The organism is Fibrobacterota bacterium (assembly GCA_019509785.1).
Lineage (GTDB): Bacteria > Fibrobacterota > Fibrobacteria > UBA11236 > UBA11236 > Chersky-265.
In genome coordinates this window covers 1-57,671 of sequence record JAEKLQ010000022.1, presented here as the reverse complement: position 1 = coordinate 57,671, position 57,671 = coordinate 1, and the positions used below count along the sequence as shown (strand labels likewise).

Genomic DNA, 57,671 nt, shown 5'->3' with positions numbered 1-57,671 from the left:
GCGTTCAGCATGCCGGCCGTGGCCCGTCGCATTTGCTCCAAGCCGATGCTGTCGGTGCGGAGCGAGGTCAGCTCCGTTTGCGCCTTGAGGATGTCGGCCTGCCTCCCCATGCCCACCTCGTATTGTCGGCGCGCGATCTCGATGAGGCGCCGCATCAGGGCCTGGCTTTCGCTATTGATCTCCATGCGGCGATCGAGGAGGTATAGCTCGTAATAATCGGTTTTCACGTCGCGGGCCACCTGATGCTTCAAGGCCTCCAGCTCGGCGGAACCCATGTCCACGCGCCGATCCTCGGCCCTGATGCGCGTGGCGATCTTCCCCGGGAAGGGGAACGCCTGCTGTACGGAGTAGTCGATTTCCTGCTGGTTCTTGATCGGGTTCGGGAAAGACTTCACCGGCGTCTGGAAGAACTCCACCCCGACTTGCGGCGCCTCCCAGGACCAGGCATGATCGGGCGCGGACCGGAGCGCCTTGACCTGGTACTCCGCGGCCTGGATGGAGGGATTGTTTCGCATCGCCTCGGACACCAGGGCCGGCAAGGGATCGTCGGCGGGGCCGGCGGCCATCGGGATGGCGGCCGCCGGGATGGGCGTTTCGGGCTCCGACGCGCCGGCGCAGATCGCGGCCAGGGCGCAAGCGGAAAGGCTCAGGGACGGAAAGCGTAGCATCGCTTCTCCTCTCAGGTTCGGTGATCGGGAATAACGAAGGGACCCGTGGCGTCCACGGAGCAGGGTAGCGGACCCGTTACGGTCGGCGGACCCTTACGGTACCGACGGGGATCTCAGACGAGGAGGCGGAGGGTGCGGAGGTAGATCGGCGGCCCGGAATCGATCACCGTCGGGGGCCATTCGCCCAGGGCGACGGGAGGTTCGATGAAGGCCGGCAAGAGCACCAGGGACACGGAGAATACCGGTGCTTCGCTGGGCGCGGAGGCCAACTGGGGCGCATTCTGGGCCGCTTGATGGAGGCAACATTGGCCGGCGGCGCAACCGGAATGCGCCGGAGGCGCGAGGGGCTCGCGAGCCGCGGCCCTGGCGCAACAGGCATGGGCCGGTTGGGAGGTCCGCGCGAACATGGAAAGCAGGGAGCGGCCGAGGCGCGCGTTCGCTTGGCAGCAGGCGAAAACCTGGGCCACGAAGAAGACCGCGGCCAGCAGCAAGGCGGCTGGCCCCAGGATTCCATGTCGACGCAAGTTCCGCATACCCCAAATATACCACAGGCCCGGGTTAGGACCTAGCTTTCTGCCGTCTTGGCAGGTTTTCGGGTGGATCTCCGTTGTTCCGGCTTATTCCACCAGGCCCGGTGGCGCAAAACGCCCGGCCGCATCCAGGCAGCACACGCCTTGCGGAGTTCCGTAGACCGGAGTCGCCATCGCCCTTCCCGAAAGGAATCGCCGCTCTGATCCGACCACGGCGCGAGGCCTGGGCAGGACGGCCACCGTGACCCCGTCCAATACCAAGGTCGTGACGGAACGCGCGGGCATTTGGGCGGACAAGGTGCTCCCGGCCAGCGCGACGGCGCCGAGGGATTTCATGTCCTCGGTGGACGAGGTCCGGTAGGCGCGCGCCGACGCGGGCCGGCCGGGGAAGCGCGAGAGGTCGAAAGTATATTCGGCCGCGGCATCGCCCGCATTGACCACCACCAGGATCAATGCTCCCGTGGCGGGGTGATAGGCGGCCACCGTATTGGAATCCCCGCCTCCCAGGATAATCGCCCCGGGGCGGATGAAGCGGGAGAACTGGGCGTAAGCGAATCCCTTCTTGTTGATTTGGCTGGTCTGGGCCGAGGCATTGTAATCGATCACGCCCCAGATGCCGCCGCCCGCCACTTGCCAATCCACCCACGCCTCCGCTCCCATGTCGCGCAGATCCTTCACGATGAGCGATGCCGACCAGATGGCGACATCGAACAGGGGCTTCCCGGACATGGCCGAAGGCCCCGTTTCCGATTGCCAGAGCCGCTTACCTGCCTTGGTCGCCAAGGTCCGCAAGGTCTTCCGATCCGAAACGGAACCGTTATAGGAATGCGTGTTGATCTGGGCGAGCGATGCCATTGAGGCCGAATCGTAGCTTTGCACGTTGCCGACCATTTCCGCGATGGAATTGGCGTCCGCCGCGACCAGGCGCGTCGCCAGGCTTTTTGCCTTCAAGCTTTTGGCCACCTCCGTGATCAGCTTCGGTTGCGTGGCGCGCGAGAACATGCAGCCTTCCTGCTTGCCCAGCGCCGTCCACCAATTGGAGTTGGGCTCGTTGAACGGCTCCAGGGTCCGGAACGACAGCCCTAAGGAATCCTGCAAGTGCTTGACCACCGAGGTCAGGTAGTCGGCGAAGTCGTCGTAATAATCATCCTTCAGGTTATTCGAACCATCGGTGTTCCCCGATGCGCAGCCGCTCTTAGTCATCCACCAGGGCGGCGAGTTGGAAAAGGCTTCCAGGATGGGGTTCTTCACGCGCGCCAGCAGCGCCTTCATGGTCCTGATTTGCAGGGAGTCCGCCCGCCATGCGTAAGGTCCCGCCTCGGTGGGCTTGTAGCCCGGTATAACCGCATCCACGCGCATATGCGTATGCCCGGGCTGCTCGCCGCCCCCGATGTTATACCTGAAAATGGTCATCCCCAGGCCGGTATTGCTGTCGGCCACTTGATCCACCAGGGTTCCCAGGTTGGCTTCCTTCCAGCCTCCCAGGGAAAAGGCCCACCAGGCCAGGCTGGTCCCCCATCCCTCGAAGGTTTGCCGGGTATCCGCGGGATCGATGCGGATCGGGGTCTGGGCCCGCGCGGCGGCCAGGGCGAGCCCGGCCGCTATCAAGAAGGATTTCGAACCGATACCCACTCGCGATTCCCCGGCCTTTCTGCGAAGTCCGCGGTTAATGTAATGCCGGGGGCTTTCGGGAATGCCCGGGAAATATGGCCCGAATCGGGAACCGAAATCAGATTCCGGGACGGAACCCCTTCAATCGCAAGCTGTTCAAGAGGACGAACAGGCTCGACAGCCCCATGGCCGCGCCGGCCAGGACCGGGCTCAGCTCCCAGCCCCTGGAGTGTAAGGCCCCGGCCGCCACGGGGATCAGCAGGGCATTGTATCCGAAGGCCCAGAGCAGATTGAGTTTGATGGTGCGCATCACCGCGCGGGCCAATGCCACCATGCGAGGAACGCTGCGCAAATCCGGCGATAACAGCAATATGTCCCCGCTGGCGATGGCCAGATCCGATCCGCCCGCCAAAGCCAGGCCCGTATCCGCCGCGGCCAAAGCCGGGGCGTCGTTGAGCCCGTCGCCTACGAAGGCGGTCTTTCCCCCGCCGAAGGCCCGCAACGCCTCGGCCTTACCCGCCGGCAAAAGCCCGGCCTGCACCGCTGAGATGCCTACGGCCTCGCCCACGGCCCGGGCGGGAGCGTCCTGATCGCCGGTGAGGATCGACAGTTCCAATCCCATTTTCCGCAAGGCGGCCACCGCCTCCTTCGCTTCCGGCCTGAGCGGATCGGCGATCACCGCCAGGGCCATGCAAGCCCCGTCCACCGCCAGCCAGGCCAGGCCGGCCCCTCGCCCGGAGGCGACCTCCGCCGCCTCGCGGAATGCCGACCGGTCCGCGCCTAACGCGTCCATCAGCCGCGCGGAACCGACCGCCACGCGCCGGCCCGCGATCTCCCCTTCCACCCCCATGCCCTCCAGGGCGCGGAAAGCGGACGGGACCGACGGGGCCACATCGCGGGAACCCGCATAAGCGACGAAGGCCTTGGCCAAGGGATGGGCGCTGCGGATCTCGAGCCCGGCGGCCAGGGCCAGGGCCTCGCCATCCTTCCAGGTAGGTAACACGTGGAATTCCGTCACTTGCGGGTTACCCAGGGTGAGGGTTCCGGTCTTATCGAGGGCCATGCGGCGGGCTTCGGCCAGGGATTGGAAAGCGGCGCCATCGCGGATCACCGCGCCTAATTCGGCGGCGCGGCCGGTGCCGGCCAGCAGGGCTGCCGGGGTGGCCAGGCCCATGGCGCACGGGCAAGCGATCACGAGCACGGCGACCGCATGCGAAAGGGCGGCCGGGAACGCGGGCGCGGCGGCCAGGATCATCCAGGCGGCGAAGGTAAGGGCGGCTACCAGAAGCACCAAGGGAGTGAAGACCACCACCACCTTATCGGCCAAGTCCTGTATGGGCGGGCGCGTGGCCTGGGCTTCTTCCACCAGTTGGATGATGCGCGCCAAGGCGGTGTCGGCGCCTACGGCCTCGGCCCGCAGGGTGAAGTGGCCGTCCCCGTTCGCGGTCCCGCCCGTCACGCGATCCCCGATCCGTTTGGCCTTCGGCATCGGTTCGCCGGTCAGCATGCTTTCGTCCACGCGGCTCTCGCCGCCGATCACCACGCCGTCCACGGGCACGCGATCGCCGGGCCGCACGGAAATCTCGTCCCCGGGAATCAGGGCGGCCACTTCCACCTCGACTTCCTTGCCGCGCCGCAATAGGCGCGCGGTGGCGGGCCTCAGCTCGAGCAAGCGCCCGATGGCCTGCGCGCCGCGGCCCTTGGCCCGGGCCTCCAACCAACGCCCGAGCAGCACCAGGGCGATGACCACGGCCGCGGCCTCGAAGTAGGCATGCCGGGCGGCGGGCGGGAACAGGGTCGGGGCCAGGGTGACCGCCGCGCTCGACAGGTAAGCCGACCAGGTTCCCAACGCGACCAAGGTATTCATGTCGGGACTGCGATCGCGGAGGGAGGCCCAGCCGCGGCGCAGGAAGCGCCGGCCCGGCCCGAACAAGACCGGCGTGGCCAGCCCCATCTGGATCAGGTTCCAGAATCCTTCGGAAGGATTGGCGCGCATCAGGAAATGATGCAAGGGCGGAAAGGCCATGGGGGCCATGGACAGAAGCAGGAGAGGTATGCCGAAGATGAGGGACAAGACGAGGTCGCGGACGGTCTCCTCGCCCCCGGTCGGGACTCCGCCTTGCTTCCAGGGCACGGGCCCGTACCCGGCTTCGCGCACCCCGGCGAATAGCTTCTCTTCGTCCATCAAGGCCGGATCGAAGCGCACGTCGGCCCGCGAGGTGGCCAGATTCACGTGGGCCTCGGCCACCCCCGGCAATTTCGCGAGGGCGCGTTCCACCCGCCCCACGCAGCTCGCGCAACTCATGCCTTCCACCCCGAAAGCCGTTTTGGCCATTGCCGCCATTTTCCCGGGAGCGGTCGTTTTCGTCTGGGAAGCCATAAGGCTAAACTATCCGCCCGGCGAAGTCCGGTCAATGCCGCGGGGCGATTATTAGCTTTATCGCCATGTTCGATCGGATCATGGAAAACTCCATGGCCCTCTGGCTGTTGGTCTCGGCGGCCTATCCCGTTTTCATTTTGGCCATGCTCATCAAGGCCTTCCGGCACTTCCGCCGCGCGCGCGCGCCGACCGGTTATGCGCCTTACCCGGCCGAAATCGTTACTTCAATTCGACGGGACGATTGGACTCCGGCACGGTAACATTCAGGTAACCTCTCCGCTTGCGCGCCGCGAAGGCGTCGCGCCCCAGCACCCACAGCCAACTGGCCGTGATCGCTCCCAAGACCACGGCGTCACCCTGCCAGGTCTTTTGCAACGGGCGCCTTCCGTTGCCCGCTTCCACGAAGATGGCCAGGATCGCGAGGTGCAGGATGTATACGTCCAGGCTGCGGCGGCCCATGGCCAGGAAGAATCTTTGCCCGCGTTCCAGCACGGGCCGGATCAGGGAGAAGACGGTATAAATGAGCACGGTCATGGACGCGATCATGGGAACCAGGATGGGCCGCAGGTTGTAGTACGGGATCTCCTTGCGCTGCATGCGCCCGTGATCCATCCATTCCAGGACGCGCGCGGTTTCGTAGCGGCCCAGGGGAGTGGAGAAAATCGCGGCGAAACCGTTATGCGCCACCAACCCCGCGACGATTGCCGCGGCCGCGACCGCGACGCCGACCCGCGCCGGCCGGCCGGCTTCCAAGACCAGAACCCCCAAGGCTCCCATGCAGGCCAACGGGAAAAGCGGCAGCAAAGGGCTATTGCCGGCATTGAGGCCGAATATCCTGAGCCCCGTCTTATCGAACCAGAGGTGCGCCCCCATGCAGAGGGCGGCGGCGATGGACAGCGCGAGGGCGGGGCGCGGCGAAGCCACCAGTACCATCCCCAACAAAGAGACGTAGGCGATGGTGGCGAGGATGCCGCTCATGGTCGCCACGTCCGGCCAGCGGACGCCTTCCTCGAGCGCGTAAAACAAGAAGGAGATGGCCCACAATCCCGATGCGCGCAAGGCTTGCTTACGGAACCAGGCCGCGCGCCCGCCCGCCCGGCCCGCCCGGCCCGCCTGGGCCGCCTGGGCCGCCCGCCACGACAGCACCAGGGAAGCGCCCACCAGGATCAAGAATAAGGAGGCGGTAAAGGGTTCGATGAGCAAGGAGAACCAGCTCCAAGCGCGCCGTTCGTCCCAGGCTATCAGGCGCGTGGTATGCGAGGCGATCATCAGCAACACCGCGAGCAGACGCAAGGCGTCCAGCGCCACGTCGCGGCGGCGGCTGGTCACGGCTCGGGCTTCCCTGTGGCCAGATAGCGTGCCACGCCTTGCAGGTATTCCCGCGAATTCCCGTAGCGCGTGAAGCCCCACTTGCGGATGCCCGTCTCGATCACGGGCACGTTCAGGGTGTCGCCCGGATGCAGCTCGGCGAGGGACTTGCCGGGATTATGCTTTTGCAGCAGCCAGAACGGGATCTCCTGGTCCTGCGCCCAGCCCCAAAGGTTTTGCCCTTGGGTCACGGCCAGCGGTTCCGTTCCGGATACGTAGTAGCTGCTGTAGAAATCCTCCTCTATGGCCCGGTAGTTCTCTTCGCGGCGTTTCATGAACTCCTTCGCCTTATCTTCGCCGAGCGGGATCTTGATGCGGCGGCCCAGGCGGATATCCATCTTCCCGCGCATGCCGTTCGCCTTCCGCAAGGCCGTTTCCGAAATCCCGGCCCAATCGGAGTAATGCGATAACGTCTCTTCGGTGCCTGCCAGAAAGCTCAGGATGCCGTTCTCGTACTTGTATTCCAAGGGATACGCTGAGGGATTAAAGCGGTCCATGGGATGGGCCAGCTTATCCAGATCCGAAGCCTGCAAAGCCAAGGAGGAATCGATGAGGCGTTCGGGCGCCGCCGGCGCGGGCGGGAGCGCGGGCTTGGGGGCCGCGGCGGCCACGGGCAATGCCGCCGATTGCGGAGGCGCGGCCGAAGGCAGTACGGGCGGCAGCGGGATCGGGGGCTTGGCGGATTTCGCCGTGGCGACGGCCGGTGGGGTCGCCCGCGGGGACGGCGCCGGCTCGGCTTTCGGTCCGGGCGGAGGTTCGGCGGTCAACACGGCCTGCGGCTTCGGGACGTTCTCGCCTCGCTTCTCCGCGAGACGCGCCTGCATGCGCTCGCGCAATTTAGGCTTAGCCTTCGGACGCGGCTCCAGGGGATTGGCGTCCGAAGCCAGGTTATCCGATTTGTCCGGATCGGCTTCGGCTTCCACCGGGGGCGGGGATGACGTGTCGGTTACCGCCGAAGGGACCACTCCAGGATGGGACGAACCTGCGTAAGCGGGGGCGGATGCGGCAGCGACTACGGTTGGGGATGCGGGCGCCGGGGCCGCCGGCAAGGGGGCGGCGTGCGTGGCCGGTGCAGCGCCGGCTATGGCCGCGGCGGGGGACGGAGACGACGCAGTCGCCGCGACAACGACGGATGGAGCGGTCCCGCCGGCAGGGACGGCCGCGGCAGGCGAGGCGGCGACAGGCACAGCGGCGATGGGCGCGGAAGCGGCGGCCAGGCGTTGTCCCGGCGGTTCGACGGCGCCCAGGCGCAGGGCGATGGCCCCCAGATCCAGGGCGGCGGGAAGACGCAGGGCGAAGCTCTTCGGCAATTGCCCGTTCCCCCGGAAGGCGGTGGGGCGCAGGGCGAGGTTGTATTCCTCCAGCTCCTCGGGCGATAGCCCCGTCACGCCGCAGACGAACTTGGTTCCCACCGATTTCTGCAGAACCACGTGGCGGTAACGCAACGGCTCCAGCTTACGTAGATCCGGGAAAAGCGAATCCGCCTTCAGGGCGATGCTGGAGGCGGCCAGGAATTCGGCGTAGAAATTCTTGGATGCGAAACCGAAGGTATTGGAGTAATAGCTCTTGATGATGGTGGATAGCTCGCGCGTGCCCGTGGTGCGCGCGGCGTTGGCCAGCCCCCCGGGCCCGTGGTTATAAGCGACGATGGCCAGCGGCCAGCTTTGCAGTAGTTGCCGGTTATAGGCCAGCATGCGGGCCGCTGCCACGGTCGAGGCCAACGGATCGCGGCGTTCGTCGATCTGGTAGCCCACCTTCATGCGGAAGCGCTTGGCCGACGACTTCATGAACTGCCACATGCCGGCCGCGCCCACCTTGGAATAGGCGAACGGGTAGAACGACGATTCCACGTGCGGCAGGAACTTGAGGCGCGCGGGCACCCCTTCGGCGGCGAATACGGAATCGATGAGCGGCAGGTACCGGTAGGAGCGCTCCAGGCCCGCGCGATACTTGCCCTTCAGGCCGCGTTGGAATCGGATCCGATCGCAAGAAAGACGGATGGCGGTGGTGTCCCAATAGAGCGGGAAGCGCGCGCGCAAGGCCCGGTCCTCCGGCGTCCAAGCCGAAGTATCCTTGGCGATCATCGATCGGATTTCGGCCTGCAGGGATTTTACCTGGACCTCGGCCAGCTTGGATCCCGCCCGGCCTTGGCCCGGGGCCTTCGCCTTCCGGAACACCAGCTCGGGATAGAAGGGATCGTGTAGCAATCCTTCATCGTCGCCCACGTCGATGTAGATGGCGTACCAGAAGCGCGCCTGATCGAGGATATAGTCGTCGGCGGGAAAGGTTTCGTCGGTGATGATGGGATAGTGGCGATCGTCGAAATAGCCGGCGCGGGCGGGTAGGCTCGCCGCGGCGAGGGCCAATGCGGCGCAAGCGGCCAAGGAACGGGGGTGGAAGAAAGACATGGTCCCCATTATATCATTCGCGGTCAAACGACGGAGCGCTCCCGGCAGGGGCCCGCCCCGGCGCGGGGTCTTCAATCGATTTCGGGCACTGGGCCTTTGGGAGGCTCTACTTCCCCGTCCTCGTCCTCTTCGGCGCCTTCGGCCGCGGGCTCGCCGTCTTTCTTCATCAGGGAAGGATGGAAATCGATTTTCCGCGCTTCCTTGGTCTCGCCCAGGTGCAGGATCTCGGCGCAGTCATCGCAGTAGCCGAGTTCCTTGTCGATGGTAAAGCGCTCGGAAACCTGGTTGATGCCGCACTTGGTGCACAATTGGGGCCGCAACATGTTCCTCTTGAAGATGTGCTGGTTCTCCAGTTCCCGTTCGATGCGCTCGACGAGTTCCTCGGGGCTTTCTTCGCCGCCTCCGCCGCGACGGCGGTTCTGGATGTCCGCGGGAATGGGCGTAGCCGTGGTCTTGTCCCCGCGCTTGATGATGCGTTCCGCCCCGGGCTGGACTTCGTGGAAGAAGATCTTCGAGGATTTTTTCGGGGCCGGGACCTTGGCCTCGATCGAGGTAATGGTCGAAACCTTGTTGAGCGCCTTGGCTTGGGCTTCCTTGACGGCAGCCAACGCCTTGCTGGGCGGGACCTTGTCCTTGGCGGCCGCGCGGGCGGCCGTGGCGGCCAGGCTCCGTTGCGCCTTCTCCATCGGGCCCAAAACCACGGGGGCCTTCTTCGGTTTCTTGACCGCGGGCGGCTTCGGGACGGCAGGAGGCTTCACCGCAGCAGGAGGCTTCACGGGCGCGGCGGGCTTGAGACCCTTGGCAGCCGGAATCGCGGCCTTTGCCGGAGCCGTGCCGGCCGCTTTCGCAGGCGCGGCCTTCGCCGCGACCGGGGCGGCGGCCTTTTCTTCTTTCTTGCCTTTGGCCGCGGGAGGCGAAGGCTTCTTCGCCGCTTCGGGGCTCTTCTTCGCGGCAGGCGCAGCCTTCGCGGCGACGGCTTTGCCGACCGCTACGGGCTTGGCCGGAGCAGCTTTGGCAGCCGGTTTCTTGGCGGCAGGCGCGGCTTTGGACGCAGGCACCGCCTTGGCCGGAGCAACGGCTTTAGCCGGGGCGGCCTTCGCGGCAGGAGCGGCCTTGACCGCTTTCTTGGCGGGGGCGGCGGGCTTCTTGGCCGGAGCCGGCTTGGCAGCGACCTTGGTCGCCGGTTTCTTGGGGTTTGGCTTAGAGGATCCCACGCTGGCTTTATTTCACCTCTATGATTTTAACGTCCAGCATCGGATCGCCGCGCTCGAGGCGGGTCAACACGTCGAACCCGGATACGAGCTTGCCGAAAACGGTATGCCGTCCGTTCAGATGCGGCTGGGGCATATGGCAAATGAAGAACTGCGATCCGGCGGTGCCCGGTCCGGCATTGGCCATGGAAAGAGATCCCGCCTCGTGGGTCAGCTTGTTCGGCTCATCGTCGATCTTCCAATTCGGACCGCCGGTGCCGTCGCCATTGGGGTCCCCGCCTTGGGCCATGAAACCTTCGATGATGCGATGGAAGGTGAGGCCCTTATAGAAACCGGAATCGGCCAAGTGGATGAAGTTGGCCACGGTGTTGGGGGCTTCCTTGAAATAGAGCTCCAATTTCATGGGGCCTTCATGGGTGGTGATTTCAACGAAAATCTGCTTCACTCCCGTATAATCGCGATTATAGAGCCTGCCCCCTTGAGCTGCGCTCTGGGAGACCGCGCCCAGGGTAATCAGGATGAGAAAAGCCGAAACCCGGAGCATCTGGGTGCGCATGGAAATATTGGAAGCCGCCATAACCGTCCTACCGCCTACTAAGGTGCCGTTATGAAAGGGTTTATGGAGCCTCGTACATCGAAGCTCCCAAAGACCAGGGCATGAATTTAGTAAATTCCGCCGGAAAAAAGTACCTTTAGCCCCTCTTCCCACGGATACCCATGCGTCCAGACCCGTCCCGAATCCGCAATTTCTGCATCATTGCCCACATCGATCATGGGAAATCGACCCTGGCCGACCGCATGCTCGAGTTGACCAAAACCATTACTAAGCAAGATATGCAGGCCCAGGTATTGGACGACATGGATCTGGAGCGGGAGCGGGGCATTACCATCAAGAGCCACGCCATCCGCATGCGGTATACCTACCAGGGGGAAACCTACTTTCTGAACTTGATCGATACCCCCGGGCATGTGGATTTCACTTATGAGGTCTCCCGTTCCCTGGCGGCCTGCGAGGGCGCCATCCTGGTGGTGGATGCGACCCAGGGCATCGAAGCCCAGACCTTATCCAACCTCTATCTCGCCATGGATGCCAACCTGACCTTGGTTCCCATCCTGAACAAAATCGATTTGCCTTCGGCGCATCCGGACGATATCGCCGAATCGGTGGGAGAATTGCTGGGCTATGAACCGGATCGCATCTTGCGCGTCTCGGCTAAGGAAGGCATCGGCATCAGGGAATTGCTCGACCGGGTCATCGAAGAGATCCCCCCTCCCAAGGCCGATCGTACCTTGCCCGCGCGCGCCTTGATTTTCGATTCCAAGTACGATCCCTACCGCGGCGCCGTCGCCTTCGTGCGCGTCTTCGACGGAGTGCTTGAGCAGAAGGCCCCCATCCACCTCATGTTCACGGACAAGGATTTCGAAATCAACGAGATCGGCACCCTGACCATGACGCGCGAGCCCGCCGAATCCCTGGCTGCCGGCGAGGTGGGCTATGTCGTGGCCAATATCAAGAACGTCAAGGACACCAAGATCGGCGACACCATCATCGATCGCCGCAATCCCGCGGCCGAGCCGCTGAAGGGCTACAGGGACATCGTACCCATGGTGTTCGCGGGCATCTATCCGGTGGACAGCGACGACTTCGAGGATTTGCGCGAGGCCCTGGAAAAACTGGCCCTGAATGATTCCGCCTTGTCCTGGCAACCCGAAACCTCGCTGGCCTTGGGCTTCGGATACCGTGTGGGCTTCCTGGGGCTCTTGCACATGGAAGTGGTCCGCGAGCGCCTGGACCGCGAATTCAACATGAGCGTCATCTCCACCGTTCCCAACGTGGAATACCACGTGATATTGAACGACGGGACGCAATTCACGGTGGAAAACCCGAGCAAGCTGCCGGACGCGGGCAAGTACGAAGCCATCCACGAGCCCTACGTGAAATCGCAAATCATCCTGCCCAAGGAATACGTGGGCGGGGTGATGAAGCTGGCCGAGGAGAAGCGCGGCATCTACCAGACCATGGAATACCTCACGCCCGACAAGGTGGATCTCAAGTACGAGTTCCCCATGGGCGAGATCATGTTCGACTTCTTCGATAAGCTGAAGTCGGTCTCCAAGGGCTACGCCTCCTTCGATTACGAGTTGATCGGTTACCGCGAGGGCGACCTGGTCAAGCTGGATATCCTCTTGAACGGCGATCCGGTGGACGCCTTCTCCGTCATCATCCACAAGAACAAGGCCTATAACTGGGGCAACGCCCTGTGCAACAAGCTGAAGGAATTGATTCCCCAGCAAATGTTCGAAGTAGTGATCCAAGCCGCCATCGGCAGCCGGGTGATTTCCCGCTCGACCGTGAAGGCGCTGCGCAAGAACGTTACGGCCAAATGCTACGGCGGCGATATCTCGCGTAAGCGCAAGCTGCTGGAGAAGCAGAAGGAAGGCAAGAAGCGCATGAAGGCCGTGGGCAACGTGGAGATCCCGCAGGAGGCCTTCCTGGCGGTGTTGTCGATGGATAAGGAATAGACGTGTCCCGTCGCTCAGGACGGCTTCGCGTCCTAATGGCGGGGATTTTCGCTTGGCTGGGTTGCGCGCCGGCCCCCGCGCAGAAACAAGAAGTGAAATTCACGGGAACCCTGGAAGCGGTGAACGTCGGCTGCTGGGCCGACGGCATCTGCTCCATGCGGATTTCCGGGAAAGAAATCGTTTTCGGGAAGGGCTGGAGCGCGGAGACCTATGGGGACCTGTTGGGCTTCGACTCTTCCAAGCTGGACGGAAGAGAATACATCGGCCGTGAGGTAGAGGTATTCGGTTGGAAATCCGGGGAAAGCATCCTGATAACCGGGGACAAGAAATATTACATAAAGCTTTTGGACGTCCCTATCCCCTGACTCATCCGATTTTGCCTGGTTTCCGGCGTACGCCTGGCATTGAAATATTCCGCTCCGGTCCCTTTCGACGGAAAACATGCCGTGGCGGGATTCGATTGCGGCAAAGCCCCGCTCAATGAATGGTTGGTCCGGCATGCCTTACAGGCTCAAGCAGCCGGATTGGCCAAGACCTTCGTTTCCGCACAAGCAACCGGGGTAGCGGGCTATTTCAACCTGACCGTCGGCCAAATCGATTTCCTGGAAGCGCCCGACCGGGTGCGGCAAGGTATGGGCCGGTATCCCAATCCCGTGGTCGTTCTCGCCAGGCTGGCCGTTGACCTATCCGATCAAGGTAAGGGCATCGGCCGCGGATTGCTCCAGGACGCGGTCCGCCGCACCTTACTGGTCGCCGAACAAGCCGGAATCCGGGCCTTGCTGACACACCCTATCGACGCGGAGGCGGCGCGATTCTATTCGGCGTTCGGATTCGTCGCGTCCCCTATTCGAGAGGGGCAATTGATCCTCTTATTGAAGGACGCGCGGAAAAGCCTGGTCTGATTGGGCAAATCGTCCAACCGCCTGTCGGACATTAAGCGGGGCGTTACGGGGGCGCCGCCCCCGTAGAAGGGGGTGGCCGATGCCGCGCCCGCGCGGCTGAGGCCAGGGGGAAGGCTTTCCCCCATAAATGAAAAAGCGGCCCCGCTCGGAGCCGCTTTCATGACTTGAAAGAACCGGCCGAAGCGCCATCGCCCCGGCCAGGCGGGTTTCTAGGCGCGCTTGGTACGCGACTTGGCGAAGCCGGCCAAGGCGACGAGCCCGAGGCCCATCAGGCCCAGGGAGGTCGGCTCGGGAACGGCGGGAGTGTTGACGGCGACATTGTCCAAAAGCATGCCGAGGCCGTCGCTGGGGCCTTGCGCGATGAAGGAGATGACGTCGGCGCCGGTGCTGGTGAAGGTGAGGCTTCCGTTCAACCAATTAAGGGGTTGGCCGACGTTGCTGGCGGTGGTGTTGAAGGTGGTGGTCACGCCGTTCACGCTGACGAGCATGGCGTCATCGTAGATGGGGGCGTCGGGACGGCCGGCATAGGCGAAGGACAGGGTATAGGACTGTCCGGCTGCGGCGCCGAAGCCCTGGGAGATGGAGTAGGAGGAATAGCTATCCAGCTCCAGCCAGTTCGAGCCATCGGCTGCGACGGTGGCCGCGCCGAAAAGGCCGTTATTCTGGATTTCGACGTAGCCGGTGTTGCTCCATCCGGAGATGGAGTTGTAGGTCTGCCAGGAACCGTTGTTCGCGTACATGTTCGAGCCATTGTCCTCGAAGCTGCCGTTGACGAGCAGGTTCGCATGGGCGGAAAGGGCTCCGGCGGCCAGAATTGCTAGGGCGATCTTTTTCAAGCGGGGGTTCTCCTATTGAGTTGACGGGCCCCTGCAATGCAAAGGCCATGCCTGAGGATGTTAGCGAAGAAAGTCAAAATCCCTTCCTACCCCTTTAAAACCGTAAAATATTCCGACAAATCATGTGAATCTTTGCACCGGAGGCGAGGATGGCGCGGAATCTTGGATGATGATAGGCTGCGCCAGCAGCGCGGCTTTGAGCGCTTCGGGATCCTCGCAGCGATACGTTATCTTGGATCGAATGCGGAAAAGCCCAACCAAGTCCGGCGCGAAACGAAGGCCAGCGGCCGACGGACGGACCGCGAAGACGCGCGCGCCCCTGACTGAACGCATAGTGGCCGTCATCAAGGCCATCCCCAAAGGAACGGTGGCCAGCTACGGGCAGGTCGCGGCCCTGGCGGGAAGCCCCCGCGGGGCGCGCCAGGTCGCGCGCGTGCTGCATAGCTTGTCCGGCAAGGAAAAACTCCCCTGGCACAGGGTGATCGGGGCCGCGGGGAGCATCTCCTTGCCGGCGGAGGGCGGAGCGGAACAGGCGCGGAGGCTGCGGCGGGAAGGGGTGCCGGTGGATGCGCGCGGAAGGCTGGATCTGGCGCGGTTCCTGTGGAAGCCCGCCTAGGTAACCCTTCGGTTACGGGTTCCCCGGTAATCTCAGCCGGCGGACGGCAGAATATCGAACTTGAACTTTGCGGCCGTTTGACGCATACGCTGATTCAGGGTCACCAGCTTGAATCCTTCGCCGGCCCGTTCCCGCATATACAAGGCCGTGGCCAGATGCAAGGCATCCAAGGTCCGGCAATCGGCCAGTCCGGTCTCCCGATCCAGAACCGTTAGCACCGATGCATCGATATCCTTGAGATGGATTTCAGCAAGGCTTTGATCCAGGAAACCGGAACGTTCCCGCATCCAATTCCCCGAGGCGGCTTTGGGAAGCCGCGCCGCATGCTTGCGGAGATTGATAAGGCACTCCGCTTTGAGCAAAATGGACGAGCAGCGCGAATCGTTTCCGGCCCAGAGCTCTAGCGTTTCGGCCCCTTCCGCCTGCCCGAGGATGAAGCTACCAAAGTCAAGACGCTTGAATATCCCATTTGAAATGCCCCCTTGACCCTCACGCGGCGTCAGGGCGTATCTTGCTTTACATGGAAGGCCACACCGTTCGCCAACTCGCGCGGCTCGCCGGCGTCAGCGTGCGCGCATTGCACCATTACGACGCCATCGGGCTTTTGAAGCCGGGACGCCGTAGCGCGTCCGGGTATCGTTTGTATGGACAAGCGAATCTGTTGCGCTTGCAGCAGATCCTGTTCTACCGCGAGCTGGACCTTCCCTTGGCCGAGATCGGGCGGATCCTGGACGATCCGGAGTTCGATCCCGCCGAAAGCCTGCGCGGGCACAGGAAAGCGCTGGAGGCCCGGTTGGGCCGGCTCCATCGCTTGCTCCGCACCTTGGACGAAACCCTGGCCCATTACGAAGGAGGACCTATGTTGACCGATTCCGAATTGTACCAAGGCTTCCCGCCGGAGAAGGTCGCCGCCATCCGCAAAGAGGCGCGCGAACTTTACGGCGAGGAACGCGTTGCGGAGAGCGAGAGAAAAGCGAAGTCGATGGGGAAAGCGCGTTGGGCGGAGACGAACCGCGAGGCGGAAGCCATCAGCCGCGATTTGGCCGCGCTGATGGAGTCCGGAAGCGATCCGGGCTCGAGGGAAGCGCGCGCGGTGGTAGCCCGGCACCTCGCATGGGTCCGGAATTTCTGGAGCCCGGATGCGGAATCCTATCGTGGGTTGGGACGGCTTTACGTCGAGCATCCGGAGTTCCGCGCGTATTACGACAAAACGGCGCCGGGGCTGGCGGAATTTCTATGCCGGGCGATCGATCGGTTTTGCGAGGATTTTCCGAAACAGGCGCCTCGCTAGGAAGTCGCCGCGCGCTCCACGCTTCGTCGCAAGCGGAAATCAGCCTTCAGTGGATCTTGAGAACGATGCGCCGGTTCTTGGCCTGGTTGGCGGGGATGGGCTTCCCTTCGGCATCCACGTTGGGCGTCTTGGGCTTGGTATCGGCGTAGCCCGCGGCCTTCAGGCGCTCCGAGGGGATCCCTTTTCCGATCAGGTACTTCACGATATTGGTCGCGCGCATGACCGAGAGTTCCCAGTTGGACGGGAACTGGAGGGTCTTGATGGGGATGTTGTCGGTATGGCCTTCGATGTCCACGGCGAACTTGTAGTACTCGATGTTCTTGATGGCGTCGGCCACCTTGTCCATGTTCGCGCGCGCCGCCGGGCCGACGTCCGCCTTGCCCGGATCGAACACCGCCGAGCTCGAGAATTCCAGGATGATGCCTTCGCGGCCCAAATCGATGTTCACGTCGCCGCGGGCCCGCTCGCTCGCCAGCAGCGAATCGAGGTCGTGCTTGATCTCGCCCAGGGGCGTCTTCACGTCCTTGTCCTTGCCGATGTCGCTGCGCAGGCCCTTCTTCATCTGCTCGAAGAGGACTGGATCGACGTGGGAGACCGAAAGCATCGCGAGGAAGAACGCCATCAGCAAGGTCACCATGTCGGCGTAGCTCATGAGCCAATCTTCTTCGATGTGCTCCGGCTCGTGGACGCGGTGGCGGTTGGGATGCTTGGCGATGGCCATGGCGTAACCTTAAGGCCTCTTGGCCGGCGCCGATCCGCCTTTGTTCGCGAACATGGAATATTGGTCCTTGCGGCTCAGGTACGAGTTCAGCTTGTCCTGGATGTACATGGCCGGCTTCTTCTCCAGGATCAGGACCAGGGCCTCGAGCAGGAGGTAATGCCGGAAGCGGTCGATGCTCAAGGTCTGCTTGACCTTGGTGGAACTGGGCATGAAGACGAAGCGCGCGAAAAGCAAACCGTAGAGCGTGGAGGTCAAGGCCAGCGAAAGTCCCGGGCCCAGCTTGGAGGGATCCTCGAGGCGGCCCAACATGACGATTAGCCCCATCAAGGTGCCCACCAGGCCGAAAGCGGGGGTCATGGAAGCCATGGTGTTGAGGATGCTCGCCTCTTGCAGGTGGCGGAAATAATGTTCCTCGATGTTGGTGGTGCCGAACTCGCGGATGTCCTCCGCCTTATACCCGGTGCTGGCCAGCCCGAAGATATACCGTACGAACTCGTCCTTGCTGGCCTTGGAGATGGCCTCATATCCGGCGGGCCCTTCGGCCTGCACTTTCTTCTGCCACTCGATGGCGGTCTTCACGTCCAGCATCAGGGTCTTGGACGAGATGGATTGCTTGAGGAAAATCCTCAAGGTGGCCTTGAAAGCATTCCAGATATACTGGAACCGGAAACCGATGAAGGTAACCGTGACGGTACCCCCGAAGACGATGGCGAGCGAAGACGTGCTGAGGAAGACGTGCCAGTCCTTGGTTTCGTGCAGGATTCCGGCGGCGATGACGATGAAGCCGAAGATGACCCCGAGTACGGTGGAAAGGGAGATCATTATCGGGTCCCTTCCTGAGCCGGTTTCGCGGCTGCGGGCGCGGCCTTGGTGGCGGCCTTCGGCGTACCTTTAGGCGCGGCGGCCGTTCCTTTCGCGGCCGCTTTGGCGGGCGCGGATGGCGCGGGAGCGGGCTTTGCAGCGGGTGCAGGCGCTGCGGCGGGTGCAGTCGTGGCGGGAACGGTGGCGTCCTCGTCGCCGTCCTCTTCGGGCTGGGGCGCGGAGGCGGGCGGAGCGGATTCGACCGCGGCGGGATCGGCGGGTGCGGCCGAAGGCGTGGCTGCCGGGGCCGGAGCCGAAGCGGACGGGCGGGCGGCGGCTGAAGAGGCGGGACGGGCGGGAGCCGCAGGGACGGAGGAGGATGGCGCGGCTTCGGCGCCCGGCGAGGAATATTCCTCCGGATAGGGGGCATCGGGATCGGCGGCACGCGCGGGAGGATGGTAGACCGGGCGGGGCGCGGGAGAACCGCGGCCGCCGGGCGTACGGGTTTTATCCAGCATGTTGACCACGGCCGGCATGTCGGGATTTAGGCGCAGGGCCTCCATCCATTGGCGGCGCGCCATGCCGGTGTTGCCTTGCATGAAATAGATGCTGCCCAGCAGGCCATAGCCTTCGGCGGTCGGGCGCGCATCCAGCGAAGAGCGCGCGGCCTGCAGCGCCTCGGGATAACGCTTCTGGTAGAACAGCTCCTGGGCGCGGCGGATGCCGGCCAGTACCTTGGTGGTTACGTCCTCGTAGTCTCCCGGATCTTCCTCGGGCGGAGGCTCGGGCTTCTTGGGAGGTCCCTTGTGCAAGCCTTTCGCGGACTGAGCCCCCGTGGGAGCCTGGTTTTTCTCCCCCTTGGCATCTCCCGCATCATCGTTCTCTTCATCGCCCTTTGGCTCGGAAGCCTTCGCGTCCTCCCCGGACGTGGTGGGCTTATGGCCCGAAGGCGCGACCTTGCGGGGATCCGGCTTGGCTTCCGCGCGCAACTGATCCGCCTGCTCCTGCGCCGACTTCCCCGTCATTTCCAGATATACGTCCGTGGAACTGAGGTCGATGGCCAGGTTGGCGTCCGTGCTCTTGTTGGAGTAATGGAAACTCAGATTGCCTTGGCCCTTATCGGGCTCGACGCCCGCCTGGGCGGTGGGCAGGGCGGGATCGATCGGCCGCGCCGGATCGGGCTTGTCCCCCGCGCAGGCGGCCAGCAGGAGCGCGGCCAGGGCCGGCCCGGCAAAGGCCCGGAAATGCCTAGAAGGTGTAGTGCAAATAGGTGAGGTCATATGCCACCGGCTCTAAGGTCAGAAAGCGATCCGAATTTTCGCCCAATCCCCGCAGCTTGTCGTTGAGGAAAAGGAAGTTGATGCCGCCTCCCAAGGTGAAGTGCCGGCTTACGCGAGACTTGTAGCCGACGCTTATCGTGCTCAAATGGCCCTTGTTGGCGAAGGGGATGAATTCCTCGTACCCCACATAGGTGCCCAGCCAATAGCCGAGATCGGGATTGGATTTGCGGAAAAAGATCCCCAGCATCTCGATCCCGAATTTCACCATCTGGATGTTGAAATCGACGCCCAGGCTGTCTGGTCCGCCCACGCCGCTGGCGTAACCGTATCCCAGCGAAACGGAGAAGAGCAAGGATTTATCGGAGGTCACCGCTTCACTCACGGAGCCCTCGATGCCGTACATGGTGAGGGCCAGCGAGCCGAGGGTATCGAGCACCCGCCTGCCGGTCTTGGGATCGAGGGTATCGGGCCGCGGGACAATGCCTTGCTTGATAGGGAAGCGCCGCAGGTTCGCCGAAACGCTGTAGTCCAGGTTCAGGATGTCCGGCTTCTTCTCGTTGGGGCCCGCCACGAAGCTGTTCGACCATACGATTTCCCCGGTGCGATGCCGGAACACCTTGAGGTTCATGATGACGTCGCCGTCGGCGCTCTTGGAACAGGAGCCTTCGATGTATCCGTCCACCCGCAGCTTATCGCCCAGGCGCCAGAGATCTTCCATGGAAGGCAAGGTGTTGGAGAACTTGAAAGTAGAGTCCGTCGCCACCACGCGGAAGGTGCGCAGTTCGGGCGAGGTCACGATGGTACGGCGGCCTTCCTTGCGGAACACGTCTTCGACCTGGGCCTGTATGTAGCGGGCCATGCCCGGATCGAATTGGCGCGGATCGACCTTGATCTGCGAGAGCGCCATGCGGTCGACGTTGGGCGGGATGTCCCCCATGGATTTGGCCAGGCGCGACATGATCTCCGCGATCTGGCGGAGGCCGGTGGAACTGGGCGCGAACGGGTCGGAAGGCGGTTTATCGACCGCGGCGGCGGCGAAGGTGACGAGCAATGCGATGGCGAGGGCCGCCTTGCGGCCCGACTTCCTGACGGCTTGGAGGATCATACCGGTCTCCCCGAATGCCGGATCTCCTCGCGGATCTTCCGCAAGAGGCGTCGCTGGGCGACTTCGGAGTCCTTGGGGGCACGGTCCATGGCCCCATCCAGGCCGCTAGCGACCAGCATTTGCATGCGCTCGGGCAGCAGGGACAGGATTTTCCCCTTCACGGCATCGTCCACGTGGGCGAGGGCCAGGATGAGCGTTTCCTGATCGAGGCCTTGCAGCACGTTGGACAGGAACTTGTCGGGAAGGCCGACCAGTTCCGGCAGGGTAACGTACCGGTTACGGAGCTTCTCCCCCAAGCCCAGATCCATTTCCGAGATGGAATGGATGTACTGGAATTGCATGCTTAAGGGGAGGCTGTCGATCAATTCCAGGATGCTGTCGACGCCGTCGGCGGCCACGTAGCGCATGTTGCCCACCGCCAGGGCCTTCAGGGAAAGGCGGTCGGCGATTTCCTTGTAGACGTTGAGCGGGATATGATCGATGTTGCCCATGGCGATGAGGAGCTTGCCCCGGTTATCGGGATCGGTCTTCTGCAGGATGCCGCTGGCCATCTCACCCGGTAATTGCGCTAGCACCAGCCCGGCTATGCCAAGGGATTCGTCGCGCAGGACGTGCATGATCTGCTGCTCGTTCATCTGCTTCAGGAAGCCGAACATGTCCTTGTACTGATCCCCCTGGGTATCCGCGCCGGCCAGGTTCCCGTACTCGCGCTTGAATTCCTTGTACACGTTCAGCAAATCGTCCGGGGACGGAGGTTCGCCCGCGGCCAGGTGGACCTCGAGCTTGGAAAGCGAATCCTTGCCGATTTCCGGGCCCAACACGCCCATCAGGCGGTCGTCCAGGCTGGCGACCAGGGCGGCCGCGTCGCGCATGCCGCGATCGGGATCGCGCTGGATCCAACTCTTGATGATCTGGGCGCAGTGTTTGGGGTTGCCGACGAAGCAATTCAGGAGGAAAGGGCGGAAGGCCGCGAGCTCGGGGGGTTGGCCTTTGCCTTCGGGGGCCTTGGGGGCGGGGGCCGGAGCAATCGGCGCGGCGGGAAGGACGGGAGGCGCATCGGCGGGTTTGCGCTCGGCGCGGGCCGCGCCCACGATGGCGCGCGAGACCATCCACACGCAAGCCAGGATCAGGAGGCAGATGAGCAGCAGGGGGATCAGCGAAGGCAGATGATCCATGTATTGGGCGAAAGGATTGGCCGCGGCCTTTTCGCGCGCGTCCTGCTTGCGGGCATCGCCCGTGTCCGCCTTGGACTTGGGCTGCGGCGCATTCGATGCCGCGGGCGGTGGTTCGGGCGGCTTACGATAACTGGTGAGCGCGTGGTTGTCGCGCGGGAACACGCCTTCGTGCACGCTGACGCGGTCGCCGCGCGCATCGTCGAGGCGGGCGGTCATCGCCAGCAGGTTGCGGATGAATTCCGCGTCCTTTTCGGAATAGCCGGTATCCACCAGCACGTCATAGGTAACCGCCTGGATACCCCCGCCCTTCGGGGCCTCCTTGGCGGGAGCGGGCTTTTCCGGTTGCGCGTTGTCGGGCAGGAAAGGCAGGCCGGGGAGTTGTTGGGGCGGTTCCGCCGGCGTCCCGTCGTCCGTGCTCCCGAGCTCGATCTCCGGGGGCGGCTCCATCTCCACCTTGGCCTTGACGAGGAAGGTTTCCTCCTCGTAATAGCGCGCCAGGGTCCGCGTCGCGAGGTTCTCGTAGTACTGGGTCAGCTTGGCGGCCTGATCCTGCGCCGGCCGCATCGCCGGGGCAGAAGGCTGCGCCGCTGCCAGGGCCCAGCCGAGAAGCGCGGCCAGGCTTGTGGTTTTTAGGGTTATAGGCATGGCAATTCCGATTATACGGGACGGCATTTGCGATGCCTAGGTTTTTCCCGGTCCGGACGATTAACGCCAAAGCTTGAAGAAATCCTAATCCTACGCGCAAGATATTCCGATAACTCCGGGATGAAGTCGGGCATGCGGATTCTCTCTGCGATCATCGTAGCGTTATGCTTCTGGGCCTGCGGCCATGGCGTCGTCCACGAATCGCGCTATCCGGACGGCCGCATCCGCGAGCGCTGGACCGAAAAAGGCCAGGCAGGTAAACCCGGCGTCCGCGAAGGCGATTACCAATCCTTTTATCCCGATGGGAGCCGTGAGATGACGGTACCCTACCTCGGCGGCAAGCGCGATGGGCGGGCCCGCGCCTGGGATGCGCGCGGGCGCCTGAGCGCAGAGCGCGAATGGTCGCGCGGCTTCCTCGTGCGGGAGCTTCGTTACGATTCGCTCGGGCATGCGGCCTACGATCGCCGCTTCGAGGTCCGCTCCGCGCGCGTGGATGCGGTGGGTCCGGCGGGCGATTCCCTGACAGTTATGGAAACTTGCGCTTGGAGCGTGGGTGCAGCGAGCGAGACGCGGGTTCGGCTCCGCGACGGTGACAGTTCCGTACGGGACGGTCCCCACCCCGTTCGGGATGGTGACCGTCGCGTTCGCGACGGTTTATGCGAGATGAAATATCCGGACGGCAAGCTCATGGCCGAGAGGCATTTCAAGGAAGGCCGGCTCGATGGGCCGGTCAAGGCCTGGTATCCGGACGGCACTCCGTGGCTTTCGGGTGGTTATTCAGTGGATCGGCCCACGGGAGCCTGGAAGACCTATTCGCGCAGCGGCAATCCGCTCTGGTCCGCGAATTACCTGCGCGGGGAGCGCGATGGGCCCTGGGAGGAATGGTTCCCCGACGGGCAACGGAAGTCGATCACGCGCTTCCGCTCCGGCCGGGCCGAAGGGGAGTATCGGGAATGGTACCCCAACGCGCGACCGCGCTTGCGCGGCGCCTTCGCCGGCGGCCGCCGCCAGGGCCCGGAAGAAGCCTGGTATCCCGACGGAACCCGCCTCTACTCGGCACGGTACGCCGCCGGGCTCTTGGAAGGGGAGTTCTCCCAGTGGCATCCCGGCAACAAGTTGCGGATGCGCTGCCGCTTCGCCCACGGCCGCAAGGATGGCCTGAGCCGGATCTGGTATCCCTCCGGAGGCCTCCAAGAGCAGGCGTATTACAAGCAAGGCCGCTTGGATGGGGCCTATCGGACCTGGTCTCCCGAGGGGCTGCCCATGGCCATGAAGGAATACCGGGACGGGTCGATGGCCTTCGATCCCAAAGCCAAGGAATTGCTGGCCCTCCTCGGCGCGGATCAATTGCGCGTGCCGGCGGGCATGATGGGATTCTATTGGGGGATGGGACGGAAGGAATGCCGCGCCAACCTGGGGCTCTACCAGGCCTCCGGGGTGCGGGCCGATTCCGGAGAGATCGCCGCCGAAGTAGTCGCCTTTCCCGATCGCAGGCCCACGCGGGCCCGCATTCGCTTGGCCTTCAATGCCCAAGGCGAATTATGGGGCATCAAGCTGGATCTGAAGCAGTCCTCGGCCGATGACTTTTTCGGATTGTGCGAGAACCTGGAGGTGGAAATGGGCGCCGCCTTGGGGGCGACGGGACTCCGGCGTACCGATACCGATGGCAGATACGCGATGACCCGGAAGCGGGATTGGGGACGCTTCACGGTGGTAGCGGCCGCGGGCGGAATCCGGCAGGATCTGCCCGTCATGAGCGCGGATGCGTACAGCCCGGGCGGCGATGGCTGGTTCCGTTTCGCGCTGGAGAATAATCTCTACCGCGAATACGTGAACCCGGCCAGCGCATCGATCTCGCCGCCCCGCTGGGATGCGGAAACCCTCTTCGCGGGCCGCTAGGCGGCCCGTTCCGGGGTTCCTTCAGCGCGCCAGTTGCTTGAGGGCGCGCTGCAGGATGGTGACCTGCTTCTTGAAGGACTTGAGAGCGGTCAAAGCCGCCGCCACGCTCTTCAGCTTGCGGCCATCGAGGGCCTTGGACGAGCCGCGCGCGGTCTTGCGATTGCCGCCGGCCCCGTTCATCCACCGCCGCAAGGCGATGTAGGATACGCCGTATTTCTTGCCCGCTGCCGTGATGCCCCCGCGCCCTTGGCTCGCGACGAAAGCGAGGATCTCGCGTTTTTGTTCCTCGCTATAACGCTTTCCGGTATTCCCTTTCTTCCTGCCTCTTGCCAAAACGGATTCCTTTCCCTGGGGTGTCATTAATACTTTCCGACTCGGCTAAACTAATAAAAACGGAATTATATGAAAAGGATTAGTCGGTAGCAAAATTATTAATCAGGGAATTTTCGGCGGAATCGACGAAGATAGGGGGTCACTTTCAGGTGTCCCCCCATTCTTCATGGCCCCCATCCGGTTTCCGACGGCGCATTCAAGGTGTACCAGAAATCGGGAGTCCACAGGTTCAGTCCCGCGCGCGATTTTAATCCCTCGATGTGTACGTGGCAAACCTGTTGCGGCAAAAGCCCGTCGATCTTAAGGAACAGGCGCGATCCGTCGCGCGAAAGATTGACCGAGGCCACGTTGAGCCGGGTTACGTCCTTTTCCGGCCCCCCGAAGGCTTCCGTGGGTTCGTACCACCATTGCTTCGCCTGAAAACGTTTTCTGGTAGCCGCCGCCGAGTCGATGGGTTGGGTGAAGACCACCTCGTACCCGCCCTTGCGCGCATGTACGGTGAGGATCTCGAAGACCGGCTTGCCGTTGGGCTTCAGCATTTGCAGCCCCATGAGTTTCCCGTTCCAGCCCCAATCCGCCATGTCCCCGTTGCCCAATCCTCCCACCACGACCGTGCCTCCGGGCCCTGGCAACAGGCGATGTTCGCCGGCCTCGAAGCCGCCGGAGAAATGCATCACGCATCCCTGCCATTGGCCATTCACTTTCTCGATGGCGATGCGCCGCATCGCGCCGTAGGCTATATCGCCCACCAGGAACTGCCCGGCATACGGCCCTTCCGTGAGGTAAGCCGGCTGGGTCGGGGATTTCGTGAACGAACCATAGGGCAGCCAAACCGCCGGCGGGGAGGGATATCCCTCATCGAAGGCGCCCGCGGGACGGATATGATGCCCGTAGCCATGGCCGGGCTGCACATGGATGAATTTGTTCGCGGGCAGCCAGGTGCCCTGATTGTCGGTGGCGAAGAGGCCGCTATCGGGCCCCAGGCAAAGGCCGTCCGGGGCCCGCAGGCCGCTGGCGACCACTTCCAGCTTGCCGGCTGGGTCCATGGAAACCAGGGAGCCGCGGCGATTATCCTTTTGCGGATCCAAGGTGGCCAGGCTGTTCTTGGCCGCCACCGACAGCGCGGTGTAAAAACGGCCGCCGGTATGCACCAACCCGAAGGACCATTCGTGGAACGATCCCGACCAGGGGAGCGCGCCCACGCCTTTACGGGCGTCGGGCAGGCCATCGCCATCGGTATCGCGAAGGACGTAGATGGAATCCTGATCGGCGGCGTATAAGGTGTCGCCCAAAGCGCAGAGGCCCATGAGTTCGTGGAAGCCGCCCATGGCCTTGCGCGCCTTCATCCCCGCCAAAGGCCCATGGTATCCCGATAGGATCCAGATCTCGTTCGGGCGCCAGGTGGCGACGGCCAGGCGATCCCCGGGAAGGGCCGCGAGGCCGGCCACCCGCGGCTCGAATCCTTTCGGGCGGAGCGAAAGCAAGTCGAAACCCGGGTGAAGCAGGAACTCTTCGGGCGTTGCGCAGGTCAACGAAACGCACCCGGCCAGCGTCGATAAAATCATGGAAAAGGCGGATCGTAAATACATAGTGCAATTAACCTTTCGAGGAAGAATAACTTAGCAAGCCCGGGGGAAACTATTTTTGACCTTTTCTGGAATAAGGCGAGGAGTTCGGCATGCCGGCGCGAAAAATGGAAAAGGGCACGGACGCTGCGATAGCCTTCTGCGAGGCCGTTTTTACGGCGCGGCCGCCCGGACTGCGCCTGACCGCCAGGCCGGGAACGCGCGATGCCGCCTCGGTGCTGGCCTTGGCTGCGGCCCATCCGCCGCCCTCCGCTCCCGGAACGCGGCACCGTGTACTGGAAGGCCTGGCGTTGCTCTGGCATGATCATGGGGAGGAGGCCCATGAAATCGCGCAATCGCGCGAGGGCGATCCCGATCATGATCTGCTGCACGCCATTTTCCATCGCCGCGAAGGCGATCACGAAAATGCCGATTACTGGTTCAGCCGGGCCGGGAAACACCCCTGTTACCTTATACTGGCGGAGCGCCTTTCGGTTTTGCCCGTGCCGCCCGCCCTACGCGCCGCCTTGCTCCCCGGGGGAATCTGGTCCGCCCCGGCCTTCAACGCCGAGGCGCGCCGCCGTGCCAAGGAGGAATCGCCCGCGATGGAAACCCTGGTCATGATCCAGGCCGAGGAGCTCCGCGCGTTGGCGCATTCGTTATTCCGCTGAATACGCGCGCAATCGCGGTCGCCCCTTCCTATTCTGTAGGAAATTTGGTCTTGCCCCGGATAGGTCAGAACATATCTTCAGATTATCCACAACCGGAGGCAAACATGCTGAACGCCGCAATCTTGTTCCTTATCATCGCGCTCGTGGCCGCCGTCCTGGGTTTCGGCGGCATTGCCGGTACCGCTGCCGGTATCGCCAAAATCCTGTTCTTCGTCTTCCTGGTGCTCGCCTTGATCTCCTTTCTTACAGGCAGGCGTGGTACGACGATCTGACGGATAGGCCTGTTTGCTAGTATTCCTCCCCGTCCGGCGCGCCTGCGCCGCGACGGGGAGGGATTAATGCTTATCCAAGAAGATTTCGCCGACGTTTCCACATCCACCGGGCCCATGCGGATCCATCGCTTCCGCCCATCGGGATCCGGACCTTTCCCCGGGATCGTCCTCTTCTCCGAAATCTTCCAAGTCACCGGGCCCATCCAACGCACGGCGCGCCGCTTGGCTTCCCGCGGCTATGTAGTGGCCGCTCCCGAGGTGTACCACGAATTCGAACCCGCCGGTTGCGCCTTGGCCTACGACAAGGACGGCACGGACAAAGGCAATCGCTACAAGATCGAGAAAGTACTCTCCGCCTACGACTCCGACGCGCGCGCCGCCCTCGCGCATTTACGTTCCCTCCCCTACTGCAACGGGCGCCTAGGCTCAATGGGCATCTGCCTGGGAGGCCATTTGAGCTTCCGCTGCGCCATGAACCACGAAGTCCTGGCCGGCGTCTGCCTGTATGCCACCGACATCCACAAGGGCAGCTTGGGCAAAGGCATGCAGGATGATTCCCTGGCCCGCATCCCCGGCATCAAAGGCGAATTGCTCATGGTCTGGGGCCGCCAGGATCCCCACGTTCCCCAGGAAGGCCGCGACAAGATCTATCGCGCCCTGACCGCGGCGGGAACGAATTTCACGTGGCATGAATTCAACGCCCAGCACGCCTTCATCCGGGATGAAGGCCACCGTTTCGATGCGGCCCTGGCGGATATCGTCTACGATCTGGCCTTGGAAATATTCGATCGCCGCCTGCTGGCCGGTAATCTGGAAGCGCCGGCCGGGACGGCGCCGGCGGCCGGGCCTTTGAAACTGGGCTAAGCGGCCCTATCCCGTTCCCATGGAGCATTCCCTGATATAATCGTCGCGGTAAGAGCATCTAAGGGGGCAACACCTTGGGGGGACCGCGAATGACTTATTCCATTTTCGAATTCCGGGAACCGGGCGGCTTCTTAAAGCAGCGTTACCAGGCGTTGAAGGAAGCCGAGCCCGGCATTTCGCACCGCTACATCTCCGCATGCTTGGGTTTCCGATCCCCGGCCGTCTTTTGCCAGATCGTCAACGGCCGCATCCAACCCTCGGCGAAATCGATCGACGGGCTGGCCCGGGTGTTCAAGCTCGATGCCATGGAGAGGGATTTCCTCGCCCATCTGTTCATGCTGCGCAAGATAGCGGATGAAAGGCTCAGGACCCAGGTCCTGGCTGGTCTCTATTCCGGATACGGAAGCGGGGCGGCCGTGTTCAGCAATCGCTGAACTGAAAAGGGTTGCCTGGCGATCCCGGCTTGACTGTCTTTATGGGCTCCAAAATCCACCCCTTCAGGAGGCGATTGCATGCCCACGAATCGATTGCTCACCACCGGTTTCTGCGTGCTCATGGCGGCGGCTCTCGGGCACGCCCAGATCAGTGCCGACGGTGACGCGTCCACCAACCCCATCGTGAGTTCCCATAACATTTCGGGAGCGGCGGTGGACGGCATCGCGGTCTCCGGGCAATCCATTCCGCAACCGTTCTATGGCATCGGGGTCCATGGCGAAGGCGGGTATATCGGCGTGAGAGGCTGGTCCACCGTGTCCGGGAGCGGTTCGCGCTTCGGAGGCTACTTCGTCGCATACGGCGGCACGAGCAACAATTACGGCGTATACGCCTCCGGTTCCGGGACCGGCGCCTATGCCGGGTACTTCCAGGGCAACGTCTACATCTCCGGCACCCTCAGCAATCCTTCCGACTCCCGCCTCAAGACCAACATCCAACCGCTGCAAGGCAATCTGCAGAAGCTGGCCTCATTGCGTCCCAGCAGCTATAACTTCGACGCCATCCAAACCCGGGTCAAAGGACTTCCGGAAAGGAGGCAACTCGGATTACTAGCCGACGACGTAGCGGCGGTGTTGCCCGAACTGGTAACGGACGTGCCCATTCCCGAAGATCCCGGCGAAGCGAAAAACCCGGCTCCCGGGGCTTCCGCCACCTTCAAGAGCGTCAACTATACCGGGATGATCCCGGTCCTGGTCGGCGCCATCAAGGAACAGCAAGCCGAAATCGCCGCCCTCAAGGACGCCCTCGCCAAGCTGTCCAAATAAAGCGAAACCGGAACGCGAGAAAGGATGGAACCGATGATAATACGCTTGCTATCGAGCCAGGGCTTGCGGGCCTTGGGCTGGCTGGCCTTGGCCGCCGCCGCAGCGGCGCCCGCTTCCGCCATCGATTTGAAAATCTCCTCGCCCATTTTCGGCCGCGGCGTCATTTTCAAGTCGAACGGAAACGTGCAACCCGAAGGCAGGATATTCACCAATGTCCCCCTCGGGGACACCTGGCCCATCGGCGGATCGTTGTATGTCAATGCTGCCGGGGGAGGCGAATCGGGAGCATTCGTCAACAACGATCTCTTCCTGAAAGGGATCATCAAAACCTTCCAGAGTTCATTTCCGGGCAGGACCCGGTTCAAGAAAGCGGACGGCACCGTGATGGCCTCCATCGATGATGCGGGAAACCTCTATGTGAAAGGCGCGATCGAAGACGTTTCGCTATGCGTCGCTCCCGTTACCGAGTTCGCGAAATGGAATACGAACCCTTTCGTCCAGTCCGAGAACAATTGCTACAACTACGCGAACAACCAGGCCACCTTCACCTTCGCCACCCCTGGGCTCGCTTCGGGCGCGCCTGAGACGGACGATGTGGTGTCCCAGATTCGCACCGCGGCCTTGAACGACGGGCTGACCTGGGTGGGTTGGAACTTTCCCGGAAACGGTTATACCTGCCCCAACGCCGGCACCCTGGTATTCATGACCGTAGCGCCCCATGTCGATTACCATTGGTACCGCCTGGACAAGGCCAATGGAAAATGGACCCATAAAATCTCGGATTCGCCCGCGACCGATCTCGACGCCGGCCACAATATCATCTTGAATCCGCTCACGGCTAATCGCAATTATGGCGTCCACAATTACACCGATAACGGCGGGTTCTATTGCACTTGCGGCGGAGACGCCAATGTACGGTGAATCTCGCATGGGGAAAAGCATGAATTCGCGCATCCTAATCGCGGCCGGATCGTTAGCTCTCTGCGTATCCGCCTCGCGGGCCCAGGCGCCTGCGGCATCCCAGGCGGACACGGCCAAGAATTGCATCCGCGTCGAGCTGATGATGTTTTCGGGGCGCCCGCGGCCGGCCTACCTTATTTGCGAAGACGATAAGAAGGAGGACCTGGTATCGCGGCTCAAAGCGGCGATGGAAAATCCCCCGACCGGGCCTCTGGAACCCTCGGAAAGCACCCCCGAGTACCGGGGTCTCCTGATCATCCAACCCAAAAGCGAAACGCGGGTCCCCCGGCGGGTCTCGCTCGTCAAAGGCAAGGTGAACAACCTGGATTCCCAAGCGAGCTATCGCGCCGATTCGTTCCGCGAGATCGAGAAGTATCTGCTGGATTTGGGGGAAAGCAAAACCGACGTTTCCCGCCCCGGCAGGGAAGAACCTCTGGGCAGGCTCGTGGGTGAGGCCAGAGATCGGGTGGAAAAGACCAAATAACCCGCTTGATTTCGTCTTTCCGGGAGATGATCGCCCCGATCACTGCGAGCGCAATCCGCGCAATCTGACTACTTTTTTTGGGCAGGTGTTTTTCCGCATCCGTTTGTACCACGAGATCGGGCGCTTCCGCGCGAGGTTCAATATGAGGTTCTTACCGCGCCTTTGCTTCGTCTTCTCCGCGGCCGCCCTTGCTGCCCGCGCCGATTTTACCTCCTCCTCATGTCCGGGCGTCCAGTTAAGCGCGGACGATTTCGAGGTCGCCGAACTATTCAACAAGCAAGGCAGCGGACAAGCCGCGAAGGACTCCGCCCTATCCGAGCCGGTCCATATGGACGTGCGCGTGGTGAATGACGCGTCCGGAAAATATGATCACAGCGACATCGTCTTCGTGCAACGCACGGGAGACATGAAATGGTACGACGGGGCCGCGAAGACCGTGAAATCGATGGGCCATATCGACGTCCATTCGGGACCCGGTTCGCAGGGCGACAATGGGCTGATGGGCGTGGCCTTCGATCCCGCGTTCGAAACCAACCGCTACCTCTACGCCTGGTATAGCCCCCTCCAAACCGTTTACCCGGATTTCTCGCCTGGCGGGCAAAACCGGCAATTGCGGCTCTCCCGTTTCACGGTGAAATCGGACAATACCTTGGACATGGCCAACGAGAAGATCCTCATCAACATCCTGGGTAATCGCACCGACAGTTGGAATAGCGGCGGCCCCATGCAATTCGACGCTTACGGGGATTTGTGGGTCGCGGTCGGCACCAACGGAAGCGATGTGGATCCCACCGCATGCGATGCGGGAGGCAACGTGCTGTCTAAAACCGATAGCGTGCAAAGCGCGGAATGGGGCGCTTCGGATACGCACAGCCTCCGCGGCGGCTTCTTCCGCATCCATCCCGACGATTCGCCCAAAGGCTACTCCATACCGAAGGGGAACTTCGGCGAGTACTGGGCCGATCAGTATGCGATGCAAGGCCTTTCCACCTTGTCCTCGCAGTATCGCGATACCTCCAAGGTGCTGCCGGAAGTGTACGTAAAGGGCGAGCGCAGCAACTTCTCCGTCGCGGTGCATCCCACCAAACGTTGGTTGGCATGGGGTTCGTCGAACTACGGCAGCGCACTCGATGAATTCAACATCGTCAGCCATCCTGCCTTCGCCGGGTTCCCCTATTTCCACGGCGACAATCTCCGCGTCTGCGACAACGGGAAGAACGCGGACGCGCCTCTCAATACCTCGCCGTTGAACAGCGGCGTAACCGATCTGCCCCCGGCCGTTCCCGGCGCCATCAACGGGTTGACGAACATCGCCATCGGCGGGCCCATCTACGCCTTCGACCCATCGCTGGACAACGATTTCAAATTCCCTCCCCACTTCGACGATACCTGGCTGATGGCGGGATTCGACGGGGGGCTCTGGGGCGTGAAGGTGGATTCCACCGAGTCCGCCCCGCATACGGTAGGCGCGCCCATCAAATTGGATGGGGACGGCATTTTCAAGAATTTTCCCATCCGCAATTTCATCCAGGGCATGTACGGCAAGGATGGCGCGCTTTACATCCTGAACTACGACGGCTTGCCTTATCAATCCGGCGTCAACCCCGGAGCCTTCCGGGTGACCTACAAAGGCGCCTGCCGGGTCCCCGCCGCCGCGAAACGAACGGGGCGCCCTCGCCCGGAAATCCGGATCGATCCGATGGGTATCGCCGTTACCGAAACCGGGCCCCACTTGGTCTCCCTTTACGGCCTCGATGGACGCCGCGTTTGGAGCGACCAAGGAATAGGGTCTAGAACCTATCGGTTCAGGGATATCCCCGGCCGCGCCGGGATCCGCGCGGGCGTCTATCTGGCTCTGGTCAGGACGCCCAACGGGGAATACTCCCGCCCCATTTCCCTATTCTGAGGGCGTTTTCCGGAAGCGTCCTCCGGACGGCCGGGAATCCCATCCTCCCTTAGACTATCTTTTCCTGGTCGATTCGGAATCCGCATCCGGAGTGAAACATGCCGCGACCCCGCTCCATCTTCCTTTGCCTATCCGCCGCCATCCAGTTCATGGCGCATGGGGCTTCCGCCCAAACGATGCCCACGGACAGCTTGGGCGGGAAAACCGTGCACGTATTCCTCCCCAGCCCCGGCATCGATACCCTATGGATCGAAAACCTGAATATCCCGATGAAGATCGACGCCCAGTACTGGTATTCCTACACCTTCACCCATGCGGGCTTCTACGATTACCAGGACGGATTCTATTTCTCCAACCCGTCCCATAATCTGCTTTTTTCCAAGTCCGGACTAGGGGCCGCCGAGGCGCCGCGTTTCCTGCTCTCCGATTTCCACGGTAGCAAGGAAATCTGGATCATAGCGGACCCGACCGGTCCCGCCACCGCGCCGCCGATCATCATGACCTCGGCGCCGAAGACCGTGAACATCCTGAATCCCTGGCCCGCCACGGCGCCGAAATTGATCTACGGCGCCAAGACGCGGAATATGACGACGGTGTCCGGGCATTGCGGTTGGTTCTCGGCCCTGATATTGGACACGACCCTGGCCAAGGGCCATTTCGCCGAGATCGGCGGCGCCGAGGCGTTCGGGAAGAGCGGGTTCGGCAGCACCGAAGACTACGATTTCACCTTCCTGTTCGCGCAAAAGGGGCCGGCGCTTTGGCTGAACACCGAGGACAATTCCTGGACCGGGACTTGGCCCAACCTGGAAGGAACCTGCCAATACATGCTGGCGATGACGGTGCGCGATTTCAGCCAGGCCCATCCGGATTTCGATTTCGGCAGCCTGACCGGAAACCATTTGATGAAGGGCGTGGTACAGCCGGTTCTCGGGGCGGATCACAGGCCGGTCCTCAACCCGGCCAATGCCGCCCAGGATCCCGCCATCGCGTTCAGCCATTTCGAAGATTGGTGGGCCACCGATTCGACGCGGGCGGATCCCTTGAAGGATTATGAAAGCTGTTACGATTTGCCCATGAGCAAGAGCAACGACGGCTTATGGGAATACGACAGCTACCGGGACGGCCAGGACCATGGCTTCTGGCCCGCGGAAGGGGCCGGGAAGAACCGCTTCAGCGAGACCATGGCTTCCTGCTACCTGAAGCCGCTCCCGGATACCTCCACCTGGGTGACCGGAGGCCCGCAACGCAACGGCAATTTCTGCGCCGAGTCCCATGCGAGCTTTACATATGAAACCGGGCAGCATTTCGCGTTCCGGGGGAACGATGACATTTGGGTGTTCATCAACGGTAAGCTGGTGGTCGATCTGGGAGGCGTGCATGCGCCCATGTCCGATTCCATCGATCTGGACAAGCTCGGCCTCACCCCCAACAAGACCTACGCTTGGGACTTCTTCCAATGCAATCGAGAGCCCTGCGGCTCAGCCTTGCGCATCAAGACTTCCATCTACTTCAAGCAAGCGCTTCCTTTATACGGGATCGCGATGCCCGGATCCGCCCCCGGGTCCGTAAGCATAGAGATTTGGAAACGCGCCCGCGGAAACGGTTCCTGCGCTTCCATTGGGACGAAGACGGACAGCCTGAAAGCGACTAACCTCACCTACCAGCTCTTCGACGCCGCGGGCAAGTTGGTCAAGGAGCTGGCCAACGGCCATACCTATTACGGAGGGATCACCATCGCCGAACCGGTCATCGCGCTGGACACCTCCAAGCTGATCCCCGACAGCAGCCTTACCGCCGGAGACAGCTATCGTTTGGTCGCGTTCGAGGCCGCCTATCCTACGGTCGAGGTCGGCGTGACCTTCCGGGTCCCGTCCGCCGCATCGGTTCTGAAACGGATCCGGGTTCCCGCGGAAGGATCCCTTCGCAAACCCCGGTACCGAAACGCCCTAGGCCGTAGGGTTCCTGCTTCCGAAAAGGCCATCCACCCTAGTTGGAACCGGTAGGATTCTGTATAATCTGGCCCGTACCGCGCATCGCACACTTTCGCCAAAGGGGCACCTATTGCCGTATCTCGCGCAACCCATCCGCATCGCCTTGGCCGCCCTGTCGGCATGCTTCGCCATCGGCGCCGGGGCCCATCCGGAAAACAAGCACGCCTGGCAACTCTTCATCGACAACCAACCGTTGGAGGCCCGCGCCGAGTTCGAGAAGAACAGCAAGGGCGCGGATGCGGTCGCGGGCGAGGCGTACCGCGGGCTGAGCGTCATCGCCCGCTTCATGGGCGACAATCTCGCCGAGGCCGATTACGCCTACTCCGCCTTCCTCAAGGACAAGGATACGACCGCCTTCATGGCCGGGAATATCCGGCACATGTTCTTCTCCCGCCATTGGGACGGGCACAACCTCGCGAACGGGTATAAGGTTTCCCGCGACCTCCAGAAGCGGCCGAGCCTGTATACGGCCCGGGTAGGCAGCGAATTGGCCTTGCGCCTGGCTGCGGACGGCGAAACCGAGGAAGCCCGCCGGATCGAGGACGGCCTGGGCCTGGTGCGCAAATGGTGGGCCGTCGGCCCCTTTTCCAACATATCCGGAAGCGGGTTCGACATTGCGTATCCTCCCGAGGCATCGGTAGAACTCGGGAAGGAGTACGCGGGCAAGAACGGCAACCAAGTTCGTTGGTTCCCCATCTCGCTAGAAGCCCCGGCCACGTGGGTGTACAGCCAGAACCATCTTCCCTCCGAAAACTCCATCCTTTATTTCGCCACCCAGGCGGAAGTCCCCAAGGATAGGCAAGCGTGGATCAGCTTCGGGGCCTCGGGAAGCTTCAAGGTGTTCGTGAACGATAAGCTGGTGCTGGCCGATCGGGTATTCCGCAATACCGGCGAAGACGCCTTCAGCCAGGAAGTGACCCTTAAGAAAGGGATGAACCGGATCTTGGTCAAGCTCGGCAACGAGGAGCGCAATTCCAATTTCCAACTGCGCCTTTTGGACGCCGACGGCCGGGGACTGGCGGATTTCAAGCTGGCCAAACCGGAGGGCGCTTATCCCAAGGACAAAGGCCAGGCCGAACGCCTGGACCGTTCCCCGCTCGACGAGCGTAATATCGCCTACCTCAAGCAGCGCCTGCGCGTTGATCCCGAGGATGAAGACGCGTCCCTGCTGCTCATGGATAGCTATAACGTGAACGATATGACCGATAGCGGGGAGGTATGGGCCCTGGCGCGCCTGGAGCGCAGCCCCAAGAGCGCCGTCTGGCAGTCCCTGCTGGCCGAGGCCCTGAGGCGCAGCCGGCAAACGACCCGTTCGCAGGAATACCTGAAGGCGGCCTACAAGAACAGCCCTTACTGCTACATGGGCTGGCTGCACGAGCTTAACCATCTTTCCAAATCGGCGGGCGCGCAGACCACGCTGGAGTTCATCTCCAAAGGCCCCAAGGAGTTCGCGGACAAGGAGATGGGCCTCATGGCCCGCATGGCCAAGGCCGGCGAACTGGGTCGCAAAGCGGAAATCATGGATCTGGTCGGCCGCATCGAAAAGCTGGATCGGTTCGACGAAATGACCGCCACCCTCCTGTCCTCCGTGTACCAAGGCCAGGGCAAGAAGGACGAGGCGGTCAAGGTCTGGAAGAAGATGTTGGAGCATAACCGCGGCAGCTTCGATGCCTGGCGCAACTTGGCGGACGTTTACTTGAAGGGCGGCGAATCGGCCCCCGCCATCGATGCCTTGAAGCAAGGCATGAAGTACGTGCCGATGAGCCCCAGCCTGCCCATCCTGCTCACCAATGTCCTCCTGCAATTGAAACGATACCCGGAAGCGATGAAGGCGCTGGCCGCGGCCGAAACGCTGGCGCCCACCCATCCGGTGGTGCTGGGGCTCAAGGCCAATCTCGAACTCCTCACCGAGCATAAGGAGGACGCCCGCAAGACCCTGACCGCCAGCGTATCGTACAACTACAACGATTTCGATTCCTGGGATCACCTCCAGGAAATGGGCGGCAAGGGAACCTTCGAGTCCCTTTCGCCGCTGCCCCCGCTGGACAGCCTCTTGCAGGCGGCCTCCCAGTGGGAAGGCCTCAAGCGCGAGCGGGGCGCCATCGTCGCCTATTACGAGGACGTCTTCTGGTATCCCAGCCGCGCGGTGCGTCGGCGCGACTTCCTGGTCGTCCAATTGCCGTCCCAGGAAGCGGTAAGCCTTTGGACCAATTACGAGATCCCCTACAACCGGACCTACCAGACCCTGAACGTCCTCCGCGCCTATACCCATAAATCGTCCGGCCGGGAAGTGGATGCGGAAGTCCGCGGCAGCAACATGGTCTTCAAATCCGCCGAGCCCGGGGACGCCATCGTCATGGAATGGGTGACGAAGGACGACTACGACGGCGACATGGCGCGGCAGGCCTGGGGCCGCTTCGATTTCAAGTTGGGGATGCCGGTCTTCGACTCGCGCCTCGGCTTATTCATGGCAGGCGCGGACACCCTCGCCTGGCAGGTTCGCGGCCCCCATGTGAGCGTCGCGTCGGCCGATCGCGATGGGGTGCGCATCCGCTCCTTCCGGCGCGGGCCCTACACGGTCTCCCCCTCCGATCGCTGGCTGCCTTCCACGGATGCTTCCCAGCCGGACGTGGTCTATTCCACATTCTCCGACTGGGGGAAGATCACGGATTGGTACGCCAACCTGACCGAGAACAAGACCGCCGCCTCGCCCATACTAAGAAAATTGGCCGATTCCCTGTTCCGCGGCGCCACCACCGCCGAGGAAAAGCTCTCCCGGGTCCAACGCTTCGTCAGCAGCGGCATCGCCTATAGCAGCCTCTCCTTCCGCCAAAGCGGCTGGGTGCCCCAGACGGCGCAAGAGGTGCTGGCCTCCCGCCTCGGCGATTGCAAGGACAAGAGCGCCTTGGCGAAGAGCCTGCTGGACTTGGCGGGTATCCCCGCCTATCTGGCGTTGGTGGCCACCCGGAACGAATTGGGGACGCGTCCGGGCCCCATCGGCCCGTACTTCAACCATTGCATCCTCGCCTACACCCTGAACGGCGCCGAACATTATATGGAACTGACCGATCCCAATTTGCATTGGACCGACCTGGACAAGATGGACCAGGGCTCCATCGCCCTGGTGGTCCGCCGCGGCAACAACCAGCTGGCCGCCCTTCCCGTCGACCCGCCTTCCAAGCGCCGCGTGGTCCGCAAGGTCGAATGCCGCCTCGACGATTCCGGCGACGCCATCTTCGTTTCCCGGAATACCCGCTACGCCGGGGCTGCCAACACCACGCGCGCCGCCTATCGCTTCCTTTCCCGTGAAGAACGCGAGAACCGGTTACGCCAATCCTTATCCCAGGATTATCCCGACATCGCGCTGGATTCCACCGCCTTCGACGACATGGATCCTGCCGTAGACAGCTCGGGCTACCTATTCAACTTCCGCGCCCGCCAGGCCGTAAAATCCGCCGGGCCCACACGGATCTTCAGCCTGTATATCCCCGACAAGTTATCGGCGGGGGAAATCCCCGTGGACGAACCCTATCCGGAGGGCATGGATCTCTACGATATGTCCTACAGCCTGGACGCTTATCAGCAAACGACGTCCGTTTCCTTCCCCCCCACTTGGAAACTCCTGAGCGTGCCTCCGCCCGTATCCCTCAAGACGCCTTTCGGGGAATACTCGCTTTCGATCCAGCTGAAGGGGAAAACCCTTACTTACGTGCGGAAGGCCACTTTCAACCTGGGCCATCCGGTAACCGCCGCCAACGTGGCCAAAGCCCGGAGCTTCTTGACCGGCATCGCCAAGGCGGACGATGTGCAATTGGTTTTCACCCAGCGGGAAGTCGCCGCAAGCAGCCGGAAGGCCCACCCGTAGGGTATGCTGAAACCCTGGTCCACCCCGCTTTCCGTATTCGTAATGGTTGCCTGCTTCGCGGCTGTAGTTCCGGCCCATGCTCAAGCTCCCGCCGATTCCCTGGGCGGGAAAACCGTGCATGTCTTCCTCCCGCTCGACGACATCGATAGCCTGGTGATCCAGAACGTGAAAGCCGGGCTGACCAAAGACGCAGAGTACTGGTACTCGTACACCTTCACCAAGTCGGGCCTGTACGACAACCCGGACGGCTTTTATTTCACTGACCCATACCTTCGCAGTTACTTGTCCAAGGACGGACTGGGGGTCATCGGCTCCCCGCGCTTCACCCTGCCCGATTTCCAAGGGAAGAAGGAAATCTGGATCATCATCGATCCTACCGCTCCCCCCACCGCCCGGCCCTACATCCTGACGCGGGCGCCCAAGCTGGTGAACATCCTCAATCCCTGGTCCGCTACTGCCCCCAAACTCATCTCCGGGACCAAGACCCGGAACATGACCACGATATCTGGTCATTGCGGCTGGTTCTCGGCCATGATACTGGATACGACCATGACCGGAGGCCATTTCGCGGAGATCGGCGACGCCGGGACCTACGGTAAGAGCGGGTTTGGCGCCGGCGACGACTTCGACTTCGCCGCCCTGTTCGCGCAGTACGGGCCAACCCCGTGGTTGAACACCGATGCCAAATCCTGGACCGCGGCCTTCCCCAACGTAGAGGGAACGTGCCGATACATGCTATCGATGACGGTGCGCGATTTCAGCAAGGACCATCCCAATTTCGACTTCGAAGGCGGCGGCGGCGATGGTTTGGTCCAAGGCATAGTGATGCCGGATATCGGCCCCGAACCGGGCCGCAAGCCGGTCCTAAATCCGGCCATTGTTGGGGATATCTCCTTCAGCCATTTCGACGATTGGTGGGTCACCGACTCGACCCGGCCCCCGCCGTTGCAGAACTATGAAAGCTGCTATGACCTGCCCATGGGCAAGAGCAGGGAAGGCCAGTGGGAATACGACAGCAATCGCGACAGCCCGGACCATGGCTTTTGGCCGGTAGAAGGGGCCCTTAATCGATTCAACGAAACTTCGACCACGTGCTACTACAAGCCGGTGCCGGACACCGATTTCATGGTCACTAACGGCCCGGCGCGTAACGGGAATTTCTGCGCCGAGTCCCACGCGGATTTCACCTATGCGCCCGGCCAGAAAATCTCCGTACGCGGGGATGACGATGTCTGGGTTTTTATCAACGGAAAATTGGTCATCGATCTCGGGGGCGTGCATTTGCCCGCAGACGGCTCGGCGGATCTGGATACTCTAGGCCTTATCGCGGGCAAGACCTACAAGTGGGACTTCTTCTATTGCGAACGCCAGCCCTGCGGTTCGGACTTGCTTATCAAGACCGCCATCAACTTCCGGCAACAGCGTTCCTTGTACGGGATCGCAAAGACCGACCCGACGACCGGCCCCTTCACCTTGGAAGTCTGGAAACGGGTCGGCGGGAACGGTTCCTGCGCATCCACCGGGACGAAAACGGATAGCCTAAAAGCTTCCAACCTGACCTACCAGCTGCTCGACCTCACGGGCAAGCTGGTCAAGGAATTGGCCAACGGGAAAACCTACTTCGGCGGAATCACCATCGCCGAGCCGGTGATCTCGGTGGATACCGCTAAGCTGATCACGGATAGCATCCTGGTTCCCGGCTCCGCCTATCGAGTAGTCGCGTTCGAAGCCGCCAATCCCACGCTCCAGGTAAGCGTGTCCTTCCGGACCCGAAACGCCGGTTCGGCCTTGAGGAAGGGCAAAAATCCCGCGGCGGAATCCCGATCCGGGGTCCGGTACCGGAACATCCTGGGCCGCAGGGTGCCCGTCGGCCCCTCCCGGGCCCAAGCACCCCTCATCCCGCAAAAAATACCTCGAGAGTGATTCGATGATCGCCGCGGCGGGCGTTCGGATGCCGATCCCGGAGAGCGGCGTTACACTCCGATTTCTTTGGCCAAATCCTTTTCGATGCGGCTCACGCGTTCGATCTGGCCCTTGGCCGGAAAGCGTTCGTAGAAGCCTTCGGACTTGAACGCCTTCTTCATTTCGATCCAAGGGGCCAGGCGTTCCGCCCAGCGCTTCACGCGGCCCACCGTCGGCTCGCTGTCCTTTTCCGAGAGGTCGGCGCAGACGCGGATCAAGGCCTTGATGGTGACCGGCTTGGTGACCATGTAGGCGGAATTCCCCCAAGCATCGCCCCAGACCTGGGCGGACGCCTTCAGGAAATCACGCAGTTGCTCGTAATAGCGCTCCGCCTGATGGGTGGGCGAGAGATCCTCCTTGGGATCCCATTCCGATTTCACCCAGCGGTTGATTTCGTTGAAAAGCTCGGCCTGCAGGATCCATTTTTCCGCCTTGCTCTTGCCGCCCAAGCGGTTGATGCGGTATTGCAGCGGGCTATCGTCGCGGCCGTACAGGTTTTCCACCACGCGGGCCGAACAACGCTTGTCCGGCGAGGCGAAGGAAACGCGCTCGTACAAGTCCACCAGATGGCTCTTGTTGATGCGAGTGGGGGTGGAATTGATGATGACGAACATCTCGGTGGCGAAGTCCTCGCTCCGGCCATCGAAGATGATGCAAGGGACGTTGATGGAGGAAGCCTCGTCCGGGCGTTCGCGGAAGAAGAAGTGCAGGGCCGCCAGGCGATGCTGCCCGTCGATGATGAGGTACTTGTTGTCCGGTTCGGACAGATGGCCCACGCCTTCGTCCCCTTGCAGGCCCTTGAACCGCAGTTTCTCGGCGGTGAAAAGCAGGACGGTCCCGGGAATGGGGGGCTGAGTGCTGGCGGTTTCGTAGAAATTGCGGATGGCGCGGATCTTGTCCCGGGCCATGGCGCGCTGGAAGGCCTTGTCCGATTTCTCGATACGGCCGATGAACTTGGCGATATCGTCCCCTTCCGGCGCGGGTTCGGCGGCGATGGGAGTACCCTCGTCGTAGAAGCGGCTGCTGAAACGCACCTTCTCCAGTAAGGCCTTCGCCGGATAGGCGGCGAAGTAGAAGATTGCGTCTTTCTGTCGGACTTGGGTAGCCAGCATAGCGTCGACCTGCCTTTATCGGGGGTATTCCCGCACAACCGATACGGCGCAAAAGATACCCATAAGGCCCGATTCTGTATACGGAAATACGCCTTGGAACCGGGAATTAGTGAATCCGACCGGACCGGGAAGGGGGGTATCATGCGCGAAACCCCCCTTTTGGGGACGTCTGGACGGGGTCGGAACCCTGGCCGGCCCCATCGGCGAACAACCACTATTCAGGTCCCCGTAACCGGCCTGGAACCCATCCGATCTTCGGCCCGGAGGGATCCGGACCGTGACCGGGCCCACGTAGTAACCCCGGCTAGGGGAGCTTCACAAGGGTGCCCTGCAGATTTCCTTGGGACGCCTCCCAGCGGTACCGGAAAACGCCGGTCCCCAGGGCAACCGGCAGCGCCAGGGAGCGCGCGGCGCCGCTCGTGTGGACCTGGGCCAGGACCCTGCCGTCCGTCCCGAACACGGTCAGCCGCCCTGCGCCTTTGCCGGTCAGGGACGACAGATCCAGCCGGGAATCGGATCCCGCCACCAGGGAGGGGCCGCGGCCGGGGGCCGCCAGGATCCGGGATTTGCCCGCGAGGCGGGTCGGTCCGGGCTTCTCCAGGCCGAACAGGCCGGCGTCGATGAATTGCGGGCCCTCAACGTTGTGGCAGTGGACGGATAAGGTGTTCTTCCCGACCAAGATGGCGCCGGAAATCGCCGAGGAGAGCGCGTCTTCGTAGTCGGTATTCCAATTCGCCGCTTGGAAGACCTGGGTACCGTTCACGAACGCCTCCATGCCGTCGTCATGCATGAAGCTCAGGTCGTACTGGGAGGCCTTGGCCGTGACCTGGAAGGTCGTACGCATCCAGATATCCGGGTCGGTCCAGGCCGTACCGGTGGCATAGTCGGCCGAGCCGAAACCGCCCTTGCCCGAGGTCCAGGCGGACGCGTCGAATGCGGAGCCGGCCCAATCGGTACCGGGATCGGTGGTGGTGAAACTCCAATCCGCCGGGGCGGCGGCGCGCGCATCCCCGACCAGGGGGGTAGCCTCGAAATCGGCCAAGGCGGCGAGGCCGGCGTCGATGTATCCGGGCCCATCGGTATTGACGCAGGTGATGGCGAGGACGTTCTTCCCGGGCTTCAGGGCGGCTTTGAAATCGTCCGTCAGGCCAGGGGTCTCGTAATTGAAAACGAAAGCGGCTTCCTGGAAAACGGGCTTCCCGTTCAGGAAAATCTGGACGTCTTCATCATGGTAGAGGGACAGCACCAGGGAATTGACGGCTACGTCCGGAAGCGTGAAAGCGGTCCGAAGCCAGATCTGGCCGGTGGACCAGACGGTATTGACGTGGGCGCTGTCCGGATTGCCGCTGCCGAATCCGCCGGCGCCCGTCTGCCAAGCATCATCCACGAAATCGGTATCGGCCCAGGTCACTCCGGGATCATCCGTGGTGTAATGCCAGGTCGCGGGCGCACCGCCGCGGGCATCGGCGACCAAGGGGATTCGGATGGTTTTCTGATCGGCGAGAGCGACTCCGATTCCAAGCAATAGGGCAAAGCGTATAGAAGGATGAATCATGATTCCTCTTTGGAGAGTTGTAGAGCGCGAGCACGGGTTTCCCGGAATCTACCGGTACGATTTCTTCCGAATAAAGTTGCAAGGCATGCGGAAGGACGTCATCGGCCGATAAAATTACTCCCAGCTCGGGCTCACTTGGTCCAGAGCGCTCCAAAATCCGTTTCCGAATTGATCCACTCCGAAATCTTCAGCCCAAAAGGAACCCCCTGCAAACCCCGGTAAAAAACCCCTGGCTGGAGCGCCCGCGAGTCCTGCGCAAGACGAGGATGGAATGGCTCCCGGAAAGCCAAAAAAGGCCGGAAAAACTACCTTTCCACCCCATGGGCACGCGGGTTTCCGTGCCCCGATCAGGGTGTCTTCCACCCGCCAACAGGAGCGTCATGGATCCCCGGCAATATCCCGATCAATGGGGCCGTTTCGGCCAATTTGGCGGAAAATACGCCCCGGAGATTCTCATGCCTGCGCTGGAGGAGCTCGAGGCCCATTACCTGAAGCTGATCGATAACCCGGAATTCCAAAGCGAGCTGCAAGGCCATTTGGCCGATTTCGTGGGGCGCCCCTCTCCCCTTTATTTCGCGGAGCGCATGACCCGCCAATGCGCCGGGTCATCTTTGACCCACGGGGCCAAGATTTACCTGAAGCGCGAAGACCTGAACCATACCGGGGCGCATAAGATCAACAATTCCCTGGGCCAGGTACTGGTGGCCCGGCACATGGGCAAGAAGCGCATCATCGCCGAGACGGGGGCCGGCCAGCATGGCGTGGCCACGGCCACGGTAGCGGCCAAGTTCGATATGGAATGCGTGGTCTATATGGGCCGCGTGGACATGGAACGGCAGGCCCCCAACGTCCAGCGTATGGAGATGCTCGGGGCGAAAGTGGTGCCGGTGGAATCGGGAAGCCGCACCCTGAAAGACGCCATCAATGAGGCCATCCGGGATTGGGTGACGAACATCGAGGGGACGCATTACGTGTTCGGCTCGGTGCTGGGGCCGCATCCCTATCCCCGCATCGTGCGGGATTTCCAGAAGATCATCGGCATCGAGGCCGAAGCGCAGATCCTCGCCAAGGAAGGCCGCCTGCCGGACGTGCTGGTGGCCTGCGTAGGCGGCGGCAGCAATGCCATGGGGCTGTTCTGGAACTTCCTCGCCAAGCCTTCGGTGCGCCTGATCGGCGTGGAGGCCGGGGGCGAAGGCATCGCCACGGGCCGGCACGCGGCCCGCTTTGAGGGCGGCACCTTGGGCGTGCTGCATGGGGCCAAGAGCTATATCCTGCAGACCGCGCAGGGGCAGATCGCGGAGACCCATTCCATCTCCGCCGGCCTCGACTACGCCAGCGTGGGGCCGGAGCATGCCATGTACCGGGACCAGGGCCGCATCGAATTCACGCACGCGACCGACGCGGAAGCCCTGCGCGCCTTCCATGACCTGTGCCGCCTGGAGGGCATCATCCCGGCCTTGGAAAGCTCGCATGCCATCGCGCATGCCATGCGTTTGGCGCCGACCCTCCCTAAGGACAAGTTGATGATCGTGAACCTGTCGGGCCGGGGGGATAAGGATCTGGCCACGGTGATGGCGGCCTCGGGAGCGGCCACCCAGGCCATGGAAAAGAACGGGAAGGGGCGCGCGTGAGTAGCCTGGGCGACAGCACGAAGAGCGTCGGCGATGGCGTGAAAGGCCCGGGCGCTAGCGTGGCTAAGGGGAACCGCATCGACGCCGTCTTCGCGCGCCTGAAGGAAAAGAAGCAGAAGGCCTTCATCCCCTATCTCGTCGCGGGCGTACCCGGGCGCAAAGAGACAGTCGAGATGGTGCTCGAGCTGGAGAAGCTGGGAGCGGATATAATCGAGTTCGGCTATCCCTTCTCCGATCCCATGGCCGATGGCGTGGTGAACCAGGCCGCCGCCAATAAGGCCCTGGAGCTGGGCGTGGACGCGGAAGCCTATTTCGGCATGGTGGCGGACATCCGCGCCAAATCGCAAATCCCCCTGATTGTTTTCTCGTACCTGAACCCCATTTACAAATACGGGATGGAAGCCTTCGCCGTGCGCGCCAAGGCCGCCGGGATGGACGGATTGCTGCTGGTGGACATGCCCGTGGAGGAAGCGGACGCCTTCCGGAAGGTCTGCGACCGCGAAGGCCTGGCCTTGATTTTCCTGGCCGCGCCCACGACCACGCCCGCCCGGCTGGCCAAGATGCTGCAGAGCGGCTCGGGCTTCCTGTACTACATCTCCCGCACCGGCATCACCGGCGAGCGGGATACCTTCCAGCAGGACTTCGAGGCCAAGTTGGGCGCCATCAAGGCCGGCAGCAAGCTGCCGGTGGTGGTGGGCTTCGGAATTTCCACGCCCGCCCACGTACGCACCGTGTGCCGCCTCGCCGACGGGGCGGTGGTGGGTAGCGCCTTGGTACGCCGTACTATGGAGGATAAGCCCTTTCCCGCCATGCTGGCCGATCTGAAAGCCTTCGCCGCCCCACTCATTTCCCCTACCAAAGAATCATGGACCTGAGCGATTGGCGCAAGCGCATCGACGCGCTCAACCTGCGGATGTTGGAGTTGCTCAACGAACGCGCCCAATGCGCGCAAGCCATCGCCGAAATCAAGAAGAAGAAGATGTTGCCGGTGCTGGACGGCGAGCGCGAACGCCAGGTGCTCGAATCCGTTATAACCAGGAATCAGGGTCCTTTGCCGGACGATTCGGTGCGGCGCATCTTCGAATGCATCATGGCCGAGCATCGGCGCCTGGAAGAATCCCACTGATGGAAGGCCGGCCCCAACGCTTGGCGGTGGTGGGCCTGGGGCTCTTGGGCGCATCCCTGGCCGAAGCGGCGCGCAAGCGCTGGCCCGGATTGCAGGTGACCGGAGTCTCGTCCCCCGCCACCCTGGAGAAGGCCAAGACCGCCGGCCTTATCGAGTCCGGCTTTCCCTACGAGGGAATCGACGCGGCCGCGGCGGACGCGGATCTCCTCGTCCTATGCACGCCCATCGATCAGATTGCGGCTTCGCTTGAGGCCTGGGCCCGGCGTCCGGCGCCGTTCCGGCCCGGATCCATCGTCACCGACGTGGGCAGCACCAAGGCCGGCCTGTGCGCCTTGGGCCGCGCGGCCTTCCCCGCCGACGGTTCGCGCGGAGCGGTTTTCGTGGGTTCGCATCCCATGGCGGGTAGCGAAAAGACCGGTATCGAGGCCCGCGATCCCCTGTTGTTCCAGAACGCATCCTGGGTCATTTGCCCCGAATCCGACGGCCTCCCGCCCGAGCAGGCGGGCCGCGTCGGGGAAGCGGCCGATCGCTTGCGGCTTTTCGCCCAAGGGCTGGGCGCGCGCGTCACGCGCATGCCGGCCGGACTGCACGACCGGGTGGCCGCGCACGTTTCCCACCTCCCCCAATTGCTCAGCACCGCGCTGGCCGCCTACGTGGGCGGGCGCCGGGACGTGGTCGAAAATTGCGTGCAAATCGCCGGGGGCGGCTTCCGCGACATGACCCGTCTGGCGGCGTCCCAGTTCCACGTCTGGGAACCGATCCTGCGGACCAATCGCGAAGCGGTGGCCGAGGCTTTCCGCGGCTTTCGCCTGCATCTGGACGGCCTAGAGACCGCCTTGGACGGCGACCTTGGCGCGGGATACTTCCGCGAGGCCAACCGGCTGCGGGCGCAACTCTCGACGGCGAAGAAAGGCTTCGCCCTGCCCCTCTCGGAAATCCTGGTCGATCTCGAGGACAAGCCCGGCGAACTGGTCCGGGCCTTCGCGCCCCTGGCGGAAGCCGGCTTGAACGTACTGGACACGGAGATCCTCAAGGTACGCGAAGGCGAGGGCGGGGTTTTGATGATGGGCTTCCCCGGGGCCGTGGCGGCCGAGAAGGCGATCGCCGCCTTGCGGTCGGCCGGCTTCAAGGCGCGGACTAGGTAACATGGGCGTGACGGTAGGGTCGGAGGTAATGACTTTGGAGATCAAGCGGAGCAAACGCCTCAAGGGGCAGCCGTCCCTGCAAGGGGACGGACTCACCGGCTACCAGGCCCTGCTGATGGGCGCGCTGGCCGAAGGCCCCACGCGCCTGGAGAACCTGCCGGATTCCCCCTGGTTCCGCGACATCCTGCAGGATTTCGTGCGCATGGGCTATGCCCAGCAGGCCCTGGACGGGCAATGGATCATCCACGGCGGAACGGATCCGGTATCCGGGGAGGAGCCGCTGCGCGTTCGCCATGAGGCCGAATTGCTCACCCTCGCCGGTTTCCTGGCCGCCAAAGGCTGCCGCCGGCCGCTGGCGATCGATCCGGCCTGCGTGGCCGGCGAAGCCCTGGAGCTGCTGGGCCGTATCCTTAAGCTGGAAGCGCCCGCCTCCACCGTGCCCGCCCACGAGGTGGGCCTGGCCCCGCCGGCGCCGGGAGCCGATGCTTCCGGATCCGAAGCCGATCCGGAAGAATCAGAACCCGATCCGTTCGCCGCCGAGAATGCGCGTATCGCCGAAGCCGGTTCGGAAAGCCCGTCCATGGCCGCCTTGCGTCGCCTGGAAGCGGAAGAGGCCGGGGATTCGCCGGAAACCGCGGACCCTGATGCGGCGGAGCCTTCCACTAAGGCAACTCCTCTTTCGGCGGTTAATCTGGCTTCGGAGACGAGCCTCCCCTCGGATGCGAGCCTCCTGTCGGAGGCGAGCCTCCTGTCGGAGGCTTTATTGATACAGGCGCCTAGCGGGCTCACTCCCAAGGTCGCCGCGCTCTTGCATCCTTCCGCCGCGGCGACGGCGACTTGTAAGCCCGCCGATTTCGGGTGGGATGAGTTCCAGGCCAAGCTCGCCTTGCTCTCGTACCATCTGGCCGCGGGGCAGGCGTTGGACCTCGCCCTTACCAAACCGGGACCGGATTGGCTGGAAACCCTGGCGGCCCAATTCGGCGGGCCCATCAGGACGGAGAAGAACGAGGCCCCCGAAGGCGACGAACTGGCGCGCCGTATCGCCCGGCAAATGCGCGCCGCGGGCAAGAGCGAGCCCCAGGCCCGTATCCGCCTGGGCGCGGGGGCCAAGCTCAAGCCCATCACCTACGTCGTTCCCGCCGACATCGCCTTGGCATCGGCATATTGCCTGGCCGCCACCCTCATCAAAGGCTCGGACGTCACCCTCGAGAACGTCCCCTTGAACCCGTCGCGGGCCGGCTTCATCGCCGCCCTGCGGCGCATGGGGGCGGACATCGAGGTCATCAGCCGCCGGGAGCGGAACGGCGAAGGGTTGGGCCTCTTGCGCGTGCGTTCGGCGGACCTGTTCGGCAAGCGTTTCGCGGCCGAGAACCACGCGGGCATGCGCGACGAAATCTTCCTGCTCATGGTGGCGGCCGCCTTCGCCGAAGGCGAGACCGTGATACGCGATATCGCCTTCCTGCGCAGGCATGATCGCGATCTGCTGAAAGGCTTTTCGGCCGCCTTGAAGGCCGCGGGAGTGGAGATCGGCGAGATCGAGGACGGCGTGGTCATCCGCGGACGATCCGATTACGACGGGAGCGCCTACGATTGCATGGGCCATCCCGGCCTGGCCCTGGCGGCCGTGGTAATGGGCCTCAAGTCGCATGGAGCATCCACCCTGCGCAATGGGGAGTGCTTGGACGGCCGATATCCGGGATTACTCGGGCAAATGGCAGGCTTGGCCGCGGCCGACAAGACGCAGGACAAGGCACAGGATAAGACCCAGGAAAAAACGCCGGAGAAGCCGGGAGCGGAAAAGGGAATGGATAAGGGAACGGATAAGGCCGCGGATAGGCAAGGGGGGAAGCCATGAGCCCGCGCAAGCCGGCGATCGTACCGCCGGTCCCGGAGCAAGATCCGGGTCCCATCGCCTTGCACGATACCCATATTACCTACCCGAAGAAGGAGGTGCGCAGCATCGGCGCGGTGGCTTTCTCCGGGAACATGGCCCCCGCCCTCGATCTGCTGGCCCGTTGGGCCGAAGAGAATCCTTCCATCCAGATCTTCACGAACGAGTACTTGAAGCCCTTCGCCCGGCAAACCATCAGGCCTAAGCCCGACGCCTTCCTGCGCACCAAGGTCGATATGATCCTTTCCCTGGGCGGAGACGGGACGTTCCTCTCGGCGGCGCGCTTGGTCCACGGCGCCTCCACGCCCATCCTGGGCGTCAACCTGGGACGCGTGGGGTTCCTCGCCGACGTCGCCCTCGACAACCTGCACCGCATCCTGGATGAGATCCTCCGCCGCGAATACAGCTTCCGCCGGCGCATGCTGGTGGAGGTCGAAGTCTTCAAGGGCAACAAATGCCTGCTGCGGGACATCGCCATGAACGACGTGGCCTTCACCGGGCAGATGGGCCACCAGATGGTCGATTTGCGCGTCACCGCGCAGGGCCGCTTCCTGACCGATTATTGGGTGGACGGTTTGCTGGTCTCCACGCCCACCGGCTCGACCGCGTATTCCCTCTCTGCCGGAGGCCCCATCATCCATCCTTCCGCCGATTCCATTCTGCTGACGCCCATGAACCCGACCTCGCTTTCCGTGCGGCCGCTCATCCTGCCGGACTACATGCAGATCAGCGTACGCAGCAACCTGGGCCGCGGCGAAGAAGTGAACATGTTCGTGGACGGCCGCAACCAATTCAAGCTGCGCCCCGAGCACACCGCCCTCATACGCAAGCATAAGGATGGAGTGCTCCTGGTCCGCCCCAAGGGCTCGTCCTACTTCGAATCCCTCCGCTCCAAGCTGGGCTGGACGGGTTCGCGCCATGCGCGCGACGGCGCGGTAACGCCATGAATCGCATCCCGGAGGGCAGCCTATGCTGCGCGAACTGAAGATCCGCAACCTGGCCATCATCGAAGCCGCCGACCTGCAATGGGCGCCGGGCTTCACCGCGGTCACCGGCGAAACCGGCGCGGGCAAATCCATCCTCCTCAACGCCCTGAAGTTCATCCTGGGGGCGAAGGTAAAGGCCGATCTCATCCGCCAATCGGCGGACAAGTTGAAAGTGGAAGCCGTATTCGGCGTGCCGCCTTCCAAGGCCTTGCGCAAGGCCCTGGAGAAAATGGAGATCGATCCCGAAGGCGACGAGCTGGTTCTGGAACGCGAACTGTCCCAAGCCGGTAAGAACCGTTGCCGCGTGAACGGCACCTTGGTGACCCAGGCGGCGCTGGAGGAAATCGGTTCGCATCTGGTGGATCTGCACGGGCAGCACCATCAGCAATCCCTGCTCGACCCCGCCACCCACCTGGAATTCCTCGATGGCTACGCCAAGCTCGAGAACCAGGCGGAAGCCTACCAATCCGCCTGGCGCGCCTGGCGCGCGGCCGGAGATAAATTGCGGGAGGCCGAAGAGAACGCCCGGCGCGTGCGCGAGCAATACGACTTCCTCAAATTCCAGGCCAAGGAATTGGAGAAAGCGCCGCTGGCCCCGGGCGAAGAGGAACGCATCGAATCCGAACTCAAGATGCAAAGCTCGTTGGAAAAGATTGGCTCGGGCATAGCGGCTTCGCTTTCCGTGCTCGACGGCGAAGACGGCGACATGCTGGGGGCGCTGGCGCGCCTGCAACGCGAGCTGCAAGCCCTGGGCAAGGCCCTTTCCCCGAGTCCCTTCGACGCCCATCTCAACTCCCTGGACGCGGCCCGCGCCTCCCTTTCCGATCTGCGCTCCGCCCTACGCGCTTTCCGCCTCCCGCAATCGGCCGATGCCGCCAAGCTGGACGAACTCAATGCCAAGCTGGCCCTGATCCAGAAGCTGAAGGCCAAGTACCATACCGATCTGGCCGGGTTGATCGAACTGCGCGACCGACGCCGCGCCGATTTGGACGCTTTCGAAAACGCGGAAGCCGATATCGGCGATCTCAAGTCCAAGCTGGGCTCCGCCTTCGCCCGCGCGGCGGAACTGGCCCAAGTCCTATCGGCCAAACGCCGGGAGGCCAGCCGAGGCTTCGACAAGCTGGTGAACGAAAAGCTCCAGGGCCTGGGCATGGAAGGCGCGCGCTTCGAAACGCGCATCGCCCCCGCTCCAGCTTCTGGAGCGGGCGCTCCGGCCTCGGGAGCGCCCGCCCCGGCTTCCGAGACGGCCGCCCTCACGGCGACGGGGGCCGATCAGATCGAATTCTTCCTGGCGGCCAATCCCGGCGAACCGGCCAAACCCTTGCGCCAGATCGCTTCGGGCGGCGAGATTTCCCGCATCATGCTGGCCATCAAGGCCGCGCTGGCCAAGAGCGATCCGCGGCCCTTGCTCGTCTTCGACGAACTCGATACCGGCATCGGCGGCGTCACCGCCAACCGCGTGGGCGAAGCCCTCAAGGAGCTGGCCGGGCATCATCAGCTCATCGTCATCACCCACCTGCATCAGGTCGCGGCCCAGGCCGCCCAACAGCAACGCGTGGTGAAGGAACTGGAAGGCGGCCGCACCATCACCAAGGTCCTCCCTCTCTCCCCCAAGGAACGCGTGCAGGAACTGGCCCGCATGATGGGCGACGAAAGCTCGCAGGCGACCCTGAAACATGCCCGGGAAATCCTGGCGCAGACCTGAAGCCGAGGGGATGCTAACGGCCGCCAGGGGATGCCGTTCGCGGCCCCGCCCTGCGGCCCATCGCCCCCGCTTAGGGGAATTCCTATACTTACCCCATGGCAGAGATCCCCGCCGGCACGGCCGCCGCGGCCGGAACGGAATCAGAGCAGGCCCGGTTGGAGCCTAAGCGCAAAGCGGGCCGCGCGTGGGTCCTCACCAAGATGGGCACCTTCGCCGCCACCTTGGTCTGCCTGTTCCTGCACAAACCGCTCGCTGGCGCCCTGTTCCTTTCGGCTTCGCTGGCCATGGGCTTCTGGGCCTCCTTCAAGCTGCAACTAGAGGACATCGAGCGCCCCCTGGCCCTATTCTGGCTGGAGCTCGGCGAGAAGCTGCTCGGGAACCTCATCTTCCTGGCCATCTTCCTCAATATGCTGTGGGATCCCAACGAAAACTTCCCCACCATGCTTTGCGCGGGCCTAATCACCCTCACCCTGCGCAACGTCTTCTACCTCATCTTCTCCATCGCCCTTCTCAAAGAGCACCGCGAGCTACCGCTCAAGACCATCTGGAGCAAGATCACCACGCTTTCCCTCAACGTCACCATGCTCCTCTACACCTGGAACTCGGAGCATTACTCCCGCATCATGATGGTCGTCAGCATCCTCATGATGATCGCCACCAGCATCGGCTACCTGTACTTCTACTACCGCGATCCGCAATCGCGCAAGCCCGTCTCGCTCGCGACGCAAGTGACCTTCAGCCGCATCCTCCTCACCCCCGTCTTCATCTGGGTCTTCTTCTACGACAACAACCTGGTCTACCAGGACAACCATCTGGTCTTCAAGATCCTGGCGGCGCTATTGGCCATCTTCTTCGTGATCAGCGACGGTCTCGACGGCTACCTGGCGCGCAAACGCGGCGAGGTCAGCCAATTGGGCAAGTACTTGGATCCCTATTCGGACAAGATCTCGAACATGGGCATTTTCCTCTGCTTCCTGGCTTCGGGTTACGCGGCGGTGTGGATGGTGGCCGTCATCTTCTTCCGCGAGTCCACGGTGGAAACCCTGCGGACCCTGGGCGCGGCTTCCGGGGTGACCATCGACGCGCGCCGGAGCGGGAAATGGAAGACGGCGCTGCAAGGGGTGGCCATCATCACCATCCTGGTGCTGGAGATCGTGGATACCTTGCTACGGCGTTATGCGCCACATACGCCCTACTGGCCGGATATCTGGGCGTATACCCCCTATGCGCTGATGAGCATCGTGACTTTGGTGACGTTTCTTTCCGGAATCGATTACTTCGTGGCGAACAAGAAAGTCCTCAAGGAATATTTTTAGGGCTCGCTTGGCGCACTCTTAAGGTTCGTTCTCGCGGCGAGGTTCTTGGCGCGAGCGTGGCTTGATCTTTAGGGCCGGCCGGTCTGCGGGGGTGCGTGGCCGGCTCGGCTACTCGCTTTCCGCAATTGCGGTCCATCCACGGTCTGGGGAATGGATGCCCGCAATAGACTTCGCGGTCCTTCTTGTGGGTGTGCGGGCTTTCGATTCCCTGGTTACGATTCCATTCCCCAGCCCGTGACGCTCGTAACTCGCCGGCCACGCACCCCCGCAGCCCGTCCGTCTCTCACGCGCATCAGCCGCGATCGCGGCCCGGTCTGGCTGACCCGCGCATGACCCGTTAACTGCGTCGGGAGGGCCTTAAGTCGTTATCGGTATTGAATGCGGTACTGGCGGTCGGGACCGCATCATGGCTGCCCCCGATAGGGATGATGAAGTGATATCAGACAACTGTTTTTTTCCCGTTATTCTGGGGATATAGGTCAACATCGGGGTATCTTTTCAATATAAGACCTTAAGAGGGATCCTCATCCTGGTCGGCGCCCTTCTCAACGGAGGCTCATTATATTCCCTCAAAAATTCGTATTCACGGCCGCAATTGTAATCCTCATAAATGCGTCGGCAAATTGCCAGACGGTAAATATCGCAGGCACCGTTGTTGACAGCTCCACATCGCAGGCCATTGCAAGCGCTTCGGTCAAGCTCCTCGAGCTCCCGCAATTCTCGACGACAACAGCAGCAAATGGAATCTTCACGCTTACCGGAACGGCAACGAGCATTTTGTCGCGAAACACCCGTCAATCCGCGCAAGGGAAAATCATCCTTGATGAAAAGCAAATCTCGATTTCGGGTATAACCCCGCTCTCCACGGTGAGTATCGAAAGTTACCTGGCGAACGGATCGCGGATCTATCCTGCTTCTTTGCTGCAGAGCGGCAACGCAAGCCAGACCGCCCTTTTCGCGGTATCATCAAAAAGCCATTTATCAAAGGTCGGCGCAAATTACACGCTCTACATCAACGCGACTGGTTACTCGGGCAGGCAGATCAGCGTAGCCAATACGCAGAGCGCTGTCGGGACAATCAAACTGTTACCCCTTACCGTCGAAACCGGTGTCTGGACCAATGTTACTCCGGCAGGCTTCACGCTCGATTTCGATTTTCACGGGACTAGCCAGAACTTCGGGGCGATGGATGTCCTTGCCGACCCGGTTCGCCCTAATGATGTCTACGCGTTTTCTTGCTATCAAGGCGTTTGGAAGTCGACCAACGCCGGCGTAAACTGGACGAAAATCACCGCAACCGGCGTGATGGACGCCGGCCGCGCGTGGGGTGAATGTATCGACCTCAATCCAAATCGCGATCCGAATACTCCGCCGACAATGTGGGCATGCCAGGGATACGGCGTTTCGGGCATTTTCAAATCCACCGACGGCGGTGTAACATGGGCCAACTACGCGATCCCCTTTGGCGGAAACGCCAATAGCGATCCGTACTCACCGCAAGTCGACCCGTTTGACGCGAACCATCTCATCACCGGGATTCATGAGCAAAGCGGCGTTGCGGAATCGGTGGACGGTGGCGTCACGTGGCACGATGCGAGTGGAGACATGAATGGGGGGATTTCGTGGTATCCGTTCTTCATCAATACCGGCAGCGCCGCCACCACGCGAACAACCTGGATTGCCATCGCGCAGGTGCAAGACGGCTCTGCAGGAACGGTCAGAACGACCGACGGCGGAACGCACTGGACCAAAGTCTCCAGCAACGAGCATGCGCATGGAGGGACCCAGATTTATCAGGCGGGCGCGGGTGGTGTCGTATACATCAGCGGTGACAATGCGAAAGAAGGCAAAGGGATATCGCGCAGCACCGATTTGGGAGCGACGTGGACCCATGTCGGTCAGGATCTCAGCGGTGGGAGCGTATACGGAACGCCTAATCATGTGTACTCCAGTTGCAACGGCGCGACAAATGCTTACCAGAATCCCTACTTTCAGGTGGGCGATAGCAATGGACAATCCTTCGTATGGGCGACTTCGGCGGTGCCGGCGGGTATGACCAACGGGCCAAAGGTTACCGCAGTGACCTATGATGCATCGATTGGCAAATATGTACTCGTTGGCGGTAGCTGGTCCGCCGGAATCTGGCGATACATCGAACCGTAAGGCGACGATGAGCGCAGATGGGGGCAGCGCAAGCATCTCCTGTTATCCATTATTAATAGTTTCAAATACTTAAATCCCCAAAAAATCACCAAATAATGGGATTTTTTGCCGTATAATTGAAATAAATCGTTATCACTATCTTAAAAATTGATTGACTACCACCGGGTCATGTGGCATCTTTACTTTTGGGAGCGATCTACGCCATGGAAGCCAAGCCGCATATTGAGGAAGAGTCGCCGCCGAACGTGTATCGGTATGACGATTTCCGGGCTTTCCTGAAAGAGAGCTTCGCGTGGAAGAAGGCGCAGGATAGCGAGTATTCCTATCGGCGCTTCGCGAAGGATGCGGGGATTTCCAATCCGGGGTATTTGCTGGACGTGATCCTCGGGAAGCGGACCTTGAGCGACAACGCCATCAAGAAGACCGTGGCCGCCTTCGGGTTGAACGAGGCGGAAGGGGAATTCTTCAAGCTGTTGGTGGATTTCGGGCAGTCCAAGAAGGACGCGCAGCGGCAGGAGATCTATCAGGAAATCCTGTACCGCCGCAATCGCAGCCGTTTCGCGCGCGTGAGCCCGCACTTGGTCAAGTACTACCAGGACTTCCATTATCCGCTGGTGTACAGCGCCTTGCATGCCTTCGAATTCCGCGGCGACTATGAAGCCTTCGCTGCCGTGTTCGATCCGCCCATCGCTCCGGCGGCCTTGAAGAAGTATATCCGGGAGCTATGCGAGTGGGAGCTGGTCAAACAAGGGGGCGACGGGCGGTACCTGGTGACCGAGTCCTTCGTGGAGCCGCCCGTGACCATGGGCGCCTTGGTGCGCCGCCTCAACCGGGAATGGATTCTGCAAGCCGCCGAGGCTCCCTTCCGCTTCGGAACCGATGAGCGCCACGTTTCCACCTTGTTGCTTTCGGTGAGCGTGGATGCCCGCAAGCGTTTGCACGGCGAGATCGAACGCTTCCGCAGGGAGGTCCTCGATATCGTGGCGGGCGACTCCGGTAAGCCGGAATCGTTGATGCAATTGTCCATCCAGTATTTCCCCAAAACCAAGAAGCGGAAATAGCCTATGCGCTCCTTGCAGCCCCTTCTCCGCATCCTTTCCATCCCGGCGGTCCTCTGCGCCATTGGCTGCATCTTCTCCACCGACGAGAAGGTCGCCGGGGGCGCCCAGGATTTCCCCAACACCGTGACCTTGGGAACGGCCGCCTCCACCCATATCGATGACCATACCGGTTGGGACCAGTTCTCCGTCATCCCTTCCAGCCTGCCTACCTTCGCCGACGCCGAGTCCCTGGTGGTAGACCCCGATACGATCCCGTCCGCGCCCAAGATAGCGGCAGGCAAGATCAGCGCGACCGCCGGCTCCGCTGGAGCAGCTAACGCCGCTCTTTCCGATACCTTGTATTGGGACCTCTCCGACACGGCTACGCTCAAGGTGGTGCGCCTCATCCGGCAAACCGAGACCGCATTCAAACTCAAAGGCGACACCGTCACCTGGCGCTATGGCGGAAACCTGATCGCCGGCCAACCCGCGTTGGGGGTCCTGCTCGAATCCAAAGGCGCCGAAACCCTCATCGCCACGGGACGGCGCACGGGCTTCCGCTACGAGAACACCGATTCCGCCGGAGGCTTCGATCGCGCCATCTTCCTGCAGAAGCTTCCCGCCTTGCTTCCCGCGGGCTTCAAATACAAGCTGCTCATCGTGCTGGCTTCGCCCGAGGGCAAGTTCGACGTGCAAGCGGGCGCCCGCCCGGCCTTCTACGCCTACGCGCGCACCCGCACCGTGGACGGCGCCGCGCCCGATACCACCGAGTCCTTCGAGATCACCGATGCCGATGGCGACGGGGTCCTCTGGGGCGCGGGCGATTCCGGAGTCGTGGAATTCAAGCAGAAGACCCCCAACCCGTCCGGGCGGCCCACGGTAGACCTGATCGTGCAACGCATGCGCGCCATCCTCTTCAAGGACGAATCCCGCACCTATCCGGTTTCCTTCCATGAAACCCGCACCGAAAAGGACGGGAAGAAGGTCGTCTTCTCGGTCCGCGGGGTGCGCAATGGCGAAGACAGCACCTTCGAGCCCGGCGATACCGCCTGGGTGACCGTGCAAACCGATTTCCCGGACGGCGCCAAGATGGTGTCGAAGACGGCGAAGTACAAGGTGGAATTGGGCGGGGAGCCGAAGCGCTTCGCGGACAACAAGCTCCTGCATTACAGTCTCGAAGCCACCTGGCACAAGAACGATTCCCTGGTAACGACCTCGTTCACCTTCGCCCCGTCCCAAGCGGTGCCGTCGGCCCAACTCTCCATCAACGGCGCCTTGGACTTGTCCGCCGCCCTGGCCAATGGGCATTCCGCCCGGGCCATCGGAACCTTCCTGGACAAGATCATCGAGGCCGACGTGACCGATACCGACAAGGTCGGGAAGGTCCGCCGCTACCATGCCAAATGGACCGCCCAAGGCGTTCCTATCAGTCAGAGCAAATTGCCCTGAAATCGACCGGCCCGGTCGGAGACTTCGGTCGATGACATGGGCCGATGGCCTAGCCCGGACCGGCGTCGAAACGTCAGCCCGCGCCTTCCCAAGAAACCTCCCAGCCAACCGGTCGCGGCCAACCCTTCCCATCCGTTATCCTTTTCCCCATCCATGGTACCGAGAACTTTAACACGGACTCCCTTTCCGTTATCGGTTTTCATAGCAACAATTCGAATATCGATCTCATTTATCCCCATTTTTAATCAATTTAGCCCAATTAAACCCCAAAACGGTGTTATCATATACATGATTAGTGATTGACTGTAGCCCGGTTCCGGGATATCTTATGAGGGACACATGAACCCATGCCGGAGTTGCCGGCCTAGAAAGGAAGAACTCATGAACCGAATCCTCTTCAGCCCCGCTCTCCGCTCCCTGGCCCTGGCCGGCGCCGCCGCCTTGGCCTTC

Annotated in this window: 47 protein-coding genes (1 of these 47 running past the window's edge); 28 read left to right on the top strand and 19 right to left on the bottom strand. The window is 62.5% G+C overall.

Annotation, left to right across the window (positions count from 1 at the left end; genetic code table 11):
- The 8 genes from JF616_01600 to JF616_01565 all read right to left on the bottom strand — a co-directional run.
- A protein-coding gene (locus JF616_01600; protein ID MBW8886425.1) for a TolC family protein crosses the window boundary here: on the bottom strand, window positions 1–668 show its 5' portion. The gene continues 691 nt to the left of window position 1, outside the view; only the first 668 of its 1,359 coding nucleotides appear in the window; the start codon lies at window positions 666–668; its stop codon lies beyond the left edge, outside the window.
- A gap of 113 nt (window positions 669–781) precedes the next feature.
- A complete protein-coding gene (locus JF616_01595) occupies window positions 782–1,192 on the bottom strand; it encodes a hypothetical protein (protein ID MBW8886424.1) in 411 nt (136 codons plus the stop codon).
- A 93-nt stretch (window positions 1,193–1,285) separates the two neighbouring features.
- The gene (locus JF616_01590; protein ID MBW8886423.1) at window positions 1,286–2,830 is read right to left on the bottom strand and encodes an alpha-L-arabinofuranosidase; all 1,545 of its coding nucleotides are present in this window, start codon (window positions 2,828–2,830) and stop codon (window positions 1,286–1,288) included.
- Window positions 2,831–2,927: 97 nt separating this feature from the next.
- Window positions 2,928–5,144 (bottom strand): heavy metal translocating P-type ATPase, encoded by a 2,217-nt coding sequence (locus JF616_01585; protein MBW8886422.1) that lies wholly within the window; start codon window positions 5,142–5,144, stop codon window positions 2,928–2,930.
- 264 nt (window positions 5,145–5,408) lie between these two features.
- A complete protein-coding gene (locus tag JF616_01580; protein ID MBW8886421.1) occupies window positions 5,409–6,518 on the bottom strand; it encodes a DUF1624 domain-containing protein in 1,110 nt (369 codons plus the stop codon).
- A complete protein-coding gene (locus JF616_01575; protein MBW8886420.1) occupies window positions 6,515–8,974 on the bottom strand; it encodes a transglycosylase SLT domain-containing protein in 2,460 nt (819 codons plus the stop codon). Before JF616_01575 ends, JF616_01580 begins: the two co-directional genes overlap by 4 nt.
- Before the next feature lie 62 nt (window positions 8,975–9,036).
- Window positions 9,037–10,179 carry a hypothetical protein gene (locus JF616_01570; protein ID MBW8886419.1) on the bottom strand — a complete coding sequence of 381 codons (1,143 nt, stop codon included), beginning with the start codon at window positions 10,177–10,179 and terminating at the stop codon, window positions 9,037–9,039.
- Between the two features lie 7 nt (window positions 10,180–10,186).
- A complete protein-coding gene (locus tag JF616_01565; GenBank protein MBW8886418.1) occupies window positions 10,187–10,720 on the bottom strand; it encodes a peptidylprolyl isomerase in 534 nt (177 codons plus the stop codon).
- Between the two features lie 173 nt (window positions 10,721–10,893).
- Between JF616_01565 and lepA the strand changes: the two genes are divergently transcribed.
- The 3 genes from lepA to JF616_01550 are packed head-to-tail and all read left to right on the top strand — an operon-like array spanning window position 10,894 to window position 13,601.
- Window positions 10,894–12,699 (top strand): elongation factor 4, encoded by a 1,806-nt coding sequence (lepA, locus tag JF616_01560; GenBank protein MBW8886417.1) that lies wholly within the window; start codon window positions 10,894–10,896, stop codon window positions 12,697–12,699.
- Between the two features lie 2 nt (window positions 12,700–12,701).
- Window positions 12,702–13,064, top strand: coding sequence for a hypothetical protein (locus tag JF616_01555; GenBank protein ID MBW8886416.1), 363 nt, complete (start codon window positions 12,702–12,704; stop codon window positions 13,062–13,064).
- A 39-nt stretch (window positions 13,065–13,103) separates the two neighbouring features.
- Complete coding sequence (locus JF616_01550; GenBank protein MBW8886415.1) at window positions 13,104–13,601, top strand: GNAT family N-acetyltransferase; 498 nt, start codon at window positions 13,104–13,106, stop codon at window positions 13,599–13,601.
- A gap of 209 nt (window positions 13,602–13,810) precedes the next feature.
- Here JF616_01550 and JF616_01545 read toward each other — a convergent pair whose 3' ends face one another.
- Window positions 13,811–14,437, bottom strand: a complete 627-nt coding sequence (locus JF616_01545; GenBank protein ID MBW8886414.1) for a DUF642 domain-containing protein — start codon at window positions 14,435–14,437, stop codon at window positions 13,811–13,813.
- A gap of 241 nt (window positions 14,438–14,678) precedes the next feature.
- On the opposite strand from JF616_01545, the gene JF616_01540 reads away from it, so the two are divergent.
- Complete coding sequence (locus JF616_01540) at window positions 14,679–15,053, top strand: MGMT family protein (GenBank protein ID MBW8886413.1); 375 nt, start codon at window positions 14,679–14,681, stop codon at window positions 15,051–15,053.
- 32 nt (window positions 15,054–15,085) lie between these two features.
- Here JF616_01540 and JF616_01535 read toward each other — a convergent pair whose 3' ends face one another.
- Window positions 15,086–15,556: a PIN domain-containing protein gene (locus JF616_01535; protein MBW8886412.1), complete on the bottom strand. Its 471-nt coding sequence runs from the start codon at window positions 15,554–15,556 to the stop codon at window positions 15,086–15,088.
- Window positions 15,557–15,573: 17 nt separating this feature from the next.
- Between JF616_01535 and JF616_01530 the strand changes: the two genes are divergently transcribed.
- Window positions 15,574–16,344 (top strand): MerR family transcriptional regulator, encoded by a 771-nt coding sequence (locus JF616_01530; GenBank protein MBW8886411.1) that lies wholly within the window; start codon window positions 15,574–15,576, stop codon window positions 16,342–16,344.
- Between the two features lie 46 nt (window positions 16,345–16,390).
- On the opposite strand, the gene JF616_01525 is transcribed toward JF616_01530, so the two are convergent.
- The 5 genes from JF616_01525 to JF616_01505 are packed head-to-tail and all read right to left on the bottom strand — an operon-like array spanning window position 16,391 to window position 22,071.
- Window positions 16,391–17,065 (bottom strand): OmpA family protein, encoded by a 675-nt coding sequence (locus JF616_01525; protein MBW8886410.1) that lies wholly within the window; start codon window positions 17,063–17,065, stop codon window positions 16,391–16,393.
- Window positions 17,066–17,074: 9 nt separating this feature from the next.
- Window positions 17,075–17,887: a MotA/TolQ/ExbB proton channel family protein gene (locus JF616_01520; GenBank protein MBW8886409.1), complete on the bottom strand. Its 813-nt coding sequence runs from the start codon at window positions 17,885–17,887 to the stop codon at window positions 17,075–17,077.
- On the bottom strand, window positions 17,887–19,146 hold the full coding sequence (locus JF616_01515; protein ID MBW8886408.1) for a tetratricopeptide repeat protein: 1,260 nt from the start codon (window positions 19,144–19,146) through the stop codon (window positions 17,887–17,889). Before JF616_01515 ends, JF616_01520 begins: the two co-directional genes overlap by 1 nt.
- Complete coding sequence (locus JF616_01510) at window positions 19,115–20,251, bottom strand: hypothetical protein (protein MBW8886407.1); 1,137 nt, start codon at window positions 20,249–20,251, stop codon at window positions 19,115–19,117. Before JF616_01510 ends, JF616_01515 begins: the two co-directional genes overlap by 32 nt.
- The gene (locus JF616_01505; GenBank protein ID MBW8886406.1) at window positions 20,248–22,071 is read right to left on the bottom strand and encodes a hypothetical protein; all 1,824 of its coding nucleotides are present in this window, start codon (window positions 22,069–22,071) and stop codon (window positions 20,248–20,250) included. The genes JF616_01510 and JF616_01505 overlap by 4 nt, the downstream gene beginning before the upstream one ends.
- A gap of 132 nt (window positions 22,072–22,203) precedes the next feature.
- Between JF616_01505 and JF616_01500 the strand changes: the two genes are divergently transcribed.
- Window positions 22,204–23,970 (top strand): hypothetical protein, encoded by a 1,767-nt coding sequence (locus JF616_01500; protein ID MBW8886405.1) that lies wholly within the window; start codon window positions 22,204–22,206, stop codon window positions 23,968–23,970.
- 21 nt (window positions 23,971–23,991) lie between these two features.
- On the opposite strand, the gene JF616_01495 is transcribed toward JF616_01500, so the two are convergent.
- Entirely contained in the window at window positions 23,992–24,303 is a 312-nt protein-coding gene (locus JF616_01495; protein MBW8886404.1) for a transposase, read from the bottom strand.
- 164 nt (window positions 24,304–24,467) lie between these two features.
- Entirely contained in the window at window positions 24,468–25,868 is a 1,401-nt protein-coding gene (locus JF616_01490; protein MBW8886403.1) for a hypothetical protein, read from the bottom strand.
- Between the two features lie 113 nt (window positions 25,869–25,981).
- On the opposite strand from JF616_01490, the gene JF616_01485 reads away from it, so the two are divergent.
- From JF616_01485 to JF616_01435, 11 genes are all read left to right on the top strand, one after another.
- Window positions 25,982–26,539 carry a hypothetical protein gene (locus JF616_01485; protein MBW8886402.1) on the top strand — a complete coding sequence of 186 codons (558 nt, stop codon included), beginning with the start codon at window positions 25,982–25,984 and terminating at the stop codon, window positions 26,537–26,539.
- Window positions 26,540–26,643: 104 nt separating this feature from the next.
- Window positions 26,644–26,811 (top strand): DUF1328 domain-containing protein, encoded by a 168-nt coding sequence (locus tag JF616_01480; protein ID MBW8886401.1) that lies wholly within the window; start codon window positions 26,644–26,646, stop codon window positions 26,809–26,811.
- Between the two features lie 66 nt (window positions 26,812–26,877).
- On the top strand, window positions 26,878–27,675 hold the full coding sequence (locus JF616_01475) for a dienelactone hydrolase family protein (GenBank protein ID MBW8886400.1): 798 nt from the start codon (window positions 26,878–26,880) through the stop codon (window positions 27,673–27,675).
- A gap of 89 nt (window positions 27,676–27,764) precedes the next feature.
- A complete protein-coding gene (locus JF616_01470) occupies window positions 27,765–28,109 on the top strand; it encodes a hypothetical protein (protein ID MBW8886399.1) in 345 nt (114 codons plus the stop codon).
- A 78-nt stretch (window positions 28,110–28,187) separates the two neighbouring features.
- Window positions 28,188–28,934, top strand: coding sequence for a tail fiber domain-containing protein (locus JF616_01465; GenBank protein MBW8886398.1), 747 nt, complete (start codon window positions 28,188–28,190; stop codon window positions 28,932–28,934).
- Window positions 28,935–28,967: 33 nt separating this feature from the next.
- On the top strand, window positions 28,968–29,855 hold the full coding sequence (locus JF616_01460; GenBank protein MBW8886397.1) for a hypothetical protein: 888 nt from the start codon (window positions 28,968–28,970) through the stop codon (window positions 29,853–29,855).
- A 19-nt stretch (window positions 29,856–29,874) separates the two neighbouring features.
- Window positions 29,875–30,378, top strand: coding sequence for a hypothetical protein (locus JF616_01455; GenBank protein MBW8886396.1), 504 nt, complete (start codon window positions 29,875–29,877; stop codon window positions 30,376–30,378).
- Window positions 30,379–30,520: 142 nt separating this feature from the next.
- Window positions 30,521–32,284, top strand: a complete 1,764-nt coding sequence (locus JF616_01450; GenBank protein MBW8886395.1) for a PQQ-dependent sugar dehydrogenase — start codon at window positions 30,521–30,523, stop codon at window positions 32,282–32,284.
- 98 nt (window positions 32,285–32,382) lie between these two features.
- A complete protein-coding gene (locus JF616_01445) occupies window positions 32,383–34,287 on the top strand; it encodes a fibro-slime domain-containing protein (protein MBW8886394.1) in 1,905 nt (634 codons plus the stop codon).
- A gap of 58 nt (window positions 34,288–34,345) precedes the next feature.
- The gene (locus tag JF616_01440; GenBank protein MBW8886393.1) at window positions 34,346–38,140 is read left to right on the top strand and encodes a tetratricopeptide repeat protein; all 3,795 of its coding nucleotides are present in this window, start codon (window positions 34,346–34,348) and stop codon (window positions 38,138–38,140) included.
- 3 nt (window positions 38,141–38,143) lie between these two features.
- A complete protein-coding gene (locus tag JF616_01435; protein MBW8886392.1) occupies window positions 38,144–40,063 on the top strand; it encodes a fibro-slime domain-containing protein in 1,920 nt (639 codons plus the stop codon).
- A 50-nt stretch (window positions 40,064–40,113) separates the two neighbouring features.
- Here JF616_01435 and JF616_01430 read toward each other — a convergent pair whose 3' ends face one another.
- Window positions 40,114–41,214 (bottom strand): DGQHR domain-containing protein, encoded by a 1,101-nt coding sequence (locus tag JF616_01430; protein MBW8886391.1) that lies wholly within the window; start codon window positions 41,212–41,214, stop codon window positions 40,114–40,116.
- A gap of 304 nt (window positions 41,215–41,518) precedes the next feature.
- Entirely contained in the window at window positions 41,519–42,769 is a 1,251-nt protein-coding gene (locus tag JF616_01425; GenBank protein MBW8886390.1) for a hypothetical protein, read from the bottom strand.
- Window positions 42,770–43,149: 380 nt separating this feature from the next.
- Between JF616_01425 and trpB the strand changes: the two genes are divergently transcribed.
- The 11 genes from trpB to JF616_01370 all read left to right on the top strand — a co-directional run bounded on the left by trpB (window position 43,150) and on the right by JF616_01370 (window position 57,221).
- Window positions 43,150–44,400, top strand: coding sequence for a tryptophan synthase subunit beta (gene trpB, locus JF616_01420; GenBank protein ID MBW8886389.1), 1,251 nt, complete (start codon window positions 43,150–43,152; stop codon window positions 44,398–44,400).
- Window positions 44,397–45,275: a tryptophan synthase subunit alpha gene (locus JF616_01415; protein MBW8886388.1), complete on the top strand. Its 879-nt coding sequence runs from the start codon at window positions 44,397–44,399 to the stop codon at window positions 45,273–45,275. The genes trpB and JF616_01415 overlap by 4 nt, the downstream gene beginning before the upstream one ends.
- On the top strand, window positions 45,266–45,526 hold the full coding sequence (gene pheA / locus JF616_01410; protein MBW8886387.1) for a chorismate mutase: 261 nt from the start codon (window positions 45,266–45,268) through the stop codon (window positions 45,524–45,526). Before JF616_01415 ends, pheA begins: the two co-directional genes overlap by 10 nt.
- Window positions 45,526–46,671, top strand: coding sequence for a prephenate dehydrogenase/arogenate dehydrogenase family protein (locus JF616_01405; GenBank protein MBW8886386.1), 1,146 nt, complete (start codon window positions 45,526–45,528; stop codon window positions 46,669–46,671). The genes pheA and JF616_01405 overlap by 1 nt, the downstream gene beginning before the upstream one ends.
- A gap of 28 nt (window positions 46,672–46,699) precedes the next feature.
- A complete protein-coding gene (locus tag JF616_01400; GenBank protein MBW8886385.1) occupies window positions 46,700–48,526 on the top strand; it encodes a hypothetical protein in 1,827 nt (608 codons plus the stop codon).
- The gene (locus JF616_01395) at window positions 48,523–49,509 is read left to right on the top strand and encodes an NAD(+)/NADH kinase (GenBank protein ID MBW8886384.1); all 987 of its coding nucleotides are present in this window, start codon (window positions 48,523–48,525) and stop codon (window positions 49,507–49,509) included. The genes JF616_01400 and JF616_01395 overlap by 4 nt, the downstream gene beginning before the upstream one ends.
- Window positions 49,510–49,531: 22 nt before the next feature.
- A complete protein-coding gene (recN, locus tag JF616_01390; protein ID MBW8886383.1) occupies window positions 49,532–51,253 on the top strand; it encodes a DNA repair protein RecN in 1,722 nt (573 codons plus the stop codon).
- 95 nt (window positions 51,254–51,348) lie between these two features.
- Window positions 51,349–52,569 (top strand): CDP-diacylglycerol--glycerol-3-phosphate 3-phosphatidyltransferase, encoded by a 1,221-nt coding sequence (gene pgsA / locus JF616_01385; protein MBW8886382.1) that lies wholly within the window; start codon window positions 51,349–51,351, stop codon window positions 52,567–52,569.
- 777 nt (window positions 52,570–53,346) lie between these two features.
- Window positions 53,347–54,732 (top strand): exo-alpha-sialidase, encoded by a 1,386-nt coding sequence (locus tag JF616_01380; GenBank protein ID MBW8886381.1) that lies wholly within the window; start codon window positions 53,347–53,349, stop codon window positions 54,730–54,732.
- 170 nt (window positions 54,733–54,902) lie between these two features.
- Entirely contained in the window at window positions 54,903–55,793 is an 891-nt protein-coding gene (locus tag JF616_01375; GenBank protein MBW8886380.1) for a TIGR02147 family protein, read from the top strand.
- Window positions 55,794–55,796: 3 nt separating this feature from the next.
- The gene (locus JF616_01370; protein ID MBW8886379.1) at window positions 55,797–57,221 is read left to right on the top strand and encodes a hypothetical protein; all 1,425 of its coding nucleotides are present in this window, start codon (window positions 55,797–55,799) and stop codon (window positions 57,219–57,221) included.
- The last annotated feature ends 450 nt before the right edge of the window (window positions 57,222–57,671 follow it).

Coding starts and splice junctions, on each gene's coding strand:
- JF616_01515 (MBW8886408.1), bottom strand. CDS start 19,146: ATGACCTCACCTATTTGCACTACACCTTCTAGGCATTTCCGGGCCTTT.
- JF616_01465 (MBW8886398.1), top strand. CDS start 28,188: ATGCCCACGAATCGATTGCTCACCACCGGTTTCTGCGTGCTCATGGCG.
- JF616_01475 (MBW8886400.1), top strand. CDS start 26,878: ATGCTTATCCAAGAAGATTTCGCCGACGTTTCCACATCCACCGGGCCC.
- JF616_01485 (MBW8886402.1), top strand. CDS start 25,982: ATGCCGGCGCGAAAAATGGAAAAGGGCACGGACGCTGCGATAGCCTTC.
- JF616_01425 (MBW8886390.1), bottom strand. CDS start 42,769: ATGATTCATCCTTCTATACGCTTTGCCCTATTGCTTGGAATCGGAGTC.
- lepA (MBW8886417.1), top strand. CDS start 10,894: ATGCGTCCAGACCCGTCCCGAATCCGCAATTTCTGCATCATTGCCCAC.
- JF616_01370 (MBW8886379.1), top strand. CDS start 55,797: ATGCGCTCCTTGCAGCCCCTTCTCCGCATCCTTTCCATCCCGGCGGTC.
- pheA (MBW8886387.1), top strand. CDS start 45,266: ATGGACCTGAGCGATTGGCGCAAGCGCATCGACGCGCTCAACCTGCGG.
- JF616_01435 (MBW8886392.1), top strand. CDS start 38,144: ATGCTGAAACCCTGGTCCACCCCGCTTTCCGTATTCGTAATGGTTGCC.
- JF616_01405 (MBW8886386.1), top strand. CDS start 45,526: ATGGAAGGCCGGCCCCAACGCTTGGCGGTGGTGGGCCTGGGGCTCTTG.
- pgsA (MBW8886382.1), top strand. CDS start 51,349: ATGGCAGAGATCCCCGCCGGCACGGCCGCCGCGGCCGGAACGGAATCA.
- JF616_01520 (MBW8886409.1), bottom strand. CDS start 17,887: ATGATCTCCCTTTCCACCGTACTCGGGGTCATCTTCGGCTTCATCGTC.
- JF616_01490 (MBW8886403.1), bottom strand. CDS start 25,868: ATGATTTTATCGACGCTGGCCGGGTGCGTTTCGTTGACCTGCGCAACG.
- JF616_01450 (MBW8886395.1), top strand. CDS start 30,521: ATGAGGTTCTTACCGCGCCTTTGCTTCGTCTTCTCCGCGGCCGCCCTT.
- JF616_01395 (MBW8886384.1), top strand. CDS start 48,523: ATGAGCCCGCGCAAGCCGGCGATCGTACCGCCGGTCCCGGAGCAAGAT.
- JF616_01525 (MBW8886410.1), bottom strand. CDS start 17,065: ATGGCCATCGCCAAGCATCCCAACCGCCACCGCGTCCACGAGCCGGAG.
- JF616_01470 (MBW8886399.1), top strand. CDS start 27,765: ATGACTTATTCCATTTTCGAATTCCGGGAACCGGGCGGCTTCTTAAAG.
- JF616_01500 (MBW8886405.1), top strand. CDS start 22,204: ATGCGGATTCTCTCTGCGATCATCGTAGCGTTATGCTTCTGGGCCTGC.
- JF616_01400 (MBW8886385.1), top strand. CDS start 46,700: ATGACTTTGGAGATCAAGCGGAGCAAACGCCTCAAGGGGCAGCCGTCC.
- JF616_01585 (MBW8886422.1), bottom strand. CDS start 5,144: ATGGCCAAAACGGCTTTCGGGGTGGAAGGCATGAGTTGCGCGAGCTGC.
- JF616_01575 (MBW8886420.1), bottom strand. CDS start 8,974: ATGGGGACCATGTCTTTCTTCCACCCCCGTTCCTTGGCCGCTTGCGCC.
- JF616_01565 (MBW8886418.1), bottom strand. CDS start 10,720: ATGCTCCGGGTTTCGGCTTTTCTCATCCTGATTACCCTGGGCGCGGTC.
- trpB (MBW8886389.1), top strand. CDS start 43,150: ATGGATCCCCGGCAATATCCCGATCAATGGGGCCGTTTCGGCCAATTT.
- JF616_01460 (MBW8886397.1), top strand. CDS start 28,968: ATGATAATACGCTTGCTATCGAGCCAGGGCTTGCGGGCCTTGGGCTGG.
- JF616_01540 (MBW8886413.1), top strand. CDS start 14,679: ATGCGGAAAAGCCCAACCAAGTCCGGCGCGAAACGAAGGCCAGCGGCC.
- JF616_01480 (MBW8886401.1), top strand. CDS start 26,644: ATGCTGAACGCCGCAATCTTGTTCCTTATCATCGCGCTCGTGGCCGCC.
- JF616_01530 (MBW8886411.1), top strand. CDS start 15,574: ATGGAAGGCCACACCGTTCGCCAACTCGCGCGGCTCGCCGGCGTCAGC.
- JF616_01510 (MBW8886407.1), bottom strand. CDS start 20,251: ATGATCCTCCAAGCCGTCAGGAAGTCGGGCCGCAAGGCGGCCCTCGCC.
- recN (MBW8886383.1), top strand. CDS start 49,532: ATGCTGCGCGAACTGAAGATCCGCAACCTGGCCATCATCGAAGCCGCC.
- JF616_01505 (MBW8886406.1), bottom strand. CDS start 22,071: ATGCCTATAACCCTAAAAACCACAAGCCTGGCCGCGCTTCTCGGCTGG.
- JF616_01445 (MBW8886394.1), top strand. CDS start 32,383: ATGCCGCGACCCCGCTCCATCTTCCTTTGCCTATCCGCCGCCATCCAG.
- JF616_01430 (MBW8886391.1), bottom strand. CDS start 41,214: ATGCTGGCTACCCAAGTCCGACAGAAAGACGCAATCTTCTACTTCGCC.
- JF616_01455 (MBW8886396.1), top strand. CDS start 29,875: ATGAATTCGCGCATCCTAATCGCGGCCGGATCGTTAGCTCTCTGCGTA.